This window comes from Nocardia sp. NPDC051929, from assembly GCF_044548645.1.
Lineage (GTDB): Bacteria > Actinomycetota > Actinomycetes > Mycobacteriales > Mycobacteriaceae > Nocardia > Nocardia sichangensis.
The window spans coordinates 122456-179928 of record NZ_JBIUCG010000007.1; the positions used below are offsets into that span (position 1 = coordinate 122456).

Here is a 57473-nt window from a genome sequence, read left to right on the forward strand (position 1 = left end):
GCCGACACCCCCGGAGCCGCCGGTTCCGCCGACACCCCCGGAGCCGCCGGTTCCGCCGACACCCCCGGAGCCGCCGGTTCCGCCGACACCCCCGGAGCCGCCGGTTCCGCCGACACCCCCGGAACCGCCGGTTCCGCCGACACCCCCGGAACCGCCGGTTCCGCCGACACCCTCGGAGCCGCCCACACCTACGGTTCCGCCCACGCAACCTCCGTACCCGTCGACGCCTCCCTTCCCGCCCGGCGGGCCGACACCCGGCCAGCCGACGCCTCCGTATCCGTCGACGCCACCGGGAACACTGCCCCCATACCCGTCGACCCGACCCTCATACCCGACTATGCCGACCCCCGGACCGTCCGCACCGCCATACGCGGGACCGTCCGCACCGTATCCACCCATTTCACCGACCTGGCCTGGCAACACGAACGACCCAGGCCGGCCCGACGGCACGGTCCCGCCGGGTATGCCCATGCCCCCGATGCCGCCCGGCATGCCGATGACGCCAGCGGTGAACGGTGGCGCACGGACCAACGGCCGCGGGCCGCAGGGGAACGGGCGCCGCGGCCAGGACCCGGAACGGGGTATCTTCGTCCGCCCGTTCGCAGGCTTCGGTGTACCCGCGGAGTTCGACCCGATCACCGGCGCGCTGCGCGCCAACCCGTCCGAGGCGGCCACGCACGACGGCGTCTACGGTGAGCTCGGTGGAGTCTCGGTGGTGTTCTATCGACACGACGGCAGACTCGTCCTTCGTGTCGGTGACCGCACGGTCGAGCTCGACGGGCCCGTCGGCGTCGAATGGGGCACGGTGGGATGGCGCACCACCCGGTTCGCGGTGGCCGTCGGCGGTGCCGTCTTCTGCGAGCTGACCTATCGCTCGGTGCCGGAGGAGATGGATATCGGCGCGCTGGTCCGAGCCGTGGTCGACGACCCGGTGCGCCGCGCCGAGATCTTCGCCGGATGACCGGACGGCGATGCGACAAGGTAACCATCGACGTGAGGAGTAGTGATGCGGATCGACCATCCGACCGATGACGAACTGCGAGAGAACTTCGACGAGATGCTCCGCTCCGTGCTGACCGGCGGCGGCATCCGCACGGAGACGGGCCTCGACATGAAGACCGAGGACGCGCTGTGGGCGATCGCCCGCGCCTATCCCGACGTGCCGGACGCGCTGGTCGACGCGGCCCGCTCGGCGTTTGCGGGCCAGCTCGACGGCTCCAACGCTCGCGAGCGGAAGGAGGCGCTGGCCCGCAAGATCGAGGAGATCAATCGTCGGCGGTCGGCCCGGTGAGCACCGATGTCACGACCTAAGGTGGGCCCATGACCGAATGGCGCGCGCTGACCGACAGCGAGATCGTCGACCTGGCGACCGGCCTGCGGTCGCTGGACGGCTCCCAGCCGATGGACGCGGTGCCGCGGCTGGCCGAGGCGTTCGGCTGGAAAGTGCTGACCGCCCATCCGGACCGGGCGATGCTGGACGCCGGATTCGGGATGGCCAGCGGAAAGATTCACGGACGTGCCGGCCTGATCGTCGACATCAAGCTGCGCGTCACCGATTTCGCCCCGGACGACGCGGACGGAAGGGCACGGTCGAGGGACGCGTTCGTGGCGATGGTCGCGGCGCTGACCCGCGCACTGGGCGAACCGACCACCCGGGTTCCTGGCGCCACGGCGGAGGTCCGCTGGGCGGGGCCGGAAACGACACTGGTGGTGGCGGACCTGGGCCGCTCGGTTCAGCTGTCCTCGACCGCCAATTCCTGGCTCGAACTGCACGATCAGGCCGTCGAGCTGGAGCAGCAGGAGCAGAGTTGACCGGGTGGGGAGATTTCGCCGCTGGTCTGGCCGTGGAACTGGCCGCGCTGCGCGCCGGTTCCATCGTGAAGCTGGTCGAGTCCGATACCGGACCGCGGCGGCGATACGCCCAGTTCCTCCAGCTCGATGACGCGCTCGAGGCCGAATTGGTCGATGACGAATGGCTCGACCCCGCCTTGCGCGCGGGTGCTGCGGGACGCGCGCTGATCGCCGAATCGGGTTGGCGCGAGCGGGACACGAGCCACAACAACTGGTGGACCGAGCTGCCGTGGCCGAGTCCCACGACCGAATACCGCCGCCTGGCGGACATGGTCGTCACCGGGTTGCGCGACGGGTTCGGCATCGACGCCCCCACTGCCCTGGCCTATACGGGGTGGAACGAGCGTTCGGGGAATCGCAAGCTCGACCTGCCGCTACTGGGCCTGCGGCAGGAGCCGTGACGAGCACCGCGCGGACCGGCGCTGTATGAGGATGAACGACGAGCAGAGCAGGCATCGCGGCGTGTACGCCGGCTCCGATGCGGTGGATGAGGGGATTTCCGCGACGTGACCAGACCAGGCGGCCAGGCGACCGGCGACGAGCTCGGTGCTGCTGCAGAACACGGCGCTGACGAGCCGCACCTGTCGCCGTCCGCGGTCGAGGTGCCGGCCGAAGCGGTAGCCCACCAGTCCACGGAGGACCACGAGGTCGCTACGGAGGAGCCTGATGTCGGCTTCACCCTGTCCGAGGCGGCGCCGGTCGAGGATGTCGCCGAACGGGCCAAGGCGCTCATGCACCAGGTCGCCCGGGAGCTGGCCGCGGGCGGTCCGCAGGGCTGGCGGCGGGTCGACGCGGTGTTCGCGCTGACGGTGGCCGCGGAGGTCGCGCTGGCCGTCTACTCCGACGATCGAGAGCACGCCGCGCGGGTGACTCCCGAACCCGGGATCGTGGCGCTGGTCCGCGAGCATCGGGAGCTGGCGGCCGGGCTCGAGGACGGGCCCTGGTGGCGTTTGCTCTTCACGCTGACCAGCGACGGCCGGATGGAGGTCGACTACGACTACGGCGACGAGCCGTTTCCGGACGAGCAGTTGTTCCCGCCGGAGGTCTATCTCGCTGATCTCGCGGCGTTTCCCCGGGATTCGCTGCCGGTCTGGCTCGGCGCCTACGTCGGTCACGGTGACCGTCAGTCGCGACCGCCGCAGGTGGCGGCGGCGCAGGCGCGGGCGGATCGGGAGGCGGGCGTGCGGGCCGTGCCGTCCGAGGACGAGCTGCCTCCGTTCCCCATCATGGCCGCCCGGTGGGCCGTGCTCGCCGCGGCGTTCGTCGCGGCCGAATCGCCTTGGGGCCCGAGGTTGCTGCCGTCCGTGAGCTGGTTCGAAGGCGCCAAGCGCAGCGGTTGTTCGCTGTACGCGCTGCCCGGGGGGCGGGCCGTGCTGTCCGGTGGGGTGTGGAATGCCCCGGAACTGGCGGCGGCGTACAACGACGGGCTCCAGTTGCCCGATCTGTACGCGGGAGCGCCGGAATGGGTGGCGGGACAGGTGTTGAACCACCGCTGCACCAGCGGTCTGCTGTCGTTCTGCTACTGGTGGGAGAACGGCCGCTGGTACCGCGGTGCGTCACCGGGACCCGCCCGGTTCGCCGAGGCGATGCCGGGTGTGTGGAGCTCGGAGACGGTCGTGGACATCGTCGGCAGCCTGCTCGGCGACGACGCGAACGCGCGTCGGCGCGCGGCCGTCGGCGCGCTGGTGTCCGCCGCGGAGGCCGGTGTGGTCACGCGGGACACCCTCGCCGGTGTCTTCGATGACGACGAACGATTCGACGTGGACGGCGCTTTCTTCCAGCTGACCATGGCCGGGGTGACCATGACGGCGCCGGGGCCGATGTCGCGAGAGGACGCGCTCGCCCGGGTCGAGCGGTTCATCCGGGACAGCGGGGCCGATCTCGCGAACTATTCGGTGGAGGACCTGCGCGCCGATCGGATCAGCGTGGGGTGGATGGTGTACGTCCCGGTCGAGCCGGGTGAGATCGCGGTCGGCCGGGCGATCTACTACATCGCCGATGACGGTGTGCTGGAACGGTCTTCGTCCTCGGTGGCGCCATCGGTCTACCGCGCGGAGTTCGAGCGGCGGTTCCGGAATCGGCACGGCGCGGTCGGAGCGTCCTGATCTTCGTGTCTCGTCTGCGCCGCAGCGGAAACCGGCTGGTCCGGGACGGTGAGCGGCGCGGAGGGGCCACCAGGATTCGGGTCTGTACATGCGTCGGCGAACCGACTCACCATAGAATCGTTGGTGCGTCGTAAGACAATATTCGGTCTGCCGTAAGAACCGGCTGCCATATTGACGTGTGGCGCACAGCCGTTCACGGCACGCCAGCGATGAGGAGGGTCGTCAGCGTATGAGTTGCCGGGCGCAGGAGAGTGATCCCGTACGCGGGGGCGAACGGGACGCCGCGCCGTGGCGCGCATATCGTCGACGCCCACGTCGGGGAGGTATTCAGTTGTGCGGGTCGGAGTCTCTGCCTCCGGGATCGGACTTCGGCATCGTATCTTCCGGGGGCGTCGGCGCTCATCCAGTGCGCTTCCCAGCGATGACAACAGGTGCGGGAGCCTTCCGAATCGTCGAGACGGAAAGAGCGCGGCATGTCTGAGACGAATCCATGGAGCAGCCTGTCCCGCGAGGCACAGAACGGCACCTTGGAGCTGCGGCCCGGCACACTCGAAGCTCTGATCAACGCGGCGAACGGAGTTCGCGTCCGCGTCGCCTCGGTGAAAAAGGAGCTATCCAAGATCGATTCGCTGCCGCCGTTCGCCGATGTGTTGCTATCGGCCCAGGCGCTCGCCTCTCGCTTCTCGGAAAAGGGAAAAGAACTCGGCAGCATCCTGGACGACCACATCACCATCCTCGACGATCTGACCGATACCTTCTTCGCGGCGGCCAGGCACTACCGAGGCACCGAGGAAGACAACAGGGTCGATTTCGCCGCGCTGGAGCGCCGCGTGGGCGAACACAAGGGAATCACCGAAAACCTCTCGAAGCGCTGGGATCCCGCCGGTTTGACCACCGCGGGCGACGGCAGCGGAAACACCTACGCGCATCCGGATTGGAACGAGGTCGGGAACCGGAAGCCCGAGGAGAACCACGGATTGCCGACGAGCCTGGCCGATCCGGGCGATGTGAAATTCGAACCGCGGGGCGTGCGTGCGGACGACCCGGAGAACTTCACGTATTCCCAGTATCAGACGATCATTTCGTCGATCACCGGCGGCAGTCCGACCATGCCGATCAAGGTCGCGCAAGCCGCGTCGGATTGGCGGTGGCTGGCCGGAGAACTCAAGGAAACGTTCGACATCCTCACCAACCAGATGACGACCAGTAGGTCGAGCTGGACGAGTCCGAACAACAATGGCGGTGCGGACCGAGCGCGCCAAGCGATCACCGCCTATGGCACCGGCACGGATCAGCTGAATACGAATATGAAGCTGATCGGCGACAGCCTCGAATACGTGTCGGAATGGCTGTATACCACCGGGGTGCTGCTCCAGCAGGGTGACGACTATCCGCCCACACGAACCTCGGGTGAGACCGACGACGCGTACCGGCAGCGGAAGGAAGAGGCCGCGGTCCGGAATTACGTCAGGGCGATGCAAGCGGCCTACGTCCCCGGCGTAGAGGAGACCGACAAGGTCATCGCGGTACTGCCGGATCCGATCCCGCCGACCACCGGCCAAGTGCCGGGGCCGGGGCCAGGGCCGGGTGGTCCCGGGCCGGGCGCCGCACCGGGGCCGGGGACCAGCGCCGCACAACTGGCGTCGATGCAGAACGCGCAACGGCAGGCCGAACAGCAGCAGAAGGCACTGGAAGACGCGCAGCGTCAAGCGCAATTGGACGCTCAGCGCCGCGCCGCCGAACAGCAGCAACAGCAACAGCAGCAGCAACAACAACAGCAACAGCAGGCCGCGCAGCAAGCCGCCCAGCAGGCCGCCCAGCAGCTGGCGCAACAGGCGCAGCAGGCCGCCCAGCAGATCGCGCAACAGGCGCAGCAGATCGGGCAGCAGGCCGCCGGCGCCGCGCAGCAAGCGGCGCAACAGGCCGCGCAGCAGGCCGCGCTGGCGGGCCTGCCGGGCATGCCGAATCTGTCCGACGCGACGAAGAAACTCGAGTCGGCCCTGGCGAAGGGTGCGGGCGGCCCCGGTGGTTCGGCGGGAGGTCCCGGCGCACCGAAGTCGGCCGCGAACCAGAACCTGGAGAAGGCGTCGAAGTTGTTCCCGCGGGCGACGAACGCGGTCGCAGCGGCGGCCACCGGGCGCGCGGGTCTGGCGGCGGGCCAGGGCATGATGGGCGGCCCCGGCATGCCGATGGGCGGCCCCGGCGCCGCCCAGGGCGGCCAGCAGAAGGAGCACAAGCGCGCCGACTACCTGGATTCCTCCGAGCATCTGGAAGAGGCGCTCGGCGACGCGCCCGTGGTAGCGAAACCCGTTGTCGAGCAATGAACGACACGTGGGAGTTCTCCGGTCTCGAATTCGCCGCGGCATGGCACGCGGCGAAGGAGAGCCTGCCGGATCCGTTCTTCTACCTCAGCGGCACGACCTATTACGACGACGCGCGCAGGCAGAAAGCCGAAGCGTGGCAGCGGATCCAGGCCCGCTGGGGCCGGGCGCTGGAGGAGTTGATGGACGTGCTCACGGTTCCCGACATCCGGTTGGTGATCCGCGGGATCGACGGCCGGGACGCGCGGAACCCGAAGGGCGCCATCCGCATGCTCGCCGGCCGCAAGGGCGACCGCGCGTTCCTGGTGACCCAGAAGCCGGGAACGGAACGCCGAACCGAGGGATTCACGGTCGCCGAACACGACGTTCTGTCGCTCGGCCACAGCGTGGCCGAGGCATTGCCGAAGGTCGACGCCGGGCGCGGGTCCGCCTTCGATCTCATCGAGCCGGGCGGCGACGGGCTGGACTACTCCTATGGCCGCTCCCTGGTGAACGACGTCGAAGACCGCACGGCCGGCCGCAGCGAGTCCTTCGATCGCGCGCCCGCCGCCACGGTGGGCACCATCGTGGTGGAGCAAGGGCATTCGCGATTCGGTCCGCGCGGTATCACCCGGGCGCACCTGGCCTGGCGCGATCTCGTCGACGACGGGCGTTACGCGATCGTGCCGGGCAGCCCGCCGACAGTGCTCGCGGCGGACGTCCGGCGACTGACCGAATTGATCAACGCGCGGATCGCCGAAGTCGTCCAAGCCATCAAAGACGAGCGGATGTGATCGATCGTATGCGCGCCATTCCGTTTTCGATCTCGATTCTTCGAAGGGGTTTTCGATGACCGCATCGCAGCAGGGGAACCCTGGCGATTTTCCTGCCGAATTCGTGGCTACTTCGCTCACCGGCTCGATTTCGGTGCGCACCACCGAAATGGGTCTGCCGCTGGGCGTCAAGGTCGACGCCGATCAATTGCGCCGCGACCCGGAGGCGCTGGCGGGCGAGGTCCTGCGATTGTGCAAACAGGCGGCGAACCGCGCGGGCCTGGCGCGGCGGGCGCAATTGCGGCAACTGGGATTCACCTCGGAGATGCTGGCGCTGGCCGGGCTGCCCACCGAACAGCAGGTGGCGACGCAGGAGATCATCGACGAGCAAGAGTACGACATCGAACCGCAGAGCTGGCTGCGATCGGTCTGAGCGGCAACGGAATTCGTGAGGTCGGCATGGTCGAAACAATGGACGAGCTCATCGCTCGGGTACAGAATCAGCTCTACCGGCTCACCGATCTCAATGACGCCATGAATGGGATCCGGGTAGCCGAGACATCGCCCGACGGCGCGGTGACCGCGGAGGTGGACGGCAACGCCGCGTTGATCGGACTCAGCTTTTCCGCCGCGGTGTCGAAACTTTCACCGGACGAGTTCGAGAAAACGGTCGTCGACACCGCGCGAGCGGCCGCGCACAAGGCTTTTGCGGAGCGCGGCGCACTTATCACCGCATTCAACGAGGAGGCCACCGGGTAGTCACCGGATGTTAACCACGACGGGATCGCGATACGCGGTCTTCGCTAGGTAAAGTTGAATACGAAACGTCGGGGGATGTTTCGGGATTGGACGATGATCATGAGCCACATTGAAGTAGTCCCGGATGCGCTGCGTGTGTACGGAAGCGAATCGGCGGCCATGGCCGCCGGAGTAGGGGCGATCGCCGCGACCGACCAAGCCGCGACGGTCGCCGCAGTGGTCCCGGTGTTCGGCCTGATCGGCCAAGAGTTCCTTGCCTCGTACGCTTTCGCCCAGGCCAACCACCTGTCGTCGGTGGCGCAGCTCGCCGCCGTGCACGCGGGTACGGCGTTGACGGCGCATCAGGCCGCCGCCACCTACGAGGGCACGGACACCGCGTCGGGCGCGGCCATCGGAGCCATCCGCACGCGGTCATGACCACGCCGGGAGCCATTCCGCCACCCGGGGCCGATCCACTGGATCCCACAATCCTGGAATTGCTGCGGGGCAGCGCTCTCGCGCCCATGCTCGACATGCCGGTGAACGACGTCTTGCGCAGCATGGGTTTACCGAATCTGCCGGAGATGCCTGCCTTCGTGCAGCTGCCGGAGCTGCCGCCGCTGCCGACGATCGATCTCGGCGCGCTCATGCGCCCGTTGACCGATCTCGCCTCCGCGTTCGGCACCGGTCGACTCGGCGCGCCCGCGCCCGCACAGGCCGGTGCCACCGCCGCGCCCGCGCCTCCGGCCGACCCGACGCAGTTGCTGCAGAACGTGTCCACCGTGATGCAGACGGTGATGCAGGTCGGCTCGTCGCTGGTGCAGACCTTGATGTCGGTCTGGCAGGGCATGGCGGCGATGGAGGCGGCGAAGAAGGCCGGTGCGGCGCAGACCGACGCGAACGAGCTCGCGGCGCAGAGCACCCAGGAGAAGTCGGTGCTCGGCAGCGCGGCGGGCAGCGTCTTCACCGGCGCGGGCCTGATGTCGGCGGTGCTGGCGAAGTTCTCCACCACCATGGCCTTCGCGCCGCTGCTCGCGGCATCGCCGGGCGGGCAGGGTTTCCTCGTCGCGTCCGCGATCGAGGCGATGACCGAGGCGCTGGCGATCACCGCCAAGACCAAGGCGGAGATGGTCGGCCACAGTGCGAGCATGACGCAGGCCGGTCAGAAGGTGCCGATCACGAACGCGCCGACGGGAGTGAAGTCGACCGAACAGCTGACCCAGTTGATGAGCATGATCACGCCGCTGATCAGCACGGCCGGTCAGGTAGCGCAGTCGCTCGGGCAGTTGGCGGCCGCCAATCCTTCGCTGCCGGCGCCGAAACCGATCAGCGCCCCCGGCGCGCACGAAGGCGCGGGTGAACCCGAGGAAGGCAAAGAAGGCAAGGAAGGCGAGGAAGGCGAGCACGCAGGCGGCGCGGGTGGCGTCGGCGGTGGCGTCCCGGGTGCGATCGCCGCGGCTGCCGCCCCGCTGAACCCCTGGCCGGGGACCCGGGTGGCCGGTGGGTCGCTCGGCAGCATCGGCGGTGCGAGCGCCGCTGGTACCGGAACGTCGTCCGAGGTGTCGACCACCGTCGCGGGTACCGCCGCGGCGGGGACCGGAACCGGGGCCGGATACATGCCGATGGGCGGCGCGGGCATGGCGGGAGCGGGCCTGGCCCGCGACGGCGAATCGACCACCGACGCGCTGCGCGGCCAGATGGTCACCGGTCAGCACGGCGACGAAGTGGTCGGCCGGATCGAGGGGGTCTCGCTGCCGGTGGTCGGCGCGGCCGACGCGACATCGGAACCACCGCCGGATAAGGAACTCACGCTCTGACGCGAGTGCCGAGCAGTACACAGGAGGGTCTTATGAGTGACGGGCGGGGTCAGGTGTACGACAGCGTGCGATTCGACTCGGTCACGGCGGCCAAGGCGTCGTCCGGGCTGGACGCGCTGGCCGACCGGTTGGCGTCGGATCTGCGCTCCGCGGAGGAAGCGCTGACCGTCGTACCCGCCGGCGCCGACGAGGTGTCCGGCCGGGCCGCGCAGACCGCGAACGACGTGGCGTCGTCATACCTGGCCGGCGCGCAGGCCAGCGTGCACGAACTGCGCAAGCTGGCGGCCACGTTGCGGCTGCACTCGAACCAGTTCGACGGCATGGAATCGGCCAACACGGCCGATTTCGACACCACGGGCGGCCGGTCGGCCTGACCGTCGCCGAGCAACCGAAAGGTCTTCCGCGGCAATGATCGAACCACCGCAGCCAGGTTTCACCGGCGTGGTGTGGACCGCGCGCCCGCCCGAGCGGCTCGCACGCGAGCTCACCACGGGGCCGGGCGCCGTGCCGATGGCCGAGGCCGTCGCCGCGTGGTCGCGCCTCGCCGCGTCGTTCGGTGCCGCTGTGGTCGAGTACGAGAAGGTTCTCGCGGACGTGCGCGGGGCCTGGCAGTCAGGACGCAGCGACGAAGTGCTGCAACAGATCACGACTCTGCGGGATTGGCTGGTCGACGCCGCCGCCGCTGCGGCGGCCAACGCCGCGCGGTTCCAGGCCCAGGTCGCCGCGTACGAGATCGCCCGGCTGGCGATGCCGAACACCGCCGATCTGGAAACCCTTCAGCAGGTGCAACGAATGCTGGAGTCGGTGACCGGGATGCTCGGTACGCCGATCCGCGCGATCGCGGCGGACACCGACGCCGAGCAGGACGCGGCGAGGGCGATGGCCTCGCGGGTCATGCGGAACTACGAGATGGCCACCGAACCACTGGCCTTGCCGTGGCAGCACCAGCAACCGCCCGTCGTGGCGCCGGAGCAGGCGCTGGCCGCCGAACAGGCCGCGGGATCGGCCGAGGCCGCGAATTCGGCCACGATGCCGCGCGGTGCGGCGTCGATCGGTGCGATGCCGATCGGGACGGTGCCCATCCCGGCGATGCCGCGGGTGCCCACCGCGTACCAGGCGCCGGTGTACGCGCAGTCGGCCGCCACGGCCGAGGTCGTCCCGCGCGCCGCCCCGGCCACGGTGAACGCGGGTGGGCAGCCCGCTCCGCTCGTTCCCGGTGCGCTGGGGCAAGCCGGGCTCGCACAAGACGCGGCACGATTCCCACGCGCCGGACTTCCCACGGAGACGAGCGATCAGATCGGCTTCGAAGGTGGCATCCAAGCCGCGCCCGCGGTGCTCGGCGGCGCCGAACCCGCGACGCACGCCGTCGCGCCGAGCGAGGCCGGTGCCCAGACGGGAGGTGCGCCGTGACGTCGCTGACGAACGACGCGCTGCTCGTCGTCGCCGAGCGGCTCGGTGTGCAAACCTTGCCGCTGGTGCTTTCGGCCGGGCCGCAACAGGATTCGATCGAGGAGTATCGCGCCGCGCGGGAGCGTGCGCTGTCCGGCCTGATCGGTGACGGCCTGCTCGACGCCGAGGGCGAAGTCGAATCCGACCTGGCCGGTGCGCTGTTCGTCCTGGCGCAGCCGGACCGCGAACTCGTCGCCCGCGTATACACCGAGGAGGGCGCTCGCCGCTTCTGCCTGGCGCGCCGGGGCGAACAGCACGCGCTCGCCGTCCGCTCGGGCGACAGCTTCGAGGTGACGTCGATCTGGGCCGACGGCTCGGACACCGCACTGACTCGTCCACTGCTGGCCGCGCTCGGCTCGTGCGAACCCGCGCGGATCGCCGGATTCAGTGCGCTCGCGAGCGAATTGGCCGACCGGATGGACGCGGCCGAGGGCTCCGGCGATTACGCCGACGCGGTGTACGCCCTTGGCGTCGGTGAGCGCGACGCCGCCGTGCTCGGCCTCGCCTTCGGCTCCTGCCGCGCCTACGCCGAGATCGTGGCCTACGCCCATCGAGACGGGCTGACCAGCCGGGCGCCCGGCGCGGTGGTGGTGTACGACACCGGCCGCGGCCGCATCGTCGTCGCCCCGATGGTCGCGCCGGATCAGCAGATCTGGTCGACGGTCACGACGGGCACCGACCACCGGGTGACTCAGGCGGTCGCCACGTTGCTGGAAGGGCTGCCCGGGGGGAGGTGGCTGCCTCAGTAGCTGCTCGGTGAGATCGTCCGGATCTCCGCACCCATACAAGTTCTGACGAAAGGATCAACGAAATGGCTTACACATCTCTCGGCGACGGCTCGGGGAACACCTACGGTGTCGAAGCAGGCGGCATCGACAGCGTCGTCAGCCGCATGGAGGACTCGATCTCGACGCTGCGCACCTCGATCAACCAGATCGACGAGTCGGTGCAGGCCGTCGCGCGCGGCTGGCAGGGCGACGCCCACCGCGAGTTCAACACCGCGGCCCACGACTGGCACGACGAGGTCACCGCGCTCAACGGCAAGCTGGACCGGCTCTCGCAGGCCGTGACCTCCGGCAAGAACACCATCGTCGGCTCCGACCAGGCCGGTCTGGCGTGACCGCTGGACGGTGATGCCGTCCAGCCGGATCCCCAACCTCTCAGCAGAAGGAGACAACCATGACCATCAAGTACAACTCCCCGGCCATCACCGAGATGGTCAGTGACCTGAACCAGTACGGTTCCAACATGAAGGCGCAGATCGACGAACTCAACGGCGCCGCCGCCGCGTTCCAGCAGAACCTGCAGGGTGAGCAGGCGGTCGCGAACTTCACCAAGGCGCACAAGGATCTGACCGGCGAGCTGGAGGACACCCTCCAGAAGCTGGACAACCTGGGCGTCAAGGTGGAGAACGCGCTGAACCGCGCCATCGAGGCCGACGGCAAGGTCGGCGACGGTTTCGCCGCCTTCTGATCGCGGGGTAGCGACGAACAGCGGCCGGCTGGAACGGTAAGGGTTCCAGCCGGCTGTTTCGTGTGCGGTCAGCGGGCCGCGAGCGACTCGCCGATGTAGTGCATCTCGTCCGGTGTGGTGACCATCAGCACGGTCGCGCTGCGCGCGGCGGTGCGCACCGTGATCCGATTGGGCGCGTCCGGATCCTGGATGAGCGTGACGTCCGCGTCGACCGACCTGCCGGTATCGTCCGGCCGCCGCACGTGCACGATCGTCGCGCCGCCCGCGTGGGCGATCGGCGGGATTCCGTCGAACACCAGCACCGTCGTGCTCGGATAGGGAGCGGCGGGAGGCGGCGGGGGAGCGGGGGGATGGTAGCTGGCGCCCGCGGCCCGCGGAGCGATCGAGAGCACATGCGGTGCACCGAGATTCGCGACCATGGTGTGCCACGCCTCGGGCCGGGCGGTGTGCACGATGGCATGCGCGCCGAGCGCGGTGGCGCGCAGGATCACCTGCTGAGCGAGATCCAGGTTGCCGATCACCTCCAGGTGCCTGGTGCCCTCGCCGATCAACGGCACCGCGATGCCCTGCCCGCGCTCGTCGGCGCCGATGAGCTGGCCGCAGCCCGCCGTCGGCACCGCGAACTCGGTGAGCGCGGCCAGCGTGCCGCGATAGGCGATGTCGCTGCCCCAACGGCCTGCGTAACCGATGGGCAAGGTGTCCAAAAGGATCCGCAGCTGGTTGCCGATCAGCTCGCGCAACCCTGGCAGGGGTGGTTGCTCGGGCGGTGCGACGGTGTCGAAGCGGACGACGGCGTTGAGCACAACGGTGTCGGCGAAATCGGTGTGCCGATCGTGGCGGCCCGCTCCCGGCCGCAGGCGCAACGTAACCGTGGTGGACAAGCTGGGCACCGCCCAGATGTCGGCCAGTCCGCGTGGGCCGATCATGTCGGCCGCGATCTGGTACTGGGTGAGGTAACGGCCTTGGTACTCCAACGTTTTCGGGGACTCGACGAGTTGGTCGACGTCGAAGCCGTGGGTGAGCTGGCGCACGGCTGTGTTCATCTCGGTGGCGGTCAGCACGGACGCGGCGATGTCGTGTGCGGCGAGCCGGTTGGCGACCCGGCGGGTGGCGATGATCGCGGTGCGCAGCGCGCCGCTGCCACCGCCGCCGCGATTGTCGACCGCCTCGGCGTTGGCCAGCGGATCCATCCGCAGCACCAGCCAGCAAGTGCGGTGCGCGATGGCGGGCAGGGGGCCGAGGATGCGGTCGTAGAGTTGCGCGGCCACGCCGGTGCCCGCCGTGCGCGCGCCCGTGCTCACCACGTCGATGCCGGCCAGGGTCAGATCGAATTGATCGAGGCAGCGGGCGATCTCGGCGAGCGGGAGCAGTTGGTCGGTGCTGAGCGAACCACGGTCCAGCAGCGTCAGCGTGTCCGGCGGCGGATCGATCCGGAGCATGGTGAGCAGCAGATCGCCGTCCCAGCGCACGCCGTAACCGCCGCCCTCGGCGAGCGCAACGTCGAGGGCGGGAGCCTGTGTGAGGCGTTCGGCCGGGCGCAGTCCGGGACGTCTGCGGGCGATCGCGCTACCGAGGCGTTCGGCGGGCGTGTGTCCGCGCAGCGGCGCGAGACCGGCCAGCGCGACCACCGCGCCCGCGGCGATCGCACCCCAGATCGAATGGCTGACGGCGAGAACGATCCACGCGACCGCGGCGGCCGATATCGAGACGGGAACTGTCACGCGCAAGGGAAAAATGCGAAACAACCAGAATTCCGGATCGCGCAGTGTGTCATAGTCCGATCGGCGTTGATTTGTCGGCGCAGGCGCATCCGTTATTTCACTATCGGTTGCCTCGCCGTTCATCGTTTCGTGCACAGTTGTTTGTCCCTGCTTCGCCTCGGTACGGCCGCCGTTGATCGGCTTCGGATTCCATCGGTTCAGGGCCGTCGGTGAATTACGGTACCGTGTCGAAGAGAATGGTGATCGATAGCTCGATGGAGACCATGTGCCTGCACAGCTGACCACCCGCGCTCAGGTCAATGGATACCGATTCCTGTTGCGCAGGCTCGATCACGCGCTGGTCCGTCGCGACGTGCGCATGTTGCACGATCCGATGCGTTCGCAGATCCGCTCGCTGCTCGTCGGCGCGGTGCTCGGCGTACTCGTGGTGGCGGGCGCCGCGATCCTGGCCTTCCTGCGTCCGCAGGGCGCGATCGGCGACGCCGTGATCGTCTCCGGGAAGCAGAGCGGCGCGCTGTACGTGGTGGTACAGGGCCAGGACGGCAACAAGACCCTGCACCCGGTGCTGAATCTCGCGTCCGCGCGGTTGATCACCGGCGCCGATGCCGAGCCGCACGCGGTGAAGGACGACAAGCTCGGCGATCTGCCGCGTGGGCCGCTGCTCGGCATTCCGGGAGCGCCGAGCGCGCTGCCCGGTTCCACGCAGGGCAAGAACTCGGAGTGGTCGCTGTGCGAGACCATTCCGTTGTCCGAAGGCGGTAGCGCCGCCACATCATCGGGCGGCACGACGACGGTGATCGCAGGCCACCCCGCGCTCGCGGACCGCATCCGGACCTCGAATCACGACGAGGCGCTGCTCGTCCGGCGCGACAACAAGACCTACCTGGTCTACGACGGCAAACGCGCCGAGGTGGACCCGGCCAATTCGGTGATGGCCAGGGCATTGGACCTGCGCGCCCAGCGGCCCCGTCCGGTCGGCACCGGGTTGCTCGGCGCGACGACGCAGGTTCCCGCGCTGGCTCCGCCGCAGATCCCCCGGGCGGGGGAGCGGGGGCCGGGCCCGCTGTCGGAGATCCCGGTCGGCGGCGTCATCTCGGTGTCCGGCGTGGGGCCGGACGGCGGTGCCGCGCTGTACGTCGTGCTCGCCGACGGTTTGCAGCCGGTGTCGCCGTTCACCGCGCAGGTGATCAGGTACGCCGATTCGCACGGCATGCGGGAGATCGCGACCATGCCTCCCGATGTGCTGGAACGGGTTCCGGTGGTCCGGCGACTGCCGGTCGACGACTTCCCGGTGCGTGCCCCGAGGATTCTGCCCGCCGAGGACGCGCCCGTCGCCTGTGTGGCCTGGGCGAAGTCGCCGGGCGCCGCTCCGGGGCAGGGCCAGGACAACACGGGTGACGGCCCCGGCGAGCGCGCGGCGGTCAGCCTGCTGGTCGGCACCCGCTTGCCGATCGCGGAGTCCGCGAAGCCCGTCGAGGTGTCCACCTCCGACGGCGCGGGCGACCGGGTCGACGCGGCCTACATCCCGCCGGGTTCAGGGGAGTTCGTGCAGGTGACCGGCATGGAACCGGGTAGCCCGCGCCGCGACAGCCTGTTCTACATCGCCGATACCGGCGTGCGCTACGGCATTCCGGACGCGGCCACCGCGAACGTGCTCGGACTGGGCGGCCCCCCGCGCCTCGCGCCATGGGCGATCGTCGGCCAGATGGTCCCCGGGCCCACGCTGTCGGCGCGAGAAGCGCTGGTCAGCCACGATTCGCTGCCCGCGAAATAGCGCTCGCCGGGCCGCCCGACCGGACTCAGTCCGTCCAGCCGACGTTCAGCGAGGTGAGCAGGCTGGACAAGGCCAGTTCCATGTCCGACGCCTCGATGCGGCGCAGCACCGCCTCATCGATGTCGGTCAGGTCCAGCGATTCGTCGTTGGCCAGCCGGAATTCGCGCTCTTCCTCGGCCGCTTCGATCACGTTGCGGACGAACCGACCGTTGCCTGCGAGGTCGACGCCGCGGCGCGGCTGACCGCTCTGGTCGGTGCTCTGCATCGCGTACAGGCGCTCGCAGGCCCGGACCAGCTGCTCGAGCGCTTCTTCGGACAGATCCGAATCGCGTTTCCTGGCGATCACCTGGCCGATCTGCCCCAGTTCGTCCGCCGTGTAGGACGGGAACTGCAACCGCTTCGAAAAGCGCGAGGCCAGGCCGTCGTTGGCGGTGAGCAGCCGGTCGATCTCGCCGTCGTAGCCCGCGATGATCACCACGAGACGATCACGGTCGTTCTCCATGCGCGCCAGCAGCGTGTCCACCGCTTCCCGGCCGAACGCGTCGCCGCCTTGCAGACCGGTCTGGATCAGCGTGTACGCCTCGTCGATGAACAGCACGCCGTCCATGGCGGTGTCGATCAGCTTCTCGGTCTTGATCGCGGTGCCGCCCAGGTTCTGGCTGACGAAGTCGACGCGCTTGGCCTCGACCACCTTGTCGGTCTTCAACAGGCCGACGCCGCAGTAGATCTTCGCGACCACCCGCGCGATGGTCGTCTTACCGGTGCCGGGCGGTCCGGTGAAGGCCAGGTGCTGGCCGCGCGGCTGACTCGCCAAGCCCTTCTCGGCCCGGATCTTCGCCAGTTGCGCCGACGACTGGAGCTTCGCCACCTGGGTTTTCACCGAGGCCAAGCCGATCTGCGAGTCCAGTTCGGCTCTGGCCTCGACCAGGATCTTCTTCGCCCGGTCCTGGCTCTCGGCCTGTTCCATCTGCTCCATCGACGGCGAGGACGCCGGGTCCCACTTGTCGGTGCGCGCATCGATCACCTCGCGGCTGGTGACGGTGATCCGGTAGGTGCGGTCACGCATCGCGGCCGCGTTCGCCTCGAAATCCGGTGCCTGCGAGTACACCTTCTCGAACAGGGCTTGGGCTTCCTCCTCGTTGCCCGATTCCCGCAGGCACAAGCCGCGGCAGAACATCGCGGTCGACCGCGCCGCCGGGATCGGGCCCGCCTCGGCCTGCTGCATCCGCCGGATCGCCTCGCCGAACAAGCCGAGCTGGGCGCACGCGGTGCCGACCATGACGTGCGCGCCCGCCGCCAGGTACGGATCCTCCCAGTCCGCCGAACCGGCGAGCACCGCCATCACATCGGGCCAGCGCTGGGTGTTGTAGTGCAGTACGCCACGGACATACGCGCAGATGCGGCTGTCGATCTCGCCTTCGGGGTTGCTCAGCTGTCCACCGCGGAACGTGTCGAGTTCGTCGAGCACCCGCTCGGCCTCGTCGTACTCCTTGTCGGCGATCAGCTGTGCCGCCCAGGCCAGCGTGACCTCGGTGTGGTTGGCCAGCGGGTAGTCGATGTACAGACCTGGCAGGAAGCGGCCCGCGAGTTCGCGTGGACGCAATCCGAGCCTGCGCTGCTCGCGGTAGAGCGTGCTCGCGCTGGTCTTGTGCAGATTGAACAGAACGTCCTTGGTCAGCTCGCCCGCGGCGGCGCGCCCGAGCCACGCGTCGCACATCGTGGGATCCCACTCCGTGGCGCGTTGAAAAGCCAGTTTCGCGTAGTCGAGATCACGTGCGGATTCTTGCCCCTCGATGGACAATCCGAGCGACAGGATTCCGGCATCGAATGCGCGTTGTGCTTGACGGTTGCCGGTCATTGCTGTCGAACCCCGAAATCTTCGTTTCTCGTAGTAGAGACGTTCATCTGGATACCAGACTACCGATCGCGCGTGGCCCGGTTCGTCCGTTACATTAGGTTCAGCTGCCGGGAGGTCGCAACGCAAGAGTCGGCTATGTGTGCGAGTGCTCGATGTGGTGAAGTCGGGCACTCGGGACGGGTTCCAGCAAATGTTGTCGATGCGTGAATCATTGTTCCGGATGAGGGCTGGGGAAGGTTGCCGTTGATCGAGTCGGCGAGCGGTATACGTGCCACCGAACCCGTATTGAGTCGTGTTTCGGTCATCGGTGGGAACACTCAGGTCGATGTCGGATTGCCGGCCACCGTGCCGATCGCCACATTCATCGGTGATCTGGTGGCGCTCATCGAATCGCGTAACCCGGAGCGGACCGAGGCCGAGGAGGAGTCGGCGCCGCTGGACGCGCGGCACTGGACCCTGGCCCGGCTCGGCCGGGAGGCGATCGCGCCGAGTCGCACGCTCACCGAGGCCGAGGTCTACGACGGTGAGTTGCTGGTGTTGCGGTCGGTGGCCGCGAAGGAAGCGCCCGCGCTGTTCGACGACGTCATCGACGCGGTATCACGGCTGACCGCCGAGGAATTCCGGAGCTGGTCCGGGGTGGCCGCCCGCTGGATGGGTCTGGTCGTGTCGGCGCTCAGCGTGCTGGTCACGCTGGTCGTGCTGGTGATCTCGCGCGGGCACGGCGATCCGATCGCGCCCGCTCTCGCGCTGCTCGGCTGTGGCACAGCGGGATTCGTCGCTGCGGGCATCGCCGCGCACAGATACGCCGACACGGTGACCGCGACCTGGTTGTCCCTGGACGGACTGCTACTGCTGTTCGGCGGCGCCGCGCTGCTGGTGCCGGGCACGCTCGGCAGTCCCCATCTGCTGCTGGGCAGTTCGGTGCTGCTGATCGCGGCGCTGCTGGGCTACCGGATAACCGGCACCGGCGCGACGCTGTTCTCCTGCGCCGCCGCGCTCGCCGTGATCGCGGGCGTCGCCGCGGCGATCCACCTGATCTGGCATCCGGGCCTGCCGAAATTGTCGGCCGGTCTGCTGGTGGCCGGCATCGTGATCATCTCGGCGGTGCCGCGGTTGGCGGCCGTGCTCGCGCGGCTGCCGATTCCGCCGGTTCCCACCGCGGGCGGCGCGATCGACCCGGCCGACCACGAGCCGCGACCGACCATCGAGGGCATCGGCGCCATCGGCGCCAGCGCACTGCCCTCGGCCGCGGGACTAGGGGCACGGGCACGGACGGCCAACCGGTTCCAGTCCGGCCTGGTCGCGGCGTGCACCGCGAGCGCGGTCGTCGGCGCGTTCGGCGTGGCCGATCCGCTGGGTTCCGGACGCTGGCAGGGCATCACGCTGGCGGTCGTGACCGCGATCATCCTCGCGCTGCGCGGCCGCTCGTTCGCCGATCTCACCCAAGCCGCGACGATGATCGGCGGTGGGTGCCTGACTGTCGTGGCCCTGGCCGTCGGATTCGCCGTCGGGGATTCGGATTACACCTTGCTCGCGGCAGGCGTCCTGCTCGCGTTCGCCGCGGGTGTGGTCGGGTTCGGGGTGATCGGTCCGCACATCGAGGTCACCCCGGTGACCCGGCGGATGATCGAGATCTTCGAGTACTTGCTGATCGTGGCGGTGATTCCGCTCGTGCTGTGGGTGATGAACATCTACTCGATGGCCCGGAACATATGACCGGCAGCGCCTTCCGCCGGATCGTCATGCGGATGGCCTGCGCGGCAACGGTTGCCGGCGCCGGAATCGGCGTGCCGTGGCCGAGTGCCCAGGCGATCGCCCCACCCGGCATCGACCCCGGCGCGCTCGGCGCCGCACAAGGTTTGAGCGCGCGGCCCGCGCCGTTGGAGCCGACCGAACAGCGCGCCGTCTGCGCCGAACCCCTGCTCACCGGCGCGCCGCCGGGCGAGCCTCCGATGGCCCAGCGCGTGCTGGATCTGCCGTCGGCGTGGCAGTTCAGCCGCGGCGCAGGGCAGAAGGTGGCCGTCATCGATACCGGGGTGAATCCGCACCCGCGGTTACGGTCTTTGCAACCTGGCGGTGACTTCGTCTCCGACAGCGACGGCACAGTCGATTGCGACGGCCACGGCAGCCTGGTCGCCGGAATCATCGCGGCCCAGCCCAGCCCCGGCGACGCCTTCGCAGGCGTCGCGCCCGACGCGGACCTGCTCACCATCCGGCAGCTGAGCCTGGCCTACGAGCCGAAGGACCGCGGCGGCCGTGGCGATCCGCCGGGCAAGATCAGCAGCGACGGCTACGGCAGCGTGCTCACCCTGGCGGCGGCCGTGGTCCGCGCCGTCGATCTCGGCGCCACCGTCATCAACATCTCCGAAGTAGCTTGCACCGCAGCCGGTTCGGACACCGCCGACGCTTCGCTCGGTGCGGCGGTGAAGTACGCCTACGACCGCAATGTCGTCGTGGTCGCGGCCGCGGGCAATCTGCAGCCCGACGGCGCCTGCTCGAAACAGAACGAGGGTTCCGGCTGGAGTTCGGTGGCCACGGTCGCGAGTCCGGCCTGGTTCACGCCCTACGTGCTCTCGGTGGGCTCGGTGGACTCGACGGGCCAGGTGTCGGAGCTGTCGCTGCACGGCCCATGGGTGGGCGTCGCCGCGATCGGCCGCAATATCGTGTCGCTGGACAGCAAACCGGGCGCCACCGGCCTGGTCGACGGCGTCCAGACCACCGACGGAATCCGGGCCGTGGAGGGCACCAGCTTCGCGGCCCCCTACGTGGCCGGGCTGGCCGCGCTGGTGCGGGCACGCTTTCCGGAACTCACCGCGCAGCAGGTGATGGACCGCATCATCCGCACCGCGCACGGACCGGGCACCGGCCGCGACGACCGGATCGGCCACGGCCTGATCGATCCGCTCGCCGCGCTCACCGCGCAGCTGCCGGAGAAACCCGTGAGCGCGGGCGCCGACGCCGCACGAGCCGTCGCCGCGCCGGTGATCCCGCCGGGCCCCGACCCGCGGCCGCGCCGGATCGCGGTGATCGGCTCCATCGTCTCCCTGGCCTGCCTCGCCATCGGTGTGGCCGTGGCGTTCCCGTTCCGGCGGACCAGGCAGGACCTGAACGCGGAATTCGATCCGTAGCGCGGGCGCAGCTCGACCGCTCGCCGCCGACCGAACGAAGGAATCATGGCTACCGAAGGCTTTGTGCGCCGCCCCCGTATCGCGCCGCCCCGGGCGCCCGGTGGTGAGGTGGCGCTGACCGCTCCGCCGGAGATCGCGCGCGCCCTGCCCGCGCCGCTGATGATGAAGCTGATGCCGGTCGTCATGGTGGTCGCGGTGGTCGGCATGATCGCCATGATGGCGATGATGGGCCGCAACCTACTGGCCAATCCGTTCATGATGATGTTCCCGATGATGATGCTCATGTCGATGGTCGGCATGATGGCGGGCTTCCGTGGCGGCGGCCCCAAGCGCGCGGTGGAACTCAACGAGGAGCGCAAGGACTACTTCCGCTATCTGGACCAGGTCCGCAAGGAGGTGCGCCGCACCGGCGGCAAGCAGCTGGAGACGCTCCGGTGGAGTCACCCCGAACCCGCCGACCTGCCGTCCCTGATCGGGACGAGGCGAATGTGGGAGCGCAGGCCCAACGACCCGGACTTCGGACACGTGCGCGTCGGGGTCGGCAGCCACCGGCTGGCCACCAAACTGGCGCGCCCCGAGACGGGGCCGCTGGAGGATCTGGAACCGGTGTCCACCGTGGCCCTGCGCCGATTCGTGCGCACCCATTCGGTGGTGCACCGCCTGCCGACCGCCGTGTCGCTGCGCGCGTTCCCCGCGATCAACATCGGCGGCCCGGTCGAGGACGCGCGCATGCTGGCGCGGGCGATGCTGATGGAGCTGGCCGCCTTCCACGGACCCGACCATCTCGCCATCGCGATCGTCTGCTCGGACCCGGACGGCCCGGCCTGGTCCTGGGCGAAATGGCTACCGCAACTGCAGCATCCGACCCAGCGCGACGGCATGGGCTCGACGCGGATGATGTACCACTCGCTCGGTGAACTGGAAACAGCGCTGGCGGCCGAGCTGCTCGAGCGCGGCCGGTTCATGCGCAACCCACAGCCGACCCAGGGGCGACTACATCTGGTCGTCGTCATCGACGACGGCTACGTCAGCGGCAGCGAACGGCTGGTCAGCGAATCGGGCCTGGATTCGGTGACGGTGCTCGACCTCACCGCGCCGGAAGGCGGGCTCGCGGCGCGGCGCGGACTGCAACTGGTCGTCGGCGACGGCGAGGTGGCCGCGCGCAGTGCGGCCGGCGTGGAGAAGTTCGCCACCGCCGACGAGGTGAGCACGGCGGAGTCCGAGTCCTTCGCTCGCGCGCTGGCCAGATACCGGCTCGCGACGGCCGCGCAGATCGTGAGTCTCGGTGAGGGAACCACGGCCGATCCGGGACTGATGGCGCTACTGAAGATCCCGGACGCGGCCCAGATCGATCCGGCGCGAGTGTGGCGTCCGCGCACCGGCAGGGAGCGGCTGCGGGTGCCGATCGGCATCACCCCCGACGGCACTCCGGTGGAGATCGACATCAAGGAGTCGGCCGAGAACGGCATGGGCCCGCACGGCCTGTGCATCGGCGCCACCGGCTCCGGAAAGTCGGAATTCCTGCGCACTCTGGTGCTCTCGCTGGTCACCACGCATTCGCCGGACGCGCTGAACCTGGTGCTCGTCGACTTCAAGGGCGGCGCGACCTTCCTCGGCCTGGACTCGCTGCCGCACGTCGCCGCCGTGATCACCAACCTGGAAGAGGAACTCTCGCTGGTCGATCGCATGAAGGACGCGCTCGCGGGCGAGATGAACCGCCGCCAGGAGCTGCTGCGTTCGGCGGGCAACTACGCCAACGTCACCGACTACGAGAAGGCGCGCGCCGCGGGAGTGCCGCTCGATCCGCTGCCCGCGTTGTTCATCGTGGTCGACGAGTTCTCCGAACTGCTCTCGCAGAAGCCGGATTTCGCGGAGCTGTTCGTGATGATCGGCCGCCTCGGCCGGTCGCTGCACGTGCACCTGCTGCTGGCGTCGCAGCGCCTGGAGGAGAACAAGCTGCGCGGACTGGAATCGCATCTGTCCTATCGCATCGGCCTGCGCACGTTCTCGGCGAACGAGTCGCGTGCGGTGCTCGGCATCACCGACGCCTACCATCTGCCCAGCGTGCCCGGATCGGGATATCTGAAGAGCGACGCGTCGGATCCGTTGCGGTTCAACGCCAGTTACGTGTCCGGTCCGTACGTCGCGCCGCAGGGCACGGTGACCGGCGAGGACGGCAGCCCGGTCGCGGGCAGGCGGCCCGCGTTGTTCACCGCCGTGCCGGTGGAGATACCCGACCCGATCGATGCGGAGACCGAAGCGGAACCGGTCGCGCCGTCGAACCCGCTGCTGGAGCTGCCGCCGCCACCGTCGGCCGCTGGGGCCGTGCCCAGCGCCGACGAGGGCATCCCGGACACGTTGCTCGACGTGGTCGTCAAGCGGCTCACCGGGCACGGCCGCCCGGCGCACGAGGTGTGGTTGCCGCCGCTGGACGAATCCCCGACGGTGGACATGCTGCTCCCGGACCCGGACTGGCGTTCGCCGGTCAACCGGCACGGCCAACTGTGGATGCCGATCGGCGTCATCGACAAGCCCTACGAGCAGCGCCGCGATGTGCTCACCATCAATCTGGCTGGCGCCCAGGGCAATGTCGCGGTCGTCGGCGGCCCGCAGTCGGGCAAGTCGACGACCCTGCGCACCATCATCATGGCGACCGCGGCCACGCACACTCCCGAACAGGCGCAGTTCTACTGCCTCGACTTCGGCGGCGGCAGCATGGCGGGCTTGTCCGGCGTGCCGCACGTGGGCTCGGTGGCCGGTCGCCTCGACGGCGATCGGGTGCGCCGCACCGTCGCCGAGCTCACCACGCTGATGCGTCAGCGCGAGGAGCGGTTCGCCGCGCTGGGCATCGAATCGATGGCCGAGTTCCGGCGCCGCAAGTTCGACGAGGGCCGTCGCGTTCCGGATGGCACAGCCGGGGCCGCCGACCCCTTGGCCGACGACAAGTTCGGCGACGTGTTCCTGGTGATCGACGGCTGGGCCGCGATCCGCGAAGAGTTCGACCTGCTGGAGCCGCAGATCAACGCCATCGCGGCCCAGGGCCTGTCGTTCGGCATCCACCTGATGATCGGCGCCGCGCGCTGGGCCGAGATCCGCCCGGTGGTCAAGGACCAGATCGGCACCCGGGTCGAGCTGCGACTCGGCGATCCGTCCGACTCGGAGATGGGCAGGCGCACCGCGCACCAGGTTCCGGTCGGACGCCCGGGGCGCGGTCTGACCGCGGACCAGCTGCACATGCTGATCGCCTTGCCGCGCCTGGACTCCGACTCCGACCAGGGCAGCCTGGCCGACGGTGTCGCGCAGGCGCGGGCCGGACTCGAACAGCAGTACCCGAACCGCCGCGCGCCCGAAGTGCGCATGCTGCCGCTGCGCTTCGGCAGGGACGAGCTGATGGCCTCGGCGAAGGCGGAAGGCGTCGAGCTCGGCCCCACCCGCGTGGTCGTCGGTCGCGGCGAGTCCGAATTACAGCCGCTGGTGTTGGATTTCGGCGTAGAACCGCACTTCATGGCCTTCGCGGACGTGGAATGCGGCAAGACCACCCTGTTGCGCAACATCGTGATGGGCGTGGTGGAACAGTCGACCACCGAGCAGGCCAGGATCATCATGGTGGACTACCGCCGGACCATGCTCGGCGTGGTCGAGGGCGACCACCTGGCCGGATACTCGACGTCGTCGCAGACTTGCGGTCCGATGATCCAAGAGGTGGCCGGGTATCTCGCCAAACGGATTCCCGGCTCGGATATCACACCGCAGCAACTGCGCGAACGCAGTTGGTGGAGCGGCCCCGAGATCTACATCGTGGTCGACGACTACGATATGGTGGCGGCCGGTACCGGCATGAACCCGTTCGCGCCGCTGTTGGAATACCTGCCCCAAGCGCGGGACATCGGCATGCATTTCGTGGTAACCCGCCGCAGCGGCGGTGTGTCCCGCGCGCTGTACGACCCGATTCTGGGCACCATGAAGAACCTTTCGGTGGAGACGCTGATCATGAGCGGGTCGCGTGACGAGGGCAAGCTGATCGGCGACGTGCGGCCGAGCAAGCTGCCGCCCGGCCGTGGAACACTGGTCTCGCGCAGCAGGGGTATCGAGATGGTGCACATCGCGCACTTGCCGCCCATCTGATCGGTTCGCCGTCGTGCGCCGGATATTCCGGCGTGCGCGGAGCGGCCCGTGAGTGCGCGGCACGATCGCGCACAAGGCGTCCTGCGATATTCGGTTAGACCGTGCCCGTCGCGCGCGGCGGGCAGCCCCGGACAGCGCGGATCGTTCAGTTGTCGCCGCGTGGGATCAGTTGTTCGGCGGCGGTGGGCGCAAAAGCGCAGGCGCGGCCACTCGCCCGACAGCGGGGACCGGCACGGGAAGTGCGGGATCCCAGCTATCGGCTCTTCGCTCGAACAGCGCGCGTGACGGGCCCAGCGCGAGCGGGCCCGCTATGCGCACCAAACGGAATCCCGCCGAACGGTAGTAGGCGTGCAGGTCGGTATTGGTGGTCCACGCGTCGAGCCGGACCCAGGCGCGGCCCTGCGAGCGGGCGAGCAGTCCCGCGTGCGCCAGCAGGTGATGGCCCACGCGCCGGCCCGCGAAACGCAGATCCACGATCATGTAATGGGCGATCACCGCATCGTCGAGTTCCCACGCCGACCATAGACCGGCGTCGGCGCGGTCGTTGACCGTGATCGTTCCCGCCGGTTCGCCCGCGACCTCGGCGATCCAGGTCTCGCCCGCGTCCAGCGACCGTCCCACGGCGCGAGCGAAGATCTCGATGGGCAGGCCGCGTCCGGCGACCGTCCACTGATCGGAGCCGCGCGCGGTGAGCCACGCCGTGCGCTGCACGCGCAGGCGGCAGATCATGCCGAGATCGCCCCATGTCGCCTGGCGCAGCGCGATCGTCATGGGCTAGGCCCGGCCGGTCCCGTGCGAATCGGCAAGCGTGGTCCGGATGACTGCGGTGCCTTCGGCGTCGCCGAGCTCGTAGGCGAGCCGATTGCCGGAGGCGAGCGAACGTTGCCGCGTGGCACGGGTGACGCGCTCGTGGTTGGCGCCGATGCGCAGGTGGTCGAGCAGGATGGTGCCGGTGGCGACGCCGAGCACCAAGGCTTCCTCCGCGGTGGCAGGCCGGGCGACGAGCGTGTCGCGGTGCGCGGTCTCGGCATGACCCCGGTCGGCGAGGCGGCGGGTGGTGCCCTCCGGAATATCGTGCGGTGAGTCGATTCCGGTGGCCTCGGCCAGATCACGGGGATAGAAGCTGACCTCCCACGACCACGGCTCATGGTCGAGATACTGGACCACCGTCCTGGCCAGCACCCACGAATCCGGCGGTATCCCCAACCAAGACGCGACTTCGGGGCTGGCGGGCTCCATCTTCGCGCTGAACTCCTTCGACGGCTCCCGGTGCGCGGCCCGCGCGATCTCCTCGAAGATGTCGTGCGGGGTCTGCGGCCGGTCGGGGCGGATGGAATCGGTGACAACGGATTCCAGGATTTCCTGGTTTCGAACGATCGTTCCGCGGGAAGTAGCTGTATAGACGAGATTTTCGGTCACCAGCACCTGGATCGCGTTGCGGGCCGTGGTAATCGAGACCTGCATTTGATCGGCAAGCTCCGAGTGACTGGGCAGTCGATCGCCCGGTTTCCACTTGGCTGCGCGGATCTCCTCGCGGAGGAGGTCTGCGATCCGGTGATACGTCGGACCGTCCGCCATCTTGCTCCTCGGTTGGTCATGCAGGTAACGAAGTGTACTCTCCGTGACTCCCTACGGCCCGTTAACGCTTGACAGGTGCCTTCAGAGGTTTATTGTAATGAAGTCCTGATCCGGTGTTGTGCGGCGATGACGGCGAGGCAACGTGGCAGGTTCGGATACAACGGTCGTAATGGCCCTCCCTGGCACACCTAGGTGTGTCGATCCTTCGGTGCGCTCTTCGGCACCGGGATTGCTTCCCACGTCCGACCTATTGGTTCGGGCGTGTCGCGGACACCGCGTGGTCGGTGGTCCGCTCTTGTGGTTCGCTCGTGATCTGGCAGTGCTACATGAGCGCCGCCTGGTCGGCCGCGGTGGTTCGGTGGACACCTCCGTGGCGGTGGTTCGCGAAATCGAGCGTCGCAGAGTCGAATTGGTGATGGCCATCGACGACTGGGTGATGCGAAGTGTGCCGCAGCATCGGCTCGGCGCCACTCTGCACACCGAAACGGTGGGTGCGGTGATCGATCGCCTCGCCGAGTCGTCGGTGCGCGCGCACCACGCGTTGATGACTCTGAACGCGCACGACGATTTGCTGCACAACGCGTGGCATCATCTCGCCGAACTCGCGGACGCCTATGACGATCTGGTGCGCGACGTCATGGCGGGCAGGCGGCGTCTGCCCGAGTGGTGAGCGGCTGATCCGTTCGCCCTTCGCCCCGCCGGGCCACCGCCCGGCGGGTGTCACGGGTGGTAACGACGATGATCGGTGGCGAAGTCGTCCGCGACGGTCGCGGCCAGCTCGACGTAGGCCCGCTTGGTCTGCTTGTGCAAGCGGTGCAAATCGATTTCGGCGCCCTCGGACATGTGCGCGTCGAACGGGATGATGTGCACGGCGCGGCACCGGGACAGGAAGTACTCCCGTAGCTGCTGGATACCGACGTTCGGTGATCCGGCCCGCGGGGAGTTGATCACCACCACCGCGTTGCGCACCAAATGGTCGTGGCCGTGCAGCGACAACCAGTCCAATGTGGCTGCGGCACTGCGGGCTCCGTCGATCGCGGGGGAGGAGATCAGGACCAGCGAGTGCGCCAGGTCGAGCACACCGGACATGGCCGAATGCATGAGCCCGGTACCGCAGTCGGTGAGGATGATGTTGTAGAACCGCTGCAGGATTCGGGCGACCGCGCGGTACTCCTCTTCGCTGAACGCCTCCGACGCGGCCGGATCACGTTCGCTGGCGAGCACTTCCAGGCGGCTCGTCGCCTGCGAGGTGTGCCTGCGCACATCCGAATAGCGCTGGATGGTCGAATCGAGGAGCAGGTCGCGCACGGTGGACCTGGTCTGCAGGGGCACCCGCTGCGACAGCGTGCCGAAGTCAGGATTGGCGTCGACGGCGATCACCCGGTCGCCCCGGATCGAGGCGAAGGTGGAGCCGAGACCCATTGTGGTGGTGGTCTTTCCGACACCGCCCTTGAGCGACAGCACCGCGATCCGGTAGTCGCCGCGGACGGGCTGCCTGATCCGTGCGACCAGTTCCTGCAACCTGCGTTCCTCGGCGGACATACCGGGGTTGATCGCGCCGCCGGACACGTGGTGCACGGCCTTGCGCCACCCGGTTCCCGGAGCTTTCTTGGCCCGGCGCAGCGGCACGTCGTCGAGTGAAGGCTGCTGGAACGGGGCGCCCTGCTGCCGGGCGGGTGGCTGTGGGTAGCCGGGAGGCGTGCCCCACTGCGGAGCGGGGTGACCAGTGGCTTGGTGCGGCGGCACGGAATGCGGTGATGCCGGACCGGATTCGGGCGCGGCAGCATTGCGCCACTGGTCGACGGGGACCTGCGGTGCGCTGCCCGCTGCCTGATCGCCCGCGAACTGCGTCGGGTGACCGGCGGGTACGCCGCTCGAGGCGTTGGGGTGCGGCTGTGGCGCGCCCGCGTCGTAAGCCGCATCCGGACGGGGCTGAGGCGCAGGCTGCTGGTCGGAGTTCGGCGCTTGTCCGACCGGCGGCTGGGACGCCGAAGGTTCGTTCGGCTCCGCCGACAGCCGGTGGCGTCCGCCACCGGCGACAGGTCGCGCCGCCACAGGGCCGATGTCGGTCGCGCCGGCGCGGTTCGATGCCGGTGCGCTCGAGTCCCTTTGTGCGCGAGTCGCATCGACCGACCCCGCCGAGTCGGGCTGCACGGGGGCCTCCGGCGCGGTACCGGATGCACTGGTGTGCGGCGCGGGCGGGTCGGGCAGCGGTGGGAGTCGGCGCGGCGCGTCGGTCGCGGGCGCGGCGGCCTGCTCGGGCCGAGGAGCCGCGAGCCACGGCGGCGGACCATCGGGAATCACCGCCGTGGGAGCGGGTGCGGCGGTCTGCGGGGCTTGCACCGGATGCTCGGTAATGGGTGGTGTCCGGTGGGCATCGCTCGACGGCGTGATGTCCCCGGTGCCCAGTGTGGAGCCATGCTCGGATCCCGCACCTGCCGACGTTGTCGGGGCCTGAGCCGCTGCCGCGCTCCGGTTCACCCCGGCAGTGGTGTTCGCGCTGTGCGGTTCGGTCGGGCTTGCGCCGGTGGATGAGGTGGCGGTCTCGGCGCCGGTCGGCGTCGCTTCTCGGCTCTCGGCCTGCCGAACAGCGTCCGCTCTCCCGGAAACGGGATCCTCAGCGGAACGTGCCGCTGTCGGAGCGCCGTGCGGCCCTGCGTGCTCGTCCGTTGACGGCCCGGATTGCTCGCCGTGCGGTGATTGCGCATTTTCGCTCAGCGGGTCGGGGGCCTGCCACGCGCTGGATACTGGCGTGGCGGTCGGGGCCGACGGGTCTCCGCCCTGCCGTGCCGCGTCCTCCGGGCCGGTTACGGGCGAGGTCCCGCCGCTGGTCGGGTCTGCTGACGGTGGAGCGGATGGCACGCCGGTCGGTGCCTGAGCGTTCTGCCGCGCGGTGTGGTCGGCCGTGCTTCGGTCGGGAGTCGGCGTCGTCGGGTCGATGGGGGGCTGCGGTGCGGGTTGTGTGCTGGTTGGTGTCGAGGAGTGTCCGCCCTGCGGCGCTGTCTGGTCCGGAGCGGATGGCACGCCGGTCGGTGTGTGAGCGTTCTGCCGCGCGGTGTGGTCGGCCGTGCTTCGGTCGGGAGTCGACGTCGCCGGGTCGATGGGCTGCTGCGGTGCGGGTTGTGTGCTGGTTGGTGTCGAGGAGTGTCCGCCCTGCGGCGCTGTCTGGTCCGGAGCGGATGGCACGCCGGTCGGTGCCTGAGCGTTCTGCCGCGCGGTGTGGTCGGCCGTGCTTCGGTCGGGAGTCGACGTCGCCGGGTCGATGGGCTGCTGCGGTGCGGGCTGTGCGCTTGTCGGTGTCGAGGAGTGTCCGCCCTGCCGCGCCGCCTGCTCCGGAGCGGACGGAGGCACGGCGGGATATCCGGCTCGAGGCGGTCGCGCGGCCGGTTCGCGGCCGGTCGATGTCGAGGTAGGCCAGGTCTGGTTCGGACCGGCGGGTGGGGTCTCGCGAGACTCGCCGCGCTGAGTCGCCTCGTTTCCGGTCGGGCTCGGGCCGATCGGTGGGGTGGTCCGATTGGGCGGAGCCGAGTTCGGCCACAGGCTCGGAGCCACGGCCGACAGGGCGGCATCGAGGCGAGGGTTGCCGGTGGACGGCCATCCACCGTGCTTCGGCCCGAGCGGAGGTCGGCCGCCGACGGCCTGGCCCGGCGTGCTCTGGCCGTGCGATGGCGGGGCATGCTCGTCGTTCCGGGGCGGAGCGGGCCGGTCGTCGGCTGGTTGCCGGGGCGGCGGCGGCGGGAGCTCCGGGCGGTCCGCCTGCTGTTCGTTCGACGCGGGCGGGTTCGCGGACCTGCTGCCCAGTGGCTGGAAACCGGGTGAGGGCTGCGACGGATTGCGCGTGGGCAGGCTGTGCTGCGGAGCGCCGGTGCGCTCCGGCGGCGCTTGCCACGAATTGTCCTGCGCCGGTGGAGTGCGGTCGTAGCCGGGCTGCTGCCAGGACCCCTGCGGCTGCTGGGCCGCCTGTGGGTGGGGCCAAGACTCTTGCGGCTGCTGCCAGGCCTGGTATGGCTGTTGCCAAGACTCTTGCGGCTGCTGCCAGGACTCTTGCGGCTGCTGCCAGGCCTCTTGCGGCTGCTGCCGGAGGGACTCTTGCGGAAGCTGCTGCCGGGACTCCTGCGGCTGTTGCAGAGAATCTTGCGGCTGTTGCCAGGACTCCTGTGGCTGTTGCCAGGCCTCTTGCGGCTGCTGCCACGACTCGTGCGGGGCACGAGCCGGTGCGGGCTCCTCCGGAACCGGCGCGGGCGCGCGACTCGCGTCGCCCTGCCGCTGATCCTCCTCGGCATTCCCCTCGTGCTTGTCGCGGCGCCAGCCCTTACGGCGCTTCTCCGGCCGTGCGGCATCCGGGCGTTCCGCCTCGGGCGCGCGGCCGCGCAAACGGCCGCGCCTGCGGCTGGGGGAGTCCTCGATGAGGTCGTCGTGCGGAAGGTTCTGTACCGGCGCTTCGTAGCCGCTCTGACTGACGTCGCTCTCCGACAGCCACGGCGGCAGCATGGGCAGGCCGTCATTGCTACGGCTCACGACTGCGCCTCGCCGATGTTCGGCGTGCCGATCTCTCGCTCGCTGCGCTCGGTCACGACTGCCCTCGCTGCCCGCTCGGCTCGGTCGTGGCCAGGGACGCTCTGCCGTTGACTCGCTCGCTACGATTACTCACGGCCTCGCCTCCCTGCCGCTCGCTTCGGCCGTGACCGAGAGCACCCACGCCGGTGGCTCGCACGCTGCGCCGGCTCACGCGTCCCCCTCGATCCGTTCGACCCAAATACCTGGACAGCGGCCAGTTTACGCGACAACCCGGTGCCGTCGCGGCGCAGCGTCCGAGGCCCGCCACGAGTGGGAAGACGGCTGCGAAACCGCTGGCGACACGGGTATACAGGGAGGCATTTTTGCCCGATCCGGAACGGATCGGTAAGCTGGAGCGGCGGTGCACCTAGGCGCCGCCTGTTTGTGTGCGAGCGGTTCGCTCCGGCGATCGGTCCCATTCGAGCAGAACCAGCAAACAAACCAGGTTGAGCGTAACCGGGATCGCGGAGGACATGGCGAAGAAAGACGGGGCCATCGAGGTCGAGGGTCGAGTTGTCGAGCCGCTGCCCAATGCGATGTTCCGGATCGAGCTCGAGAACGGACACAAGGTTCTCGCGCACATCAGCGGGAAGATGCGGCAGCACTACATTCGCATCCTCCCCGAGGACCGTGTGGTCGTCGAGCTCTCGCCCTACGACCTGTCGCGTGGCCGGATCGTATACCGCTACAAGTGATCGTGCCCGGCGCGATCGGCGTCGGTTGCGAGCCGGCAGTCCCGGCGTGAGCCGGGGCCGAGTCGAAAGACTCACACCAGAGCTTCCCCAGTCGCCGACTGGGGAAAAACTGTGTTCACACCCCTGTGAACCACAACAGATTGGACGGACGTGAAGGTTCAGCCGAGCGTCAAGAAGATCTGCGAGAAGTGCAAGGTGATCCGCCGTCACGGCCGGGTCATGGTGATCTGCGACAACCTGCGCCACAAGCAGCGCCAGGGCTGAGCGGAGGCGAGGGAGACCTCGCACCACCCGCCCGAGGCTTGCCGACGGCGAACGCTCGACGCGACACCAGCCAAGCACCGAACCGCAGTTCGGATTGGCAAGAAGAACTCCCAGCACCAGCCGCACGCTGCGGAAATCAGGGTTCGCCCTGGGCGTGCGCGCCTACCACCGGTTCGGAGGCCGGTGCCCCGCCAAGACGAGGGGACGGACAGGGAGCAGACCTCCGCAACGATTAAGGAAACTGCCAGATGGCACGTCTCATGGGCGTCGACCTCCCGCGCGAGAAGCGCATGGAGATCGCACTGACCTACATTTTCGGCATTGGCCGTACCCGCTCCAAGGAGATCCTCGAGGCCACCGGCGTCAGCCCGGACCTGCGCTCGAAGGATCTCAGCGACGACGATCTGACGAAGCTGCGTGACTACATCGAGGCTTCGGAGTTCAAGGTCGAGGGTGACCTGCGCCGCGAGGTGCAGGCCGATATTCGCCGCAAGATCGAGATCGGCTGCTACCAGGGCCTGCGCCACCGTCGTGGCCTGCCCGTGCGTGGCCAGCGCACCAAGACCAACGCGCGCACCCGCAAGGGCCCGAAGCGCACCGTCGCCGGCAAGAAGAAGTAGGGATAACCGATGCCTCCGAAGAGTCGGGCCGCGGGCCCGAAGAAGACCCAGAAGTCGCGTCGCAGGGACAAGAAGAACGTCCCGCACGGCAACGCGCACATCAAGAGCACGTTCAACAACACGATCGTGTCGATCACCGACCCGAACGGCAACGTCATCTCCTGGGCGTCGTCGGGTCATGTCGGCTTCAAGGGCTCGCGCAAGTCGACCCCGTTCGCCGCGCAGCTCGCCGCCGAGAACGCCGCCCGCAAGGCGCAGGAACACGGTGTCAAGAAGGTCGACGTGTTCGTGAAGGGCCCCGGTTCGGGCCGCGAGACCGCGATCCGCTCGCTGCAGGCCGCCGGCCTCGAGGTGGGCACGATCTCCGATGTCACCCCGCAGCCGCACAACGGCTGCCGTCCGCCCAAGCGGCGTCGCGTCTAGCGGGAAAGGAATAACGAACAATGGCTCGTTACACAGGCCCTATCACCCGCAAGTCGCGTCGTCTGCGCGTCGACCTCGTCGGCGGCGACCAGGCGTTCGAGCGTCGCCCCTACCCGCCCGGCCAGCACGGCCGCGCGCGGATCAAGGAGAGCGAGTACCTGCTCCAGCTGCAGGAGAAGCAGAAGGCCCGCTTCTCCTACGGCGTCATGGAGAAGCAGTTCCGCCGGTACTACGAAGAGGCCAACCGCCTCAAGGGCAAGACCGGTGACAACCTGCTGCGTCTGCTCGAGACCCGCCTGGACAACGTCGTGTACCGCGCCGGTCTGGCCCGTACCCGCCGTCAGGCTCGTCAGCTGGTCTCGCACGGCCACTTCCTGGTGAACAACAAGAAGGTCGACGTTCCCAGCTTCCAGGTCACCCAGTACGACATCATCGATGTCAAGGAGAAGTCGCTGGGCACCCTGCCGTTCCAGGTGGCGCGTGAGACCGTCGGCGACCGTCCGGTTCCGGGCTGGCTGCAGGTGCTCCCCGGCCGGCTGCGGATCCTGGTCCACCAGTTGCCCGAGCGCGCCCAGATCGATGTGCCGCTGCAGGAACAGCTGATCGTCGAGTACTACTCGAAGTAAGACTTGGCACAACGTGCCGCTGGTGCGTGGCCGCCCCGATGGGCGGCCAGGCACAACCCCTGAGACGAGGCGTCAAATAGCGGGCGCCCAAAAGGAGGATGATCCACATGCTGATTTCACAGCGTCCGACGCTGACCGAAGAGGTCGTCGCCGAGAACCGCTCGAAGTTCACCATCGAACCGCTCGAGCCGGGCTTCGGTTATACCCTCGGCAACTCGCTGCGGCGTACCCTGCTGTCCTCGATTCCGGGGGCGGCGGTCACGAGCATCCGCATCGACGGCGTCCTGCACGAGTTCACCACCGTTCCGGGCGTGAAGGAGGATGTCACCGACATCATCCTGAACCTCAAGGGCCTGGTCGTGTCCTCCGAGGAGGACGAGCCGGTCACGATGTACGTGCGCAAGCAGGGTCCGGGCACCGTCACCGCCGGTGACATCGTCCCGCCCAGCGGCGTGGTGGTGCACAACCCGGACATGCACATCGCGACCCTGAACGACAAGGGCAAGCTGGAGATCGAGCTCGTCGTCGAGCGCGGTCGCGGCTACGTCCCGGCCGTGCAGAACAAGGCGTCCGGCGCGGAAATCGGCCGGATTCCGGTGGATTCGATCTACTCGCCGGTGCTGAAGGTGACCTACAAGGTCGAGGCGACCCGCGTCGAGCAGCGCACCGACTTCGACCGGCTCATCCTGGACGTGGAGACCAAGAACTCCATCAGCGCGCGGGACGCGCTCGCCTCGGCGGGCAAGACCCTGGTCGAGCTCTTCGGCCTGGCCCGTGAGCTGAACGTCGAAGCAGAGGGCATCGAGATCGGCCCCTCGCCGGCCGAGGCGGATCACATCGCCTCGTTCGGCCTGCCGATCGAGGATCTGGACCTCACCGTCCGGTCCTACAACTGCCTCAAGCGCGAGGGTGTGCACACCGTCGGCGAACTGGTCGCCCGCACCGAGTCGGATCTGCTGGACATTCGCAACTTCGGTCAGAAGTCCATCGACGAGGTCAAGGTCAAGCTGCACGCGCTCGGCCTCTCGCTGAAGGACAGCCCCGCGTCGTTCGATCCGTCCAGCGTGGTCGGCTACGACGCGAGCACCGGCACGTGGAGCGACAGCGGCACGTTCAGCGACACCGACGGCGGCGAGCAGGACTACGCCGAGACCGAACAGCTCTAGGCCGCCGGGGTAGGCGCCCCGGCCCGGCCTCATACAAGGAGAACACCACAATGCCCAAGCCCAAGAAGGGTGCCCGCTTCGGCGGGTCGGCGTCGCACCAGAAGGCGATCTTCGCCAATCTGGCCACGGCGCTCTTCGAGCACGGCCGGATCACCACCACCGAGGCCAAGGCCAAGGCCGTGCGTCCCTACGCGGAGAAGCTGATCACCAAGGCGAAGGGCGGCACCCTGGCCGACCGTCGCGAGGTGCTGAAGGTGATCCGCAACAAGGATGTCGTGCACGAGCTCTTCGCGGAGATCGGCCCGTCGTTCGAGGGGCGCGAGGGTGGCTACACCCGCATCACCAAGACGCTGCCGCGCAAGGGTGACAACGCGCCGATGGCGATCATCGAGCTGGTTCGCGAGAAGACCGTGACCAACGAGGCCGATCGCGCCCGTCGCGTGGCCGCCTCGAAGAAGGCGGAGGAGGCTCCGGCCGCCGAGGTCGTCGAGGAGGAGGCCGACGAGGCCGTCGCCGAGACCGCCGAGGCTCCGGCTGCCGACGAGGCCGCCGAGGACAAGAAGGACGCCTGACGCTTCGCGTCGGAGTTCGCGCACGAGCCCGCCACCCGCACTGGGTCGGCGGGCTCGTGCGTTTCGACCAGAGGATCATGTGACCGTGGAGGAATCGGTGGGATCGATGTCGGGTCGACCGGGCGAGGACGCACCGGGCGTGCCCGGTATCGACGTGCCACGCACCCGGGTGCGGTTGGACATCGCCTATGACGGCACGGATTTCGTCGGCTGGGCGCGTCAGCCTGGTCTGCGCACCGTGCAGGGGGTGCTGGAGGACGCGCTGAGCAAGGTGTTCCGCGAGCCGATCCAGCTGACCGTGGCGGGCCGTACGGACGCGGGCGTGCACGCCGAGGGGCAGGTCACGCATTTCGACACCGCCGGTGAACTGGACGCGGCGAAACTGGTGCACCGGATGGCGCGCTTCCTGCCGAAGGACGTGCGGATCAGGCACGCGCGCCCGGCCGCGCCGGAGTTCGACGCCCGGTTCTCCGCCATCCGCCGCCATTACGCCTACCGGCTGACCACCGCGCCGTACGGTGCGGAGCCGCTCCAGGCCCGCAGCGTGGTCGCCTGCCGATCCGGCGTCGATGTCGACGCGATGCGGGCGGCTTCGCGAAAGTTGCTCGGGCTGCACAACTTCGCCGCCTTCTGCCGCCGCAGGGAGGGTGCGACGACGGTACGGGAGCTGCAGCGGTTCGACTGGGTGCGCGATGGTGACCTGCTGATCGCCTACGTCAGCGCGGACGCGTTCTGCTGGTCGATGGTCCGCAGTCTGGTCGGTGCGGTCCTCGCCGTCGGCGAAGGGCGGCGGACGCCGGAATGGGTGGCCGATCTGTTGCGGGAGACCGAGCGCTCCAGTTCGGTGACCGTCGCTCCCGCACATGGTTTGAGCTTGATAGGCGTGGACTACCCGGCCGACGAGGAACTCGCGGCCCGCAACGCGCAGACGCGGGAGATGCGGTCGGTTCCGGTACCTGGCGGAGGCTGCTGCGGCGAGTGAGAATGTCCGCGCACTACCCGCACCCGTGCTCGGGTGCGGGTAGCGGACGCGGTCACTTCGATGACCGCGGGTATTGCTGCTGCGACTGTGCCGACTGCTGAGCCTGCTCCTGCTGGGTCGGCGACATCGGTGTGGACCGGCCGGATTGCGCTTCGATGGTCCTCGGTTCGTGCGACGCCCCGGAAATCTGGATGCGGCGCGGCTTCGCACGCTCCGCGATGGGGATCGTCACCGACAGCACGCCGTTGTTGTAGGTCGCGCTGATGTTCTCGACGTCGACGTTCTCGCCGAGGGACATCTGGCGCATGAAGGTGCCCGCGAAACGTTCCGAGGCGATCCACTGGACGCCTTCTTCGCTCGGCACGGTGCGTTGCGCCCGCAAGGTGAGCGTGCCGTTGTCGACGCTGACGTCGATCGAGCCGGGGTCGACGCCGGGCAGATCCGCGTTCAGAACGTAGTGATCTCCCGCTTTGAACAGATCCATCGGCATGAATCGCGGTGCGCGACCGGTTCCGGCAGTCTCACCGAGCAGTTGGCGGGCAACGGTGTCGATGTCATGGAATGGATCGAATCGAAGCACAGCAATCACCTCCATCTCCTAGTGGTGGCGCCGGCCAGGCGCCGGGCGCCGATAGCTGTGCAATAGCCACAGTAGCCCTCGGTAATCGGGACGGCATCGACCCGACAGGGCCGTCCTGGCAGTGCACGGGCCCGGCCGGAATAGCGCCCTCCTGGCGTGTGTTGGGTCGGGACATGGCATTCGACAGTCTCGGACGGTTCGGAGTGTGGCGGGCGTACAACGGGTTCAGCCCGGAAGACGCGCGAGAATTGGAGCGGCTTGGATACGGCGCGCTCTGGCTGGGGGCTTCGCCTCCGGCGGATCTGGCGACGGTCGAACCGCTGCTGGAGGCGACCGAAACGATCACCGTCGCCACCAGCATCGTGAACATCTGGGCGGCGCCCGCGAAGGAGGTGGCCGACTCGTTCCACCGGATCGAGGCCCGCTTCCCGGGCCGGTTCCTGCTCGGCATCGGTGCGGGACACCCGGAGCACACCGGTGAGTACCGCAAGCCGTACGACGCGCTTGTCGAGTATCTCGACGACCTCGACGCCGCGGGAGTACCCGCCGAACGTCGCGCGGTGGCCGCACTCGGCCCGCGCGTGCTGAAGCTGGCCGCCGAGCGGTCGCTGGGCGCGCTGCCCTATTTCGTGCCCGCGGCGCACACCGCGAAGGCCCGCGAGATCGTCGGCCCGGACGCGCTGCTGGCGACCGAGCACAAGGTGGTGCTGACCGACGACGCCGGCACGGCGCACGCGGTCGCCGATGAGACCGTCAAGTTCTATGTCGGCCTGACCAACTACGCGTCGAACCTGCGCCGATTCGGTTTCACCGACGCCGACCTCACCGTGCCGCCGAGCGAGGCGCTGTTCGACGCCGTCATCGCGCACGGCACGCCGGAGCGGATCGCCGCCCAGCTGTCCGAACACGCCGACGCGGGCGCCGACCACGTCGCGGTGCAGATCCTCGGCGACAACTACCTCCCGGCTCTGCGCACCCTCGCTCCGCTGCTCACCGGGCGATCCTGACCGCCCGTCTCCGGCCCCCGGCGCTGCGCACCTTTACTGCGCTGTTGACCGCGGGATCCTGACCGTCCGTCTCCGGCCCCCGGCGCTGTGTACCTTTGCTGTGCTGTTGACCGCGGGATCCTGACCATCCGTCTCCGGCCCCCGGCGCTGCGCCGGGGGCCGGTTTTGTTTCCGGCGATCGTCCTAAGGGACTGTTAGGAAGCTTCGAGAGCCATTTCGCGCGCGTGTGACTGTCGACACACTGATCTGCGACGACGTGATGAGGCGTCGGAGAAGGAGATGTTGTGACTACGACACAGCCCGTCGGCGAGCGCCGGGTGGTCGCGAATGTTCTGCGCGGATCCATCGGCAATCTCGTCGAGTGGTACGACTGGTATGTCTACGCCGCGTTCAGCGTGTACTTCGCGAAGACGTTCTTCCCGAAGGACGATCCGACCGCGCAACTGTTGTCCACCGCCGCCGTGTTCGCGGTCGGCTTCCTGATGCGCCCGATCGGCGGGTGGGCACTGGGTCGGTACGCCGACCGGTTCGGCAGGCGCTCGGCCCTGACCCTGTCGGTGACCGTGATGGCCGCCGGTTCGCTGATGATCGCGGCGACGCCGGGTTACCAGACCATCGGCCTGGCCGCTCCGGCTCTGTTGCTGGTCGCCCGGCTGCTGCAGGGGTTGTCGGTCGGCGGTGAATACGCCACCAGTGCGACGTATCTGTCCGAGGTGGCCTCGGCGGGCAGGCGCGGGTTCTACTCGAGCTTCCAATACGTGACCTTGGTGGCAGGACAGCTCGTCGCGCTCGGGGTGCAGATCGTGCTGCAACAGTTCCTCGACGCCGGCCAGATGAACGCCTGGGGCTGGCGGATCCCGTTCGTGATCGGCGCCGCCGGTGCGCTGATCGTGATGTGGTTGCGGCGCGGCATGGACGAGTCCGAGCAGTTCCGCGCCGAATCCGGACAGCGGCCGAAGAAGACCGCGGCGACGGCCGCCGAGGTGCGGGAATCGCGTGGCTCCCTGCGGATCCTGTTGCAGTACCCCCGCGAATGCCTGCTGGTCGTCGGGTTGACGCTGGGCGGAACGGTCGCGTTCTACACGTACACGACCTACATGCAGAAGTTCATGATCAACACCTCCGGCATCTCCAAGTCGACCGTGGCGTGGATCAACTTCATCGCGCTGCTGGTCTTCGTGGTGCTGCAACCGCTGGCGGGGGCGCTGTCGGACCGGATCGGCCGACGCAAGCTGCTCATCTTCTTCGGCGTGGCGGGCACCTTGCTGACCGTGCCGATCATGACGGTGCTCGCACGCACCACCAATCCGGTCGCCGCGTGGGGTCTGATGATGGCGGCGCTGGTGATCATCACGGGATACACCTCGATCAACGCGATCGTGAAGGCCGAGCTGTTCCCGACGAAGATCCGCGCGCTCGGCGTAGGGCTGCCCTATGCCTTGACCGTCGCGATCTTCGGCGGCACCGCCGAGACGATCGCGCTCGCGCTGAAGAAGGGCGGCCACGAGTCGCTGTACTTCTGGTATGTCGCAGGCTGCATCGCCGTCTCGCTGATCACCTACTACTTCATGCGGGAGACCTCGGCCTCGTCGGCGATCGACGCGGCCGAGCCCACCGCGAGCGCCGACACCGGGTCCGGCGCCGCGGGGGCCGAGCCGGGTCGGCCGATGGTCACCGTGCGTGACTGACCGACCGGCACACGCGCCGGTCCGCCCACTGTGGGAGGATCGGCGCGTGCGGCTTGCGGTGGTCGAGGACGACGACGGCGTGGGAGACGCGCTGGTCGAGGCACTCAACGTCCGTGGCTACCGCGCCGAACGCAAGCGCCGCGGCGCGGATCTGCTGATCGCGCACCGCGACTACGACGCGGTGATTCTGGATCTCGGACTGCCCGACGGCGACGGTCTGCAGGTGTTGCGGCGACTGCGCGAGGTGAGTTCGGTTCCGGTGCTGATCCTGACCGCGCGCAGTGACGAACGCTCGATCGTGCGAGGCTTGCGCGGTGGCGCCGACGACTATCTGGTGAAGCCGCCGCGCATCGCGGAACTCGTCGCGCGGCTGGAGACGGTCACCAGGCGGGCGGCCGCGGCGGCGCGACAGGCGCAGTCGGTGATCGTCACCGGTGACGTGCGGGTCGATCTCGGCGCCCGCGTTGTCGAGGTGGCCGGGGAGCCGGTGTCGCTGACTCAGAAGGAATTCGAGCTGGTCGAGGCGCTGGTGGAACGGCCGGGGGCCGCGGTGAGCCGTCAGCAGTTGATGGACCGCATCTGGGGTGACGCCTTCGTCGCGGTCTCGCGTTCGCTGGACGTGCACATGACGGGCTTGCGGGCGAAACTCAACCGGCCCGGCCTGATCACCACCATCCGCGGGTACGGGTATCGGTGGGGGCAGTGAGCGCGGTCCGGCGGGCCGGAGGTGTGCCATGCGGCGTCGCTTGCTGGTCGCGCTGACACTGTTCGCGGCCATCGCGGTGCTGGCGTTCGCGGTCCCGCTGTCGCTGACCATCGCCACCAGCCGCACCCAGCAGCTGGTGCTCGCGCGCTCGGGGGACGCCGACCGCTTCGCCACCCTCGCCGACAACGCGGTCACCGCGGGGGACAGCCGTGCGCTGGCCGACGAGGTGCTGCGCTATCACGAGCTGTACGGCGAGAACGTGCTCGTGGTCGACGCCAGGGGTGCGCCGACGGTGAACGCGGGCGCGGACATGGACGATCCCGGCATCGTCGCGGCGGTGGCGGCCGCGCGCCGCAATCAGCGTCCGCACGCGGTGGACAAGCTGACGCCGTGGGGCGCGCCGAGCATGCTGGTCGCGCGGCCGGTCGGCACCGGCGTGCAGGTGAACGGGGCCGTGGTGATCGAGGCGTCGACGGCCCGTGCTCGCGGTGATATCGCGCGGGACTGGGCGGTGATCGTGCTCGGCGGCGTGGTCGCGATGGCGCTGTTCGTGCTGCTGGCGGTGACGATCGGCCGCTGGGTGCTGCGGCCGCTCGCGGCGCTGTCGCACGGTGTGGCGGAGTTGACCGCGACGCTGCCCAAGCCGCGCGCCGACACCGTCGCGCCGGTATCGATCGCGGGCCGCTACGGCGGGCCGCCGGAGATGCGGGCGCTGGCCGAGTCGTTCGACGCGATGGCGCTGGCCGTGGCCGATTCGGCGGACGCGCAGCGCCAGCTGGTCGCCGACACCGCACACGCGATGCGCAATCCACTGGCCGCCCTGACCATTCGCCTCGATTCCCTGGAACCAGCGATCCCGGCGAGCGCGGCGAGCATCTTCCACAACGCTGGCGCCGAGGTGGAGCGGCTCACCGCGTTGCTCGACGGCTTGCTCAGCTTGGCCGTCGCCGAGACCCCGGCGGCATTCGACGTCGCCCGCACGGCCGAGGGCGACGACCAGTGCGACGCCGTGCAAGTGATCGCCGACCGATTCGACGCCTGGTGCTCGGCATTCGAGGCGGCCGGACAGCGATTGCGCGTGGCGGCCGTGGCCGGGCCCGCCGACGTCGCGGTCCCGGCCGACGTGCTCGCGCAGATGCTCGACGTACCGCTGAGCAACGCGACACGCTATGCGGGCGCGGGCGCGAACATCGATCTGGTCGTCGCGACCGAGCCGGGCTGGGTCACGGTGACCGTCCGCGACGACGGCAGCGGTGTTCCTCCCGCTGAGCTCGACAAGCTGACCACCCGTTTCTTCCGCGGTTCGGCCGCGGGGGCCGGTGGCTCCGGGCTGGGCCTGCCGATCGCCGCCGCATTGGCGCAGGCGCGCGGCGGCGTGCTCACCGTGGCCGCGGTGCGTCCGCATGGTCTGGCGGTCTCGGTGCGCCTACCCGAGGCGGAGGCCCGATGACCGGCCGGGAGCCGATCGTCCGGCGCGGCGTCGGTCGGCGCGGCTTCCTCGCGTTGGCCGTCGCGGCGGGGCTCGCGGGTTGTGGGCCGGGCGGCCGGGGCGCCACCGCGCGGCTGGCGTCCGGCGAGGTCGGCGGCTTCTATCACGCCTTCGCGGGGTTGCTCGGCCTCGCCGCCGAAAACGCCGGGGGTGTGCGGATCGAGCGGGTCACCACCTCGGGTTCGCAGGACAATCTGGCGTTGCTGGCGCGCGGTGAGGTCGATGCCGCGCTCGCGCTCGCGGATTCGGTGCGCGACAGCGCCGATCAGGTGTTCGCGCTGGGCCGGGTGTACGAGAACTACCTGCAGTTGGTCGTGCGGGCGGACAGCCCGATCGGTTCGGTCGCGGATCTGCGGGGAACGCGGGTGAGTCTGGGCGCGGAGGGATCGGGCGCGGCCTTGACCGGCGCACGGATATTGCGCGTCGCGGGGCTCGACCCGAGCGCCGACGTCGCGATCGCCCATCGCCCCTTGGCGCAAGCGGTGGCCGCCCTGACCGCTGGCGACGTGGACGCGCTGTTGTGGGCGGGCGGCGTGCCGACGGCACGGCTCGCGGTGCCGAGCCGGATGCGGCTCGTGGACATGGGCGAACTGGCCGCGCCGATGCGGGACCGGTTCGGGCCGGTATACGACCGGGTGGCGATCCCCGCGGATGCCTATCCGGGCGGGGTCTCGGTGCACACCATCGGGGTGGCGAATCTCTTGCTGGCCGCGGGCAGTATGTCCGAGGAGGTGGCCGCGGCCATCGTCGAACTACTGGTGTGGCACGCCGACGCGCTGGTGCCCACCGAGGCGGCGGGCACCCAATTCCTCGACGGCCGGTCGCTGATCAGCACCGGCCCGATTCCGCTGCACCCGGGAGCTGCCGCGGTCTATCGCCGCTGGCACGGATAGTTCCGTCAGGACCTGACCAAGCGGGCGATGGCGTCGGTCGCTTCCTTGATCTTGGCCTCGGCCTCCGGGCCACCCGCGACGGCCGCGTCCACGACGCAGTGGCTGATGTGATCCTCCAGCAGGCCCATCGCGACCGCTTGCAGGGCTTTGGTCATGGCGGACACCTGAGTGAGGATGTCGATGCAGTACTTCTCCTCCTCGACCATCCGCTGCAGACCGCGCGCTTGACCCTCGATGCGCCGCAGCCGCTTGAGGTAGTCGTCCTTGGCGGTGATGTAGCCGTGCGCGGCGTGGTCGGCCGCCGTGTGGTCGTGGGGGGAAGCTGCCACCGATGTCTCCTCGCTGCCTGCCGGTCGCCGGAACCGGATCAATACCCCCCTAGGGTACAGTTCCGGGGGCGTCTTGTCAGGTCGGGCCGCATGGTGCGGCAGACCCCGCCCGGTCGGAACGGTCCGTGTTCCGCCGGAAAGCAGGGTAACGCGGATCCCGGCGCGCGACGGCCACCCGGGGACGAGACAATTGAGGTATGAGTTCGCACCCCCGGCCCGCGCTCGCCGTCATCGGCGGCAGCGGCTTCTACGATTTCTTCGACAACGAGGCGACCATCGTCGAGGTCGACACCCCCTATGGTGCACCGAGCGCGGGCATCGCCGTCGGAGAGGTGGAGGGGCGGCCGGTGGCGTTCCTGCCGCGCCACGGCAAGAACCACGAATTCGCGCCGCACACCTTGCCCTACCGGGCCAATCTGTGGGCCCTGCGTTCGCTGGGCGTGCGCCGTATCTTCGCGCCTTGTGCCGTCGGCAGCCTGCGGGCGGACTGGGGCCCCGGCACGGTCGCGGTGCCCGATCAGCTGGTCGACCGGACCTCCGGTCGTCCGCAGACCTACTTCGACGGCGGCGGCATCCACGTGTCCTTCGCCGACCCGTACTGCGAGGAACTGCGGGCCGCGGCCATCAAGGCCGAGTCCGACGAACTGCACATGATGCACGCGGCCACGATGGTCGTGGTCGAGGGTCCGCGCTTCTCCACCCGCGCCGAGAGCCGGTGGTTCGCCGCCCAGGGCTGGGAGCTGGTGAACATGACCGGCCACCCGGAGGCGGTGCTCGCCCGCGAACTCGAGATGTGCTACGCCGCCGTCGCCCTCGTCACCGATCTGGACGCCGGTCTGGAGGAGGGCGAGGGGGTGCGCGCCGTCGACGTCTTCGCCGAGTTCAAGCGAAACCTCGTGCCCTTCAAGGAGCTCGTCCGCCGCGCGGTGGCCGCGGTCGACGGCACCGACACCTGCGACAAGTGCCGTGTCCACGCGGACGTGTCGCTGCCGTTCGAATTGCCCTGAGTCCGATGCGGGTGCTGGTCACCGGAGCGGCCGGGTTCCTCGGCGGGCACCTGCGCCGTGCGCTGCTCGCCACGGGACACCAGGTGACCGGGGTGGACCTGCTTCGCGACCACGGGCCGGACGCACGACCACCGGAAGAGATCGAGCGGGTGGACGTGCGCGACGCCGAAGGGCTCGCACCCCTCTTGGACGGAGTGGACGTGGTCTGCCACTTCGCGGGTGTCACCGCGGGCGCGCTGGCCGCCGACTTCGCCTCGCACAACGATGTCGGGACCGCCGTGCTGCTCGGTGCCATGGAGCGGGCGCGAGTCGGCCGCTTGGTGCTCGCCTCGTCCGTCGCGGTCTACGGCGAAGGCCGCTATCGCGGCGTGCAGAGCGGCCCGTTCTTCCCCAACCTGCGTCGCAGGGCCGACCTCGACCGAGGCATGTTCGATCATCGCGCTCCGCACACCGGCGAGATCTTGACGTGGGAGCCGGTCGGCGAGGACGCGCCACTGCGTCCGCGCGGTCCCTATGCGGCGAGCAAAGTCGCGCAAGAGAATTACGCGCTCGCCTGGGGATTGGCGACCGGTGGTGCGGTGACCGCCCTGCGAATGCACAACGTGTACGGCGCGGGAGCGCGGGCCGGGCTGGTGGGGTGGTTGCACGCCGAGCTGGCACAGGGCCGCGCGCCGCAGGTGTTCGAAGACGGCGGACAGATCCGGGATTTCGTGCACGTGCGCGACGCGGTCGCGGCCACCGTCGCGGCGGTCGAGCGTTCGCTGCCCGGTTTCGTCGCGCTGAACATCGCCTCGGGGCAGCCGATCACGGTGTGGGAAGTGGCCTCGATCATGTCGCGCGCCCGCAGTGGCCCCGCGCCGGTGGTAACCGGCCGATACCGCATCGGCGACGTCCGGCATTTCGTCGCGGACCCGGAAAAGGCGAGACGGGTATTGGATTTCACCGCCTCGGTGGCGCCGGCGCAGGGTCTGGCCGAGTTCGCGGCCACCGACTGAATCAGGCACCCGGATCGCCGGATGCGCCTCGGTGCGGCGCGAATGCCTCCGCGTGGGCGTTCGACCATTGCTCGAAGTTGCGCGGAGGCCGACCGGTCACCTGCTCGACGGTCGGACAGAGCGTCGCCTCATCCAGCCTGCCCGCCACGAAGAAACCGAGAAACGCGTCGACGTACTCCCGCGGCATGGTGGCGGCCAGCTGCCTCGGTCTCGTCGTCGAGTTCGCGCGCCACCAGTGGTCGGTTCAGCACCGTGGCGAGTGCCGCGACCTGCTCCGCCGGTCGCGGGGTATCCGGTGTTCCTGGTATCGGGCACTCGTGAACGGCGGGAGATGCTCTGGAGCGCGCCGGTACGCGGGGGCGGGAGGAGTCCGAGTTAGGCTCGCGCGGTGGATACCCCGTTGCGGCTCGAGGTCATCGTGGCCAGTGTGCGTCCGGAGCGGTTCGCGCCGGTGGTCGCGGACTGGTTTCTACGTACCGTGCGCGCTCGTCCCGAATTCGATGTCGGCGTGATCGATCTCGCGCATACGCCGTTGCCGGTCGAACTCACCGACAACGAGGAGACCGCGGCCTATCGCACGCGATTGCGGGACGCGGACGCGTTCGTCGTCGTCACTTCGGAGTACAACCACGGTTATCCGGCATCGCTGAAGACGGCGTTCGACACCGCGAAGCACGAGTGGCGCGCGAAGCCCATCGCTTTCGTCTCCTACGGCGGCCTTTCCGGTGGCTTGCGTGCGGTGGAGCAGTTGCGGCAAGTGGTCGCCGAGATCCATATGGTGTCGGTTCGCGAGACGGTCAGTTTCCACCAGGCAAAGAAGCGGTTCGACGAGACAGGCGACACCCGCGACGGGGCGGCCATCGACGCCGCGGAACGAATGTTGCGTCAATTGGCCTGGTGGGCACGTACTTTGCGAGCAGCTCGGACGGCCGATCCGTACCCCGGTTAGCGCTATCGCGCTCGCTTACTGCGGTTGCATCGCGCGTCGGCCGCGCGGCTGACCGATGTAGGTCGCCTCGCTCGGGATGGACACCAGCGTCAGGTCGACCTGTGCCGTGCCGGTGCGCAGCACCACGTGGTTGCCGATCGCGCCGGGCTGGTGGATGGCCAGGTCGGGGCGGGCGGCGGGCCAGCCCATCGGATCGCCCGTGACGTAGATGGTGGTGACGCCCGCGTGCGGGGCAGGCGCGAGCACCCCGTCCACCACCGTGGCGGTGAATCCCGCGTCGGACTGGTGGGTTTCGATCGCGATGGTCAGCCGCTCCGGATTGCCGATGGTGGTGACCAGGTTCTCCCAGGCCCGTGCTCGGTCGGTGCGGATGAGGATCCGTTCGCCGACCGCGAGCGCCCGGAAAACCAGCTGCTGCGCCAGGTACAGCTCGCCGGCGACATACACCGTGGAGATGCCCGCGCCGACGATGCGAGCCGCCACGCCGTTGCCTTCGTCATCGGAACCGATCAGCTGGCCGCAGCCGGAGGAGGGCAGGTGCAGATCGTCGACGATGTCGATCAGGTGCTCGATCATCGGAATGGTGTCGTCCACGCCGGGAACCGCGAGCGGCAGGTGGGCCAGCAGCCCGTCGCGGTGGCGTCCGTTCATCGAGATCATGCCCGGCAGCTCGGAGCGTTCGGGCAGTTCCCGTGCGGTCAGCCGCCAGGCGGCGCCGATGCTCACCGAGTCGGCGGAACTGCCGGGGCGCAACCGAACCGCCACCGTCGTGCCGCGTGATGGGGCCACCCAGAGCTGGGCGAGCAGGTCCGATTCGAGTCGCTTGGGATCCAAGGCGCTGCCGATGTTCACGCTGTTGCCGATTTCCGCGTAGCGCCAGCTGTGTTCGAGCGTGCGCGGATCGTAGCCGCCGGTGATCTGCAGGACCGCCTTGCGGATCTCGGGCGCGGTGAGGATGCGCGCGTTGCAGTCGGCATCCTCGAGCGTGCGCATGATGCGCTGGGTGGCGATGGTGACCGCGCGCGACGCGCCTTCGGCTCCGCCGCCGCGCCGGTCGGTGGCCTCCGGGCAGGCCACCGCGTCGAAACCGATCGCCAGCCACACCGTGCGGTGCGCGGTGGCGGGCAGCGGGCCCAGCAGCGATTCGTAGATCTTGCCCGCGGGCGTGCCGGAACGGCTGCGATGCCCGTGGCTGATGATGTCGATGCCGCTGAGCAGGATGTCGTGCTGGTTCAAGCATTTCGCCAGCTCCGCCAGCGGAAGCAGGTGCGAGGCGTGCACCGTGGTGCGGGCGATCCTGGTCAGCCCGCCGGGGGGAGGCAGTACCTCGACCACCGTCACCACGCGGCTGCCGTCCCAGTACAGGCCGAGCGAGCGACCATCGGCGCCGCGGAAATCGACGGTGTCGCCGAGTTCGTAGTCCCGGTGCGTGAGATAGCGCCACCAGGTCGCGATCCAGTCCAGCACAGTGCGTCCGGCGACCGGAATCAGCGGAATGAGCGCGACGACCACCGCCACGCCGAGCGTGGGAAGCCCCGGCAAACCGGCGAACAGTGCGACGACCGCGGCGATCAGCCCGATGATCTGGGCGATCAGCAGGTTCCGCATCGAGACGCGCCCGAAAAGCGGTCGTGGTCCCGCACCGGCCGGTTCCGCCATCGTCGTCCCCCAAGTACCCGATATCGGCCGGTTCGCCGCGGCCGAGCTGAACAACAGTCCCCGGGAACTGTACTGTGTTCGGCGAACGCGAGCACTGTTCGGGGGAGGAATAATGGCTTCGAAACCCACCACTCGCTGGCAGGTCAGCGGTTACCGCTTTCTGGTCCGGCGGATGGAGCACGCCTTGGTGCGCAGGGATGTGCGAATGCTGCACGACCCCATGCGTTCCCAGTCCCGCGCGTACGCGGCCGGTCTGATCCTGGCGTGTGTCGCACTGGCCGGATGCGGCGTGCTCGCGTTGCTGCGCCCGCAGGGCAAAGTCGGCGATGACAACAAGATCCTGATCGGCAAGGATTCCGGTGCCGTCTACGCGGTGATCGATAACGTGGTGCACCCGTCTCTCAACCTCGCCTCGGCCCGCCTGGCCGTGGGTGAGGCCGCCAAGCCCGCGACCGTGAAGGAGTCCGAACTCGGGAAGAAGCCGCGCGGCCAATTGATCGGCATCCCAGGCGCTCCCAGCTCGCTGCCCTTCGACAAGGAGGGGAAGGGGCGCGCGTGGACGGTGTGCGACACCCTGCAGCTCGACGGCACCAACAAGGCAACCACTTCGGTGCTCATCGGGGACCTGGAACTCGGCGCCAAGGCTTCCGCAATGGAGTCGGGTAACGCTCTGCTCGTCAAGGGCAAGGACGCCACCTACCTCGTTTACGACAACAAGCGCGCCCGCGTCGACATGAACAACAACGCGGTGACCGAGGCGCTGGGCATTCGCAATGTGGCACCGCGGCCGATCAGCGAAGGCTTGCTCAATGCGATACCCGAGGTGCAGCGAATCGAAGTGCCGCACATCGACGATCGAGGCGCGCAGCCGACATACACCATCGGTGATCATCGGATCGGCGAGGTGGTGCAAGATGCCGCGACGAAGCAGTATTTCGTGGTGCTGCACGATGGCAGGCAGGAAATCTCGCAGCTGACCGCCAACATCATTCTCAACTCCGACCCGGCGGCGGGCCGCAATCCGACGATCGTCCCGTACGAGAAGACCTATTCGCCCATATCGACGACGCTGCCGGTGAAGGACTATCCGGCCACCGCGCCCGCGCTCGTGCAGATCAAGGATCGGCCAGTCGCTTGTCTGTCGTGGAAGCCGATCGCTGCCGCGGAGGGCGGTGGTGGCAATCATGCCGAGCTTTCGCTGATCACCGGCGTGAGTCTGCCGATGCGGGAGGACGCTCGCCTGGTGCCGCTGGCCCAAGCCGACGGTGACGGCCCCAACGTGGACTCGGTCTACTTCAAGCCAGGTTCCGGCGCCTTCGTTCAGGGCACCGGCATCGAGCCGGACAGTCAGCGCAAGGACAGCATGTTCTACGTCGCCGATACCGGCGTCCGCTACGGCATCAAGGATGCGGAGGCGGTCAAAGCGCTCGGCATGAGTTCGGATTCCGGCGTGCGGCAACCCGAACCGGCGCCATGGCCCATCGTCGGCCTGCTTGCCTCCGGGCCGACTCTCAGCCGTCAGGACGCGATGGTGGCTCACGACGGCGTCGCGCCGGACGCCAATCCGGCGAAAGCTCTTGTGAAGAACCAGAATTGAGTTCCGCCCACCCGTATCAGCTGTTGGTGGCGCTTCCGGTAACCACAGATCCGGCGAGGGGGAGTCTCACCGTAGGTACCCCGATGCTCTCCCGCGCGTGTGGGCTGGCTGGGGCCCGCGTGGCTGCGTTGGCTGAACTGGACCGCTAGCGGAAAAAGTTTGAAGATCGATGGAACCGATCTGCGATTGGGCGCGTCTATAGACAGTGACAGGCAAGATGTGGGATGGGGTTGCTGTGAGTGACACGAGCGCTATCGGTTTCGGCTCGCGCAATCTGCAGGCGCACGCACGTGCGGTCTCCGACAGGCGTCGGCACCGAATTCCGCATCAAGAGCCTGAGAGCGGAGGTTTGCACCCCCGACTCGAAACCGCATGAAATGCGGGTTGGCATCGCGCACGGAGTGCGATGTCGTTGCGTTCCACAATCAGGAGGGGAAGTCACATGCCATACACTCGCCAGTCGATCGCTGCAGGCGCAATTTTGCTCGCCGCCTTCGGTGCAGGTGCTGTCGGTGCATCGCCTATGGCGGCAGCGTCTCCGGTTTCTGTGGCTATCAAGGAAGCGCCGTCAGCGGCTCAGCTGTCTCGTGAAGAGCAAGAGGCGATTGATAACAAGAACGCGGGTCGTCCCTACGACCAGGCGGCGTACAACCGTGCAATGCAGAAGATCAAGCAGGCCGAAAAGTACAACGGGGACAGGAATAAGCAGAAGCGCAACCGTCGATAGCCCGAGATCTAAAGGAGAACGCCATGGCGGGCATGCAATATCAAATAAACCATTTCTCGCAGTCCAACCCGGCCGGTCAAGGCCAAGAAGACGTTGCGAAATTGCTTCGTACGGTCGCAGCTTCGATCGAGGAACTCGGAGACGTCTCCATCCAGGATCTTGTCCTGCACAACGAGATCACTTCCGATGGCGTATGGCCCTCGATCACCGTCTACTATAGCGGCGCGTAGGTCAGGATTCGCATTCCGTAAGTATCTATGGACCCATATGGGTCACTTGTGTTTAAGCTGATCTGTACGAAAATTAAGGAATAAGATGAATATCAGGCGTATGGTCGGTGTTTGCGTAATGGCGGTCTTGAGCGCTGGCTTGACCGGAATGGCAGGTGCTGCCAACGCGGACCCCGTCACGGCTGACGGCATGTCCAAGTCGCACTGCGAGCAGGTCAAGGACGAGTTGAGCCGCAATGATCCCGAGAATAAGGCCGAGCGACGGCGTAAGAATGAGGAGCCGATGTCGACATCTCCATCGTGGGCGCCCTTCTACAGCTGTAAGCAGGGGCGGAACGGGTACTATGTCGACAAAATATATGTCGGCTGAGAAAGTTTCGGGCACCGCAATCTCTGCAGCCTTGGTCTTCGCGCCCGGCGTCACCTACGACTGCCAGCCGCAGTAGGAGGTGTTCTGACAATTGTGGCCCCGTCGAACGACGGGGCCACAACCGTTCCGTCATGTGGTTCCGAGTCTTTCTCAGTTGTCCTCACGGACCCCGAATCTGCGGCGGATCGGGAACGAGGCGAGTAGGCCCAAGATCAGCAATGTCGCGACGCTGCCGCTGCCGATCAGCGCCACATCCCGGGCGCGATTGTCCGGTGGTGGGGCCGGTGACGGGACCGGCAACCGCACGCTCAGGGCATCGGCCGGTCGTTTCGGCGGAAGAGTTCGAGGGATTTCGGCGGTGAGGGCGGCTATCGGATCTATCGCGCCGTAGCCGACGGAGGGATTCCAGCCTTCACCTGGCGCGTGCGCCGTCGCCTCGATGCGTTTGATCACGTCGAGGGCTCTGAGCTCGGGGAAACGAGCGCGGACCAGGGCGACAACTCCGGAAACATACGGCGCGGCGAAGCTCGTCCCCTTGAGTGGAGAGAGACTCTGGTTGACGTATTTTCCTGTTATCGTGCCGGTTCCGCGCGGATCCAGCGAGACGATGTCCTCACCCGGTGCGGCCACGCCGACCCAGGGACCTGGAACGGTGAAACTCGACGGTAGGCCGTTCTGGTCGATCGATCCAACGGACAGGACGTAATCGTCGTAGCGCGCGGGCGTGACGTTGGTGGTTACGTTGTTCCACGGATCACCGGTTGGATTCAGCGGATCGATCCCGGGATTGCTCGCCTTGCAGTTGTCATCGGTATTGCCCGCCGCGGCCACCACGACGGCGTCCATTTCAAGGGTCGCGTACCGCACAGCTGCGCCGACCGCGCCGTCGCTGAAGCTCACGCCACTGGGCATGCAGGATACGAGCGAAATATTGATGACCGAAGCGTGCCGGTCGGCGGCGCGTCGGATCGCGGCGGCGAGTGCATTGACGTTGCCGTATCCCTTGGGCGGATCTTCCGGCTTTCTATCCTGCCGGTTCGCGTAGTCGTACAGCGCGCTGGTCTGGCGAATCGACAGGATCCGCGCTTCAGGTGCCACACCCGAGAATCCCTGTCCCGCCTGTGGCTTCGCGGCGATGATGCCGGCGACGACGGTGCCATGCGCATCGCAGTCCTCGCTGACCCCGTCGCCGCCGTCGGCCACGAAGTCGCCGCCCGCCTCCAGATCGGGCAGGCGGGGATGACGAGCGACGCCGGTGTCGATCACCGCGACGAGCTGGCCTTCGCCTCGGGAGAACTCCCATGCGTGCGCCAGGTCGAGCGAGCGCTGTGGAGCGGGAGGGGTGGGACCCTCGCCGCCCTGCTGGGTTGAATAGCAGGGCGTGTTGCCCGGGCGCTCGGTCTTGTCCGGCGGCCGTGCTGGATCCCCGGCGGGCAATTGGCCGGGATCCACCGGCGGCGGACGGTCGGCGTAGGCGATGCCCTGGCTAGCACCCACTCCGCACGACATGCTCAAAGAGAGCACCGCTGCGGCCGCACCGGTGCGCAGTGCCCGGTTCACAGCCCGCGAACGATGGCGTAGAGGTCCGCCACCCAGAAGACCAATGGCAGGACTGTGGCGACGAATGTGTACTCGAGCAGTTCGACGCCGCGGCGCATCGGTGGGGTGGCCGACTGGTTCGGGATGATGATGCCGAGGATCAGCGCCGCGATCAGGACCACCATCGCCGCGCCGAACACGGCCAGCGGCTGGTGCATCGCGAAACCGGCGCCGACCAACATGATCAGCACGATGCCCGCGCCACCGGAGATGAGAACGACGGCCTGTTCCGCGCCCGCGTAGGTGCGGCTGCGGAACATCAGCACCACGGCGCAGACCAGGGCGAGCGCGATGCCCGGCCAGTACGGGTCGTCGGACGCCGGGTCGGTGGCGCCGAGCGCGCCGACGACGGTGACCAGCGTGGTCGCCGCCACCAGGCCCGCGAGGTACATGCGGGCGCGTTCCGACTTCACCCGCAGCACCTCCATGGTCGGCAGCGCGCGGTGATCGTCCGGGTCGTCCTCGGTCGGATCGATGGGTGTGCCCGGCGAAGGCACCGGTGGCAGTGGCAATTTCGCCAGCAGCATGGAGACTCGCGGGGCCAGGGACAGGCCGCCGAGCCCGAGCGCCGCCGCGCCGGCGCCGATCGCCCGCTCCGGCTGGTCGGTGAGCAGGCCGACCAGCGCCGCGGGCACCGCGTAGGTGGCGAGCGCGGCCCCGCCGATGAACAACGCGAGCCCGACGCCGGTGACCCGCCACGCCAGAATCGCCGTCGCCCCGGCCAGGACCGATCCGAGCAGGATGTGCGCCCAGCCGTAATCGTCCGGCACGTAGAGCATTCCCGCGCTGAACGCCGCGGGCAGCGCGCAGCCGCCGAGCACAAGCGCGGTGCCGTTGTCGCCGTACATCCTGCTCAGCACCATCGCGGTGACGACGAGCAGGATCGCGACCACCAGCGCGATCGAACCGCCGACCCCGATCGGCAGCGAGCCGGGGGACAGCAGCAGCCCGAGACAGCCGACGATCATGGTGAGCGCCGCGAGCACCGAGCCGGTGATCCGCGCGACCCGAGGGGTCCAGCTGCGGTAATGGTCGGCGTCGGCGATCGCGACGTTGTACATGATGTCGTCGAACAGCGGTGTCGGCGCGGTGTGCGAAGCGCTCTCCAGCATCAGCAGTTCGCCGTCGCGGACGCCGTGCTCGCCGAGGCTGAGCGAGTTGGAGAACGGCGGATGGCCGATCCGGGCGAGCACCCACTCCGCGGGCTCGTAGCGCTCGCCCTCGTTGTCGAAGTCGTTGGAGCGGCTGTGCTGGGCGACCATGTCGACCACGCTCGGAATCACCAGCGCGACCGGCACGTCGACCGGTATGGCCATGTCGACCTGAGTGTGCTTGGCCAGAATCGTCACCCGGGCGAGGTCGGGGGCGCGGACGATCCCGCGCGAGGATTCTTCGTCGATGTGGTCAAGTCGCGCGTGCGTCAAGCTTCCCCCAACTCGGTCTTCTACCTCGTGATTCCACGACTCGGCGGGCCGGGGGCGAGCTTGCGAACCCTCGGTCCGGGCAGCAGAATGCTGGTCGAACTGTACGACATGTCGGCTGTGACCTCTACACTGAGGCCGAATCACAGCTGGCCGAAGGGGGAATCTCGTCGATGAGCACTGTCCGCTTCCAGCGCCGTGCGCGCCGCGAGATGCCAAGGACGCCCGGCGGCGAGGTCACGCTGCAACCCCCGCCCGAAATCCCCCGGGTCACACCGGGAAACCTCGTCCTGAAGCTCATGCCCGCCGTGATGGTGATCGGCATGGTCGGCATGATGGCCCTGATGTTCACCCAGGGCGGCGGCATCGCCTCCAACCCGATGAGCATGATGTTCCCGCTCATGATGGTGTTCTCGATGGTCGGCATGTTCGCGGGCCAGGGTGGGGGCAAGGGGCAGAAGGCCGCCGAGGCCAACGAGGATCGCAAGGACTATCTGCGCTACCTCGACCAGGTGCGCAAGGACGTCGACGAGACCGCCGCTCAGCAGCGCGCTTCCGTCGAATGGAGCCACCCGGAGCCGGAACTGGTCTGGATGCTCGCGGGCACCAGCCGCATGTGGGAACGCCGCGCGGGGGACAAGGACTTCTGCCACGCGCGCATCGGTCTCGGCGGCCAGCGCCTTGCCACCAGACTGGTCGCTCCTGAGACCGGTCCGGTCGAGGAGCTCGAGCCGATCGCCGCGGTCTCGCTGCGCCGCTTCGTGCGCGCCCATTCGACCGTGCCCGATCTGCCGACCGCCATCGCGGTCAAGGGCTTCGCCACCATCGCGCTGGACGGCGACCGCGGCCAGGCGCGCGACATGACCCGAGCGATGCTGGTGCAGCTGTGCATGTTCCAGGCTCCCGACCAGGTGCTCGTCGCGGTCGTCTGTGGGCCGGACACCGCGCCGGAGTGGGAGTGGACCAAGTGGCTCCCGCACACCCAGCACCCCGACGCGCAGGACGGCATCGGTACCCAGCGCATGTTCTACGGCTCGATCCGGGAGGCGATGGCGGGGTTGCATCCGTTGCTCGGCAACCGGGTCCGATACTCGCGCAACCAGCCCGCCAACGCGAACATGGTGCATATCGTCATCGTGGTCGACGGCGGTCTGCTCGAGGCCGAGGACGATCAGTTGCGCGAATCCGGCTACGAGGGCGTCACCATCATCGACCTGTGCGGCTACGCGCCGCGCCTGGCGGTGTCGCGCGGCATCAAGATGATCGTCGAGAACGGCGAGTGCGTCGGCCGCGGCGCGACCGGCAATCAGGAGCGGTTCGCGCTGATCGACCGAATCAGCCCCGAGCAGGCGCAGCAGGTGGCGCGCAGGCTGGCCCCGTACCGTGCCGCCACCCAGCGCAGCAGCGACGTGGAAACCGATGACGCCGACGTGATCTCGACGTGGGCGCAGCTGATGGGCCTCGGTGACATCGGCACTTTCAACCCGGAGCACGCGTGGCGGCCGCGCTACGGACGGGAACGCCTGCGCGTCCCGTTCGGTGTGGGCGCCGATGGCCTTCCGGTGGAACTGGACATCAAGGAGGCCGCCGAGAACGGCATGGGCCCGCACGGCCTGTGCATCGGCGCCACCGGCTCCGGTAAGTCGGAGTTCCTGCGTACCCTCGTGCTCAGCTTGCTGGCCACGCACTCGCCCGACCAGTTGAACCTGGTGCTGGTCGACTTCAAAGGCGGCGCGACGTTCCTCGGTTTGGAGGGCGTTCCGCACGTCGCCGCCGTCATCACCAACTTGGAGGAAGAGGCCGATCTCGTCGACCGCATGAAGGACGCCCTGGCCGGTGAGATGAACCGCCGCCAGGAAGTGCTGCGCGCGGCTGGCAACTTCGCCAACGTCTTGGAGTACGAGAAGGCCAGGGCCGCGGGCGCCGACCTGGACCCGCTGCCCGCACTGTTCGTGGTGCTCGACGAGTTCTCCGAACTGCTCACTCAGCACCCGGATTTCGCGGAGTTGTTCGTCATGATCGGCCGCCTCGGCCGCTCGCTGCACGTGCATCTGCTGCTCGCCTCGCAGCGACTGGAGGAAGGCAAGCTCAAGGGCCTGGAATCCCACCTGTCCTATCGGATCGGCCTGAAAACGTTCTCCGCCAACGAATCTCGTCAGGTGCTCGGTGTGCCGGACGCCTACAACCTGCCGAACAATCCCGGTGGCGGCTACCTGAAGGCCGACTCCGGAGAGATCCAGCGTTTCCAGGCTTCCTATGTCTCCGGCGCGTATGTCGGCGGTGGCTCGCAGCGTGACATGACCGTTGCCACGCAGTCCGGTGAAATCGATGTCAGGGCGCGCGCGTTCACCGCTACCCATGTCGACTTCCGGGCGGCGGACCGCGTTCCGCTGCCGCCCGAACCGAGCCTGGAACCGGAACAGGACGAGGACGGCGAGCAGCTGTCCAACCTGAACATGCTGGTCGCGCGGATCCGCGGCCACGGCCGCCCGGCGCACGAGATCTGGCTGCCGCCGCTGGACGAGGCGCCGACGCTCGACCAGCTCGTCCCGCGCTCCGTTCTCACCGGCGAATACTCCCCGGTGTCCACGCTGCGTGCCCCGATCGGCATCGTCGACCGCCCGTACGACCAGCGTCGCGACCCGATGGTCATCGACCTGTCCGGCGCCCGCGGCAATGTCGCCATCGTCGGTGGCCCGCAGTCCGGCAAGTCGACGGCGCTGCGCACACTCATCATGGCGATGTCGTTGACGCACACCGCCGAACAGGTGCAGTTCTACTGCCTCGACTTCGGTGGCGGCACCCTGGCGAGCCTGCAAGGGCTGCCGCACGTCGGCTCGGTGGCCAGCCGGTTGGACGAGGACCAGGTCCGCCGCACCATCGCGGAGATGACCACCATCGTCCGGCAGCGCGAGGCGCGCTTCCGCCAGCTCGGCATCGAATCGATGACCGATTTCCGCAGGCTGCGCGCGATGGACCCGGCCGCCAGCCCGGGCGCCGCGGGCGCGCACGAGGATCCGTTCGGCGACGTCTTCCTGGTGATCGACGGTTTCAGCTCGATCCGCCAGGACTTCGAGATGCTCGAGCAGACCATCATGAACCTCGCCGTGCAGGGTCTGTCCTACGGTGTGCACGTGGTCATCGCGCTGAACCGCTGGGCGGAGGCGCGGCCCGCGCTCAAGGATCAGATCGGCACCAGGATCGAGTTGCGCCTCGGTGATCCGATGGACTCCGATCTGGGCCGCAAGTTCGCCTCACTGGTTCCCCAGGGGCGACCGGGCCGCGGTATGACCCCGGAGTGCCTGCACATGCTGACCGGCTTGCCCCGCATCGACGGCAGCTCCGACCCGACCGACCTCACCCAGGCCGTCGCGGACGCGGTCGCCGCCATCGCCAGGCTGACGCCGGGCCGGCACGCGCCGCAGGTCCGCATGCTGCCCGAACAGCTCCCGCGCGAGCAGCTGCTGTATCTGGCGGGCGATTGGCCCGCCCAGGTCGACCCGAATGCGAAGTGCCTGCGAATCCCGTTCGGCATCAATGAGTCCGAGCTCGCGCCGGTCTACATCGACTTCGTGGAGAGCCCGCACTTCATCATCATCGGCGACACCGAATCGGGAAAGACGACGCTGCTG

General features: G+C 68.7%; 53 protein-coding genes and 1 pseudogene (1 of these 54 cut by a window edge). 42 read left to right on the plus strand and 12 right to left on the minus strand.

Annotated elements, in window-relative coordinates:
* A partial coding sequence (locus ACIHAX_RS11040; protein WP_397277088.1) for a hypothetical protein occupies positions 1-204 on the minus strand: 204 nt, incomplete at its 3' end.
* A 259-nt stretch (positions 205-463) separates the two neighbouring features.
* Between ACIHAX_RS11040 and ACIHAX_RS11045 the strand changes: the two genes are divergently transcribed.
* The 16 genes from ACIHAX_RS11045 to ACIHAX_RS11120 all read left to right on the plus strand — a co-directional run bounded on the left by ACIHAX_RS11045 (position 464) and on the right by ACIHAX_RS11120 (position 12506).
* The gene (locus tag ACIHAX_RS11045) at positions 464-961 is read left to right on the plus strand and encodes a hypothetical protein (protein ID WP_397277090.1); all 498 of its coding nucleotides are present in this window, start codon (positions 464-466) and stop codon (positions 959-961) included.
* Between the two features lie 45 nt (positions 962-1006).
* The gene (locus ACIHAX_RS11050) at positions 1007-1291 is read left to right on the plus strand and encodes a hypothetical protein (protein ID WP_039795825.1); all 285 of its coding nucleotides are present in this window, start codon (positions 1007-1009) and stop codon (positions 1289-1291) included.
* A gap of 29 nt (positions 1292-1320) precedes the next feature.
* The gene (locus ACIHAX_RS11055; RefSeq protein WP_364430821.1) at positions 1321-1812 is read left to right on the plus strand and encodes a DUF6301 family protein; all 492 of its coding nucleotides are present in this window, start codon (positions 1321-1323) and stop codon (positions 1810-1812) included.
* Entirely contained in the window at positions 1809-2252 is a 444-nt protein-coding gene (locus ACIHAX_RS11060) for a TY-Chap domain-containing protein (RefSeq protein ID WP_355076160.1), read from the plus strand. The genes ACIHAX_RS11055 and ACIHAX_RS11060 overlap by 4 nt, the downstream gene beginning before the upstream one ends.
* 105 nt (positions 2253-2357) lie before the next feature.
* On the plus strand, positions 2358-3956 hold the full coding sequence (locus ACIHAX_RS11065) for a hypothetical protein (protein ID WP_397277092.1): 1599 nt from the start codon (positions 2358-2360) through the stop codon (positions 3954-3956).
* 473 nt (positions 3957-4429) lie between these two features.
* Entirely contained in the window at positions 4430-6280 is a 1851-nt protein-coding gene (locus ACIHAX_RS11070; protein ID WP_364430828.1) for a hypothetical protein, read from the plus strand.
* Positions 6277-7050: an ESX secretion-associated protein EspG gene (locus tag ACIHAX_RS11075; RefSeq protein WP_355076166.1), complete on the plus strand. Its 774-nt coding sequence runs from the start codon at positions 6277-6279 to the stop codon at positions 7048-7050. Before ACIHAX_RS11070 ends, ACIHAX_RS11075 begins: the two co-directional genes overlap by 4 nt.
* A gap of 55 nt (positions 7051-7105) precedes the next feature.
* Positions 7106-7462, plus strand: a complete 357-nt coding sequence (locus tag ACIHAX_RS11080) for a hypothetical protein (RefSeq protein WP_364430834.1) — start codon at positions 7106-7108, stop codon at positions 7460-7462.
* Between the two features lie 38 nt (positions 7463-7500).
* Positions 7501-7788 (plus strand): YbaB/EbfC family nucleoid-associated protein, encoded by a 288-nt coding sequence (locus ACIHAX_RS11085; protein ID WP_355076170.1) that lies wholly within the window; start codon positions 7501-7503, stop codon positions 7786-7788.
* A gap of 99 nt (positions 7789-7887) precedes the next feature.
* Complete coding sequence (locus tag ACIHAX_RS11090; protein ID WP_039795829.1) at positions 7888-8205, plus strand: type VII secretion target; 318 nt, start codon at positions 7888-7890, stop codon at positions 8203-8205.
* A complete protein-coding gene (locus ACIHAX_RS11095) occupies positions 8202-9584 on the plus strand; it encodes a hypothetical protein (protein ID WP_397277096.1) in 1383 nt (460 codons plus the stop codon). Before ACIHAX_RS11090 ends, ACIHAX_RS11095 begins: the two co-directional genes overlap by 4 nt.
* Positions 9585-9616: 32 nt before the next feature.
* Positions 9617-9958 (plus strand): PE family protein, encoded by a 342-nt coding sequence (locus ACIHAX_RS11100; protein WP_355076176.1) that lies wholly within the window; start codon positions 9617-9619, stop codon positions 9956-9958.
* A gap of 34 nt (positions 9959-9992) precedes the next feature.
* Positions 9993-10994, plus strand: a complete 1002-nt coding sequence (locus tag ACIHAX_RS11105) for a PPE domain-containing protein (RefSeq protein WP_397277098.1) — start codon at positions 9993-9995, stop codon at positions 10992-10994.
* Positions 10991-11782, plus strand: a complete 792-nt coding sequence (locus ACIHAX_RS11110; protein WP_397277100.1) for an ESX secretion-associated protein EspG — start codon at positions 10991-10993, stop codon at positions 11780-11782. The genes ACIHAX_RS11105 and ACIHAX_RS11110 overlap by 4 nt, the downstream gene beginning before the upstream one ends.
* 62 nt (positions 11783-11844) lie before the next feature.
* Positions 11845-12153 (plus strand): WXG100 family type VII secretion target, encoded by a 309-nt coding sequence (locus ACIHAX_RS11115; RefSeq protein WP_355076182.1) that lies wholly within the window; start codon positions 11845-11847, stop codon positions 12151-12153.
* Between the two features lie 59 nt (positions 12154-12212).
* Entirely contained in the window at positions 12213-12506 is a 294-nt protein-coding gene (locus ACIHAX_RS11120) for a type VII secretion protein EsxR (RefSeq protein WP_356964767.1), read from the plus strand.
* A 68-nt stretch (positions 12507-12574) separates the two neighbouring features.
* Here ACIHAX_RS11120 and eccE (ACIHAX_RS11125) read toward each other — a convergent pair whose 3' ends face one another.
* Positions 12575-14227 carry a type VII secretion protein EccE gene (eccE, locus tag ACIHAX_RS11125; protein ID WP_397277103.1) on the minus strand — a complete coding sequence of 551 codons (1653 nt, stop codon included), beginning with the start codon at positions 14225-14227 and terminating at the stop codon, positions 12575-12577.
* A 265-nt stretch (positions 14228-14492) separates the two neighbouring features.
* Here eccE (ACIHAX_RS11125) and eccB (ACIHAX_RS11130) point away from each other — a divergent pair, with 265 nt between their 5' ends.
* Positions 14493-16001: a type VII secretion protein EccB gene (gene eccB / locus ACIHAX_RS11130; protein WP_364430855.1), complete on the plus strand. Its 1509-nt coding sequence runs from the start codon at positions 14493-14495 to the stop codon at positions 15999-16001.
* A gap of 25 nt (positions 16002-16026) precedes the next feature.
* Here the strand turns inward: eccB (ACIHAX_RS11130) and eccA are convergent, their stop codons facing one another.
* Positions 16027-17859 (minus strand): type VII secretion AAA-ATPase EccA, encoded by a 1833-nt coding sequence (gene eccA / locus ACIHAX_RS11135; protein WP_364430858.1) that lies wholly within the window; start codon positions 17857-17859, stop codon positions 16027-16029.
* 285 nt (positions 17860-18144) lie between these two features.
* On the opposite strand from eccA, the gene eccD (ACIHAX_RS11140) reads away from it, so the two are divergent.
* From eccD (ACIHAX_RS11140) to eccCa (ACIHAX_RS11150), 3 genes are read left to right on the plus strand one after another with little or no spacing between them, the layout of a single operon-like run.
* Complete coding sequence (eccD, locus tag ACIHAX_RS11140) at positions 18145-19575, plus strand: type VII secretion integral membrane protein EccD (RefSeq protein ID WP_364430861.1); 1431 nt, start codon at positions 18145-18147, stop codon at positions 19573-19575.
* Positions 19576-19607: 32 nt separating this feature from the next.
* Positions 19608-20987, plus strand: a complete 1380-nt coding sequence (mycP, locus tag ACIHAX_RS11145; protein WP_397277206.1) for a type VII secretion-associated serine protease mycosin — start codon at positions 19608-19610, stop codon at positions 20985-20987.
* Between the two features lie 45 nt (positions 20988-21032).
* Positions 21033-25112 carry a type VII secretion protein EccCa gene (gene eccCa / locus ACIHAX_RS11150; RefSeq protein WP_397277106.1) on the plus strand — a complete coding sequence of 1360 codons (4080 nt, stop codon included), beginning with the start codon at positions 21033-21035 and terminating at the stop codon, positions 25110-25112.
* Positions 25113-25277: 165 nt separating this feature from the next.
* On the opposite strand, the gene ACIHAX_RS11155 is transcribed toward eccCa (ACIHAX_RS11150), so the two are convergent.
* Positions 25278-25883: a GNAT family N-acetyltransferase gene (locus ACIHAX_RS11155; RefSeq protein WP_356964761.1), complete on the minus strand. Its 606-nt coding sequence runs from the start codon at positions 25881-25883 to the stop codon at positions 25278-25280.
* A gap of 3 nt (positions 25884-25886) precedes the next feature.
* Positions 25887-26690: a GntR family transcriptional regulator gene (locus tag ACIHAX_RS11160; protein ID WP_355076198.1), complete on the minus strand. Its 804-nt coding sequence runs from the start codon at positions 26688-26690 to the stop codon at positions 25887-25889.
* A 358-nt stretch (positions 26691-27048) separates the two neighbouring features.
* Between ACIHAX_RS11160 and ACIHAX_RS11165 the strand changes: the two genes are divergently transcribed.
* Complete coding sequence (locus ACIHAX_RS11165) at positions 27049-27360, plus strand: DUF4254 domain-containing protein (protein WP_355076200.1); 312 nt, start codon at positions 27049-27051, stop codon at positions 27358-27360.
* A gap of 50 nt (positions 27361-27410) precedes the next feature.
* On the opposite strand, the gene ACIHAX_RS11170 is transcribed toward ACIHAX_RS11165, so the two are convergent.
* Positions 27411-28745 carry an AAA family ATPase gene (locus ACIHAX_RS11170; RefSeq protein WP_364430872.1) on the minus strand — a complete coding sequence of 445 codons (1335 nt, stop codon included), beginning with the start codon at positions 28743-28745 and terminating at the stop codon, positions 27411-27413.
* Positions 28746-31720: 2975 nt separating this feature from the next.
* Here ACIHAX_RS11170 and infA point away from each other — a divergent pair.
* From infA to truA, 8 genes are all read left to right on the plus strand, one after another.
* A complete protein-coding gene (infA, locus tag ACIHAX_RS11175) occupies positions 31721-31942 on the plus strand; it encodes a translation initiation factor IF-1 (RefSeq protein WP_003418601.1) in 222 nt (73 codons plus the stop codon).
* Positions 31943-32092: 150 nt separating this feature from the next.
* On the plus strand, positions 32093-32206 hold the full coding sequence (gene rpmJ, locus ACIHAX_RS11180; RefSeq protein WP_011207363.1) for a 50S ribosomal protein L36: 114 nt from the start codon (positions 32093-32095) through the stop codon (positions 32204-32206).
* A gap of 248 nt (positions 32207-32454) precedes the next feature.
* Complete coding sequence (gene rpsM / locus ACIHAX_RS11185; protein WP_039795645.1) at positions 32455-32826, plus strand: 30S ribosomal protein S13; 372 nt, start codon at positions 32455-32457, stop codon at positions 32824-32826.
* A 9-nt stretch (positions 32827-32835) separates the two neighbouring features.
* Positions 32836-33249, plus strand: a complete 414-nt coding sequence (gene rpsK, locus ACIHAX_RS11190) for a 30S ribosomal protein S11 (RefSeq protein WP_039795647.1) — start codon at positions 32836-32838, stop codon at positions 33247-33249.
* Positions 33250-33269: 20 nt separating this feature from the next.
* Positions 33270-33875 carry a 30S ribosomal protein S4 gene (gene rpsD / locus ACIHAX_RS11195; RefSeq protein ID WP_355076205.1) on the plus strand — a complete coding sequence of 202 codons (606 nt, stop codon included), beginning with the start codon at positions 33270-33272 and terminating at the stop codon, positions 33873-33875.
* A gap of 107 nt (positions 33876-33982) precedes the next feature.
* Complete coding sequence (locus ACIHAX_RS11200) at positions 33983-35041, plus strand: DNA-directed RNA polymerase subunit alpha (protein ID WP_039796155.1); 1059 nt, start codon at positions 33983-33985, stop codon at positions 35039-35041.
* 50 nt (positions 35042-35091) lie between these two features.
* The gene (gene rplQ / locus ACIHAX_RS11205; RefSeq protein ID WP_355076207.1) at positions 35092-35613 is read left to right on the plus strand and encodes a 50S ribosomal protein L17; all 522 of its coding nucleotides are present in this window, start codon (positions 35092-35094) and stop codon (positions 35611-35613) included.
* 106 nt (positions 35614-35719) lie between these two features.
* Positions 35720-36595: a tRNA pseudouridine(38-40) synthase TruA gene (truA, locus tag ACIHAX_RS11210; protein ID WP_397277110.1), complete on the plus strand. Its 876-nt coding sequence runs from the start codon at positions 35720-35722 to the stop codon at positions 36593-36595.
* A 142-nt stretch (positions 36596-36737) separates the two neighbouring features.
* Here truA and ACIHAX_RS11215 read toward each other — a convergent pair.
* A pseudogene (locus ACIHAX_RS11215) lies at positions 36738-37175 on the minus strand (Hsp20/alpha crystallin family protein); the annotation flags it as partial.
* Positions 37176-37348: 173 nt separating this feature from the next.
* Between ACIHAX_RS11215 and ACIHAX_RS11220 the strand changes: the two are divergent.
* The 5 genes from ACIHAX_RS11220 to ACIHAX_RS11240 all read left to right on the plus strand — a co-directional run bounded on the left by ACIHAX_RS11220 (position 37349) and on the right by ACIHAX_RS11240 (position 42958).
* Complete coding sequence (locus ACIHAX_RS11220; RefSeq protein WP_355076209.1) at positions 37349-38182, plus strand: LLM class F420-dependent oxidoreductase; 834 nt, start codon at positions 37349-37351, stop codon at positions 38180-38182.
* A gap of 284 nt (positions 38183-38466) precedes the next feature.
* Positions 38467-39870, plus strand: coding sequence for an MFS transporter (locus ACIHAX_RS11225; protein ID WP_355076211.1), 1404 nt, complete (start codon positions 38467-38469; stop codon positions 39868-39870).
* A gap of 46 nt (positions 39871-39916) precedes the next feature.
* Positions 39917-40576, plus strand: a complete 660-nt coding sequence (locus ACIHAX_RS11230) for a response regulator transcription factor (RefSeq protein WP_355076213.1) — start codon at positions 39917-39919, stop codon at positions 40574-40576.
* 28 nt (positions 40577-40604) lie between these two features.
* Complete coding sequence (locus tag ACIHAX_RS11235; RefSeq protein ID WP_397277113.1) at positions 40605-42026, plus strand: sensor histidine kinase; 1422 nt, start codon at positions 40605-40607, stop codon at positions 42024-42026.
* Positions 42023-42958 carry a TAXI family TRAP transporter solute-binding subunit gene (locus ACIHAX_RS11240; RefSeq protein ID WP_364430885.1) on the plus strand — a complete coding sequence of 312 codons (936 nt, stop codon included), beginning with the start codon at positions 42023-42025 and terminating at the stop codon, positions 42956-42958. The genes ACIHAX_RS11235 and ACIHAX_RS11240 overlap by 4 nt, the downstream gene beginning before the upstream one ends.
* Positions 42959-42963: 5 nt before the next feature.
* On the opposite strand, the gene ACIHAX_RS11245 is transcribed toward ACIHAX_RS11240, so the two are convergent.
* Positions 42964-43287 carry a metal-sensitive transcriptional regulator gene (locus ACIHAX_RS11245; protein WP_355076219.1) on the minus strand — a complete coding sequence of 108 codons (324 nt, stop codon included), beginning with the start codon at positions 43285-43287 and terminating at the stop codon, positions 42964-42966.
* A 197-nt stretch (positions 43288-43484) separates the two neighbouring features.
* Here ACIHAX_RS11245 and ACIHAX_RS11250 point away from each other — a divergent pair, with 197 nt between their 5' ends.
* Together ACIHAX_RS11250 and ACIHAX_RS11255 are read left to right on the plus strand one after the other, a co-directional pair.
* Positions 43485-44294 carry an S-methyl-5'-thioadenosine phosphorylase gene (locus ACIHAX_RS11250; protein ID WP_364430889.1) on the plus strand — a complete coding sequence of 270 codons (810 nt, stop codon included), beginning with the start codon at positions 43485-43487 and terminating at the stop codon, positions 44292-44294.
* A 5-nt stretch (positions 44295-44299) separates the two neighbouring features.
* The gene (locus tag ACIHAX_RS11255) at positions 44300-45289 is read left to right on the plus strand and encodes an NAD-dependent epimerase/dehydratase family protein (RefSeq protein WP_364430892.1); all 990 of its coding nucleotides are present in this window, start codon (positions 44300-44302) and stop codon (positions 45287-45289) included.
* Between the two features lies 1 nt (position 45290).
* Here ACIHAX_RS11255 and ACIHAX_RS11260 read toward each other — a convergent pair whose 3' ends face one another.
* On the minus strand, positions 45291-45476 hold the full coding sequence (locus ACIHAX_RS11260; RefSeq protein ID WP_397277116.1) for a hypothetical protein: 186 nt from the start codon (positions 45474-45476) through the stop codon (positions 45291-45293).
* Between the two features lie 201 nt (positions 45477-45677).
* Here ACIHAX_RS11260 and ACIHAX_RS11265 point away from each other — a divergent pair, with 201 nt between their 5' ends.
* Complete coding sequence (locus ACIHAX_RS11265) at positions 45678-46238, plus strand: NAD(P)H-dependent oxidoreductase (RefSeq protein WP_355076227.1); 561 nt, start codon at positions 45678-45680, stop codon at positions 46236-46238.
* A 15-nt stretch (positions 46239-46253) separates the two neighbouring features.
* On the opposite strand, the gene eccE (ACIHAX_RS11270) is transcribed toward ACIHAX_RS11265, so the two are convergent.
* Complete coding sequence (gene eccE / locus ACIHAX_RS11270; protein ID WP_364430899.1) at positions 46254-47897, minus strand: type VII secretion protein EccE; 1644 nt, start codon at positions 47895-47897, stop codon at positions 46254-46256.
* 112 nt (positions 47898-48009) lie between these two features.
* Here eccE (ACIHAX_RS11270) and eccB (ACIHAX_RS11275) point away from each other — a divergent pair, with 112 nt between their 5' ends.
* The 4 genes from eccB (ACIHAX_RS11275) (at position 48010) to ACIHAX_RS11290 (ending at position 50821) form a co-directional block, all read left to right on the plus strand.
* Complete coding sequence (gene eccB / locus ACIHAX_RS11275) at positions 48010-49494, plus strand: type VII secretion protein EccB (RefSeq protein ID WP_397277119.1); 1485 nt, start codon at positions 48010-48012, stop codon at positions 49492-49494.
* A 442-nt stretch (positions 49495-49936) separates the two neighbouring features.
* Complete coding sequence (locus ACIHAX_RS11280; protein WP_397277121.1) at positions 49937-50221, plus strand: hypothetical protein; 285 nt, start codon at positions 49937-49939, stop codon at positions 50219-50221.
* Positions 50222-50244: 23 nt separating this feature from the next.
* Positions 50245-50451 (plus strand): hypothetical protein, encoded by a 207-nt coding sequence (locus ACIHAX_RS11285; RefSeq protein WP_397277123.1) that lies wholly within the window; start codon positions 50245-50247, stop codon positions 50449-50451.
* 85 nt (positions 50452-50536) lie between these two features.
* Entirely contained in the window at positions 50537-50821 is a 285-nt protein-coding gene (locus ACIHAX_RS11290; protein WP_397277125.1) for a hypothetical protein, read from the plus strand.
* 150 nt (positions 50822-50971) lie between these two features.
* Here the strand turns inward: ACIHAX_RS11290 and mycP (ACIHAX_RS11295) are convergent, their stop codons facing one another.
* Together mycP (ACIHAX_RS11295) and eccD (ACIHAX_RS11300) are read right to left on the minus strand one after the other, a co-directional pair.
* Positions 50972-52330, minus strand: coding sequence for a type VII secretion-associated serine protease mycosin (gene mycP, locus ACIHAX_RS11295; RefSeq protein WP_397277209.1), 1359 nt, complete (start codon positions 52328-52330; stop codon positions 50972-50974).
* Between the two features lie 47 nt (positions 52331-52377).
* Positions 52378-53844, minus strand: a complete 1467-nt coding sequence (gene eccD, locus ACIHAX_RS11300; RefSeq protein WP_364430911.1) for a type VII secretion integral membrane protein EccD — start codon at positions 53842-53844, stop codon at positions 52378-52380.
* Between the two features lie 170 nt (positions 53845-54014).
* Here eccD (ACIHAX_RS11300) and eccCa (ACIHAX_RS11305) point away from each other — a divergent pair, with 170 nt between their 5' ends.
* Positions 54015-57473: the 5' portion of a type VII secretion protein EccCa gene (eccCa, locus tag ACIHAX_RS11305; RefSeq protein WP_355076241.1), read on the plus strand. Its footprint extends 573 nt past the window's final position; 3459 of the gene's 4032 nt are visible here — the first part of the coding sequence; its start codon is at positions 54015-54017; the stop codon falls past the right edge of the window.

Coding starts and splice junctions, on each gene's coding strand:
- ACIHAX_RS11045 (WP_397277090.1), top strand. CDS start 464: ATGCCCATGCCCCCGATGCCGCCCGGCATGCCGATGACGCCAGCGGTG.
- ACIHAX_RS11050 (WP_039795825.1), top strand. CDS start 1,007: ATGCGGATCGACCATCCGACCGATGACGAACTGCGAGAGAACTTCGAC.
- ACIHAX_RS11055 (WP_364430821.1), top strand. CDS start 1,321: ATGACCGAATGGCGCGCGCTGACCGACAGCGAGATCGTCGACCTGGCG.
- ACIHAX_RS11070 (WP_364430828.1), top strand. CDS start 4,430: ATGTCTGAGACGAATCCATGGAGCAGCCTGTCCCGCGAGGCACAGAAC.
- ACIHAX_RS11075 (WP_355076166.1), top strand. CDS start 6,277: ATGAACGACACGTGGGAGTTCTCCGGTCTCGAATTCGCCGCGGCATGG.
- ACIHAX_RS11080 (WP_364430834.1), top strand. CDS start 7,106: ATGACCGCATCGCAGCAGGGGAACCCTGGCGATTTTCCTGCCGAATTC.
- ACIHAX_RS11085 (WP_355076170.1), top strand. CDS start 7,501: ATGGACGAGCTCATCGCTCGGGTACAGAATCAGCTCTACCGGCTCACC.
- ACIHAX_RS11090 (WP_039795829.1), top strand. CDS start 7,888: ATGAGCCACATTGAAGTAGTCCCGGATGCGCTGCGTGTGTACGGAAGC.
- ACIHAX_RS11095 (WP_397277096.1), top strand. CDS start 8,202: ATGACCACGCCGGGAGCCATTCCGCCACCCGGGGCCGATCCACTGGAT.
- ACIHAX_RS11100 (WP_355076176.1), top strand. CDS start 9,617: ATGAGTGACGGGCGGGGTCAGGTGTACGACAGCGTGCGATTCGACTCG.
- ACIHAX_RS11105 (WP_397277098.1), top strand. CDS start 9,993: ATGATCGAACCACCGCAGCCAGGTTTCACCGGCGTGGTGTGGACCGCG.
- ACIHAX_RS11115 (WP_355076182.1), top strand. CDS start 11,845: ATGGCTTACACATCTCTCGGCGACGGCTCGGGGAACACCTACGGTGTC.
- ACIHAX_RS11120 (WP_356964767.1), top strand. CDS start 12,213: ATGACCATCAAGTACAACTCCCCGGCCATCACCGAGATGGTCAGTGAC.
- eccA (WP_364430858.1), bottom strand. CDS start 17,859: ATGACCGGCAACCGTCAAGCACAACGCGCATTCGATGCCGGAATCCTG.
- mycP (WP_397277206.1), top strand. CDS start 19,608: ATGGCCTGCGCGGCAACGGTTGCCGGCGCCGGAATCGGCGTGCCGTGG.
- eccCa (WP_397277106.1), top strand. CDS start 21,033: ATGGCTACCGAAGGCTTTGTGCGCCGCCCCCGTATCGCGCCGCCCCGG.
- ACIHAX_RS11155 (WP_356964761.1), bottom strand. CDS start 25,883: ATGACGATCGCGCTGCGCCAGGCGACATGGGGCGATCTCGGCATGATC.
- ACIHAX_RS11160 (WP_355076198.1), bottom strand. CDS start 26,690: ATGGCGGACGGTCCGACGTATCACCGGATCGCAGACCTCCTCCGCGAG.
- infA (WP_003418601.1), top strand. CDS start 31,721: ATGGCGAAGAAAGACGGGGCCATCGAGGTCGAGGGTCGAGTTGTCGAG.
- rpsM (WP_039795645.1), top strand. CDS start 32,455: ATGGCACGTCTCATGGGCGTCGACCTCCCGCGCGAGAAGCGCATGGAG.
- rpsK (WP_039795647.1), top strand. CDS start 32,836: ATGCCTCCGAAGAGTCGGGCCGCGGGCCCGAAGAAGACCCAGAAGTCG.
- rpsD (WP_355076205.1), top strand. CDS start 33,270: ATGGCTCGTTACACAGGCCCTATCACCCGCAAGTCGCGTCGTCTGCGC.
- ACIHAX_RS11200 (WP_039796155.1), top strand. CDS start 33,983: ATGCTGATTTCACAGCGTCCGACGCTGACCGAAGAGGTCGTCGCCGAG.
- rplQ (WP_355076207.1), top strand. CDS start 35,092: ATGCCCAAGCCCAAGAAGGGTGCCCGCTTCGGCGGGTCGGCGTCGCAC.
- truA (WP_397277110.1), top strand. CDS start 35,720: ATGTCGGGTCGACCGGGCGAGGACGCACCGGGCGTGCCCGGTATCGAC.
- ACIHAX_RS11220 (WP_355076209.1), top strand. CDS start 37,349: ATGGCATTCGACAGTCTCGGACGGTTCGGAGTGTGGCGGGCGTACAAC.
- ACIHAX_RS11235 (WP_397277113.1), top strand. CDS start 40,605: ATGCGGCGTCGCTTGCTGGTCGCGCTGACACTGTTCGCGGCCATCGCG.
- ACIHAX_RS11240 (WP_364430885.1), top strand. CDS start 42,023: ATGACCGGCCGGGAGCCGATCGTCCGGCGCGGCGTCGGTCGGCGCGGC.
- ACIHAX_RS11250 (WP_364430889.1), top strand. CDS start 43,485: ATGAGTTCGCACCCCCGGCCCGCGCTCGCCGTCATCGGCGGCAGCGGC.
- ACIHAX_RS11255 (WP_364430892.1), top strand. CDS start 44,300: ATGCGGGTGCTGGTCACCGGAGCGGCCGGGTTCCTCGGCGGGCACCTG.
- ACIHAX_RS11260 (WP_397277116.1), bottom strand. CDS start 45,476: ATGCCGCGGGAGTACGTCGACGCGTTTCTCGGTTTCTTCGTGGCGGGC.
- eccE (WP_364430899.1), bottom strand. CDS start 47,897: ATGGCGGAACCGGCCGGTGCGGGACCACGACCGCTTTTCGGGCGCGTC.
- eccB (WP_397277119.1), top strand. CDS start 48,010: ATGGCTTCGAAACCCACCACTCGCTGGCAGGTCAGCGGTTACCGCTTT.
- ACIHAX_RS11280 (WP_397277121.1), top strand. CDS start 49,937: ATGCCATACACTCGCCAGTCGATCGCTGCAGGCGCAATTTTGCTCGCC.
- ACIHAX_RS11285 (WP_397277123.1), top strand. CDS start 50,245: ATGGCGGGCATGCAATATCAAATAAACCATTTCTCGCAGTCCAACCCG.
- ACIHAX_RS11290 (WP_397277125.1), top strand. CDS start 50,537: ATGAATATCAGGCGTATGGTCGGTGTTTGCGTAATGGCGGTCTTGAGC.
- mycP (WP_397277209.1), bottom strand. CDS start 52,330: ATGTCGTGCGGAGTGGGTGCTAGCCAGGGCATCGCCTACGCCGACCGT.